This window comes from Zhouia amylolytica AD3 (assembly GCF_000511935.2).
GTDB lineage: Bacteria > Bacteroidota > Bacteroidia > Flavobacteriales > Flavobacteriaceae > Zhouia > Zhouia amylolytica.
Genome location: NZ_AYXY01000013.1, coordinates 115344 through 173014, shown reverse-complemented (window position 1 = coordinate 173014; position 57671 = coordinate 115344). Strand labels below are relative to the sequence as shown.

General features: G+C 36.6%; 43 protein-coding genes and 1 tRNA gene (2 of these 44 cut by a window edge). 26 read left to right on the top strand and 18 right to left on the bottom strand.

Annotated elements, in window-relative coordinates; translation table 11 throughout:
• From P278_RS04295 to P278_RS04285, 3 genes are all read left to right on the top strand, one after another.
• Positions 1 to 475, top strand: partial view of a DUF294 nucleotidyltransferase-like domain-containing protein gene (locus tag P278_RS04295; RefSeq protein ID WP_038262870.1) — the 3' end only. The gene continues 1442 nt to the left of window position 1, outside the view; 475 of the gene's 1917 nt are visible here — the last part of the coding sequence; its start codon lies off the left edge, out of view; the stop codon is at positions 473 to 475.
• Positions 472 to 1140, top strand: a complete 669-nt coding sequence (locus P278_RS04290; RefSeq protein WP_038262866.1) for a 3'-5' exonuclease — start codon at positions 472 to 474, stop codon at positions 1138 to 1140. Before P278_RS04295 ends, P278_RS04290 begins: the two co-directional genes overlap by 4 nt.
• A gap of 188 nt (positions 1141 to 1328) precedes the next feature.
• Positions 1329 to 1862, top strand: a complete 534-nt coding sequence (locus P278_RS04285; RefSeq protein WP_152973885.1) for a YybH family protein — start codon at positions 1329 to 1331, stop codon at positions 1860 to 1862.
• Positions 1863 to 2087: 225 nt separating this feature from the next.
• On the opposite strand, the gene acs is transcribed toward P278_RS04285, so the two are convergent.
• The 8 genes from acs to P278_RS04245 all read right to left on the bottom strand — a co-directional run bounded on the left by acs (position 2088) and on the right by P278_RS04245 (position 13073).
• A complete protein-coding gene (acs, locus tag P278_RS04280; protein WP_038262860.1) occupies positions 2088 to 4001 on the bottom strand; it encodes an acetate--CoA ligase in 1914 nt (637 codons plus the stop codon).
• 116 nt (positions 4002 to 4117) lie between these two features.
• Positions 4118 to 5485: a histidine--tRNA ligase gene (hisS, locus tag P278_RS04275; RefSeq protein WP_038262857.1), complete on the bottom strand. Its 1368-nt coding sequence runs from the start codon at positions 5483 to 5485 to the stop codon at positions 4118 to 4120.
• Between the two features lie 46 nt (positions 5486 to 5531).
• Positions 5532 to 6002, bottom strand: a complete 471-nt coding sequence (locus P278_RS04270) for a DUF6495 family protein (protein WP_038262854.1) — start codon at positions 6000 to 6002, stop codon at positions 5532 to 5534.
• A 139-nt stretch (positions 6003 to 6141) separates the two neighbouring features.
• On the bottom strand, positions 6142 to 9312 hold the full coding sequence (locus tag P278_RS04265) for a TonB-dependent receptor (RefSeq protein ID WP_038262851.1): 3171 nt from the start codon (positions 9310 to 9312) through the stop codon (positions 6142 to 6144).
• 1043 nt (positions 9313 to 10355) lie between these two features.
• A tRNA-His gene (locus tag P278_RS04260) sits at positions 10356 to 10431 on the bottom strand.
• A 64-nt stretch (positions 10432 to 10495) separates the two neighbouring features.
• Positions 10496 to 11218: a bacillithiol biosynthesis deacetylase BshB1 gene (bshB1, locus tag P278_RS04255; RefSeq protein WP_038262849.1), complete on the bottom strand. Its 723-nt coding sequence runs from the start codon at positions 11216 to 11218 to the stop codon at positions 10496 to 10498.
• Positions 11219 to 11230: 12 nt separating this feature from the next.
• Complete coding sequence (locus P278_RS04250; RefSeq protein WP_038262846.1) at positions 11231 to 12400, bottom strand: trans-sulfuration enzyme family protein; 1170 nt, start codon at positions 12398 to 12400, stop codon at positions 11231 to 11233.
• A gap of 79 nt (positions 12401 to 12479) precedes the next feature.
• Positions 12480 to 13073 (bottom strand): glutathione peroxidase, encoded by a 594-nt coding sequence (locus P278_RS04245; RefSeq protein WP_038262844.1) that lies wholly within the window; start codon positions 13071 to 13073, stop codon positions 12480 to 12482.
• Between the two features lie 216 nt (positions 13074 to 13289).
• Here P278_RS04245 and P278_RS04240 point away from each other — a divergent pair, with 216 nt between their 5' ends.
• Positions 13290 to 15416, top strand: a complete 2127-nt coding sequence (locus P278_RS04240; RefSeq protein WP_038262841.1) for a Tex family protein — start codon at positions 13290 to 13292, stop codon at positions 15414 to 15416.
• Positions 15417 to 15509: 93 nt separating this feature from the next.
• On the opposite strand, the gene P278_RS04235 is transcribed toward P278_RS04240, so the two are convergent.
• Together P278_RS04235 and P278_RS04230 are read right to left on the bottom strand one after the other, a co-directional pair.
• A complete protein-coding gene (locus tag P278_RS04235) occupies positions 15510 to 16916 on the bottom strand; it encodes an MATE family efflux transporter (protein ID WP_038262839.1) in 1407 nt (468 codons plus the stop codon).
• A gap of 235 nt (positions 16917 to 17151) precedes the next feature.
• Positions 17152 to 18066, bottom strand: coding sequence for a DUF5777 family beta-barrel protein (locus P278_RS04230; protein WP_235444246.1), 915 nt, complete (start codon positions 18064 to 18066; stop codon positions 17152 to 17154).
• Between the two features lie 112 nt (positions 18067 to 18178).
• Between P278_RS04230 and P278_RS04225 the strand changes: the two genes are divergently transcribed.
• From P278_RS04225 to P278_RS04180, 10 genes are all read left to right on the top strand, one after another.
• Positions 18179 to 18553 carry a hypothetical protein gene (locus tag P278_RS04225; RefSeq protein WP_038262834.1) on the top strand — a complete coding sequence of 125 codons (375 nt, stop codon included), beginning with the start codon at positions 18179 to 18181 and terminating at the stop codon, positions 18551 to 18553.
• Positions 18553 to 19104 carry a YceI family protein gene (locus P278_RS04220; RefSeq protein ID WP_038262832.1) on the top strand — a complete coding sequence of 184 codons (552 nt, stop codon included), beginning with the start codon at positions 18553 to 18555 and terminating at the stop codon, positions 19102 to 19104. Before P278_RS04225 ends, P278_RS04220 begins: the two co-directional genes overlap by 1 nt.
• 160 nt (positions 19105 to 19264) lie before the next feature.
• A complete protein-coding gene (locus P278_RS04215; RefSeq protein ID WP_038262830.1) occupies positions 19265 to 20431 on the top strand; it encodes an MFS transporter in 1167 nt (388 codons plus the stop codon).
• A 3-nt stretch (positions 20432 to 20434) separates the two neighbouring features.
• Positions 20435 to 21631, top strand: a complete 1197-nt coding sequence (locus tag P278_RS04210) for an MFS transporter (protein WP_038262827.1) — start codon at positions 20435 to 20437, stop codon at positions 21629 to 21631.
• A 126-nt stretch (positions 21632 to 21757) separates the two neighbouring features.
• Positions 21758 to 23695 carry a tetratricopeptide repeat protein gene (locus P278_RS04205; RefSeq protein WP_038262921.1) on the top strand — a complete coding sequence of 646 codons (1938 nt, stop codon included), beginning with the start codon at positions 21758 to 21760 and terminating at the stop codon, positions 23693 to 23695.
• A gap of 330 nt (positions 23696 to 24025) precedes the next feature.
• Positions 24026 to 25000 (top strand): FecR family protein, encoded by a 975-nt coding sequence (locus P278_RS04200; protein WP_038262823.1) that lies wholly within the window; start codon positions 24026 to 24028, stop codon positions 24998 to 25000.
• A gap of 91 nt (positions 25001 to 25091) precedes the next feature.
• Positions 25092 to 28598 carry a SusC/RagA family TonB-linked outer membrane protein gene (locus P278_RS04195; RefSeq protein WP_038262820.1) on the top strand — a complete coding sequence of 1169 codons (3507 nt, stop codon included), beginning with the start codon at positions 25092 to 25094 and terminating at the stop codon, positions 28596 to 28598.
• Positions 28599 to 28608: 10 nt separating this feature from the next.
• Positions 28609 to 30384, top strand: coding sequence for a RagB/SusD family nutrient uptake outer membrane protein (locus tag P278_RS04190; RefSeq protein ID WP_235444245.1), 1776 nt, complete (start codon positions 28609 to 28611; stop codon positions 30382 to 30384).
• A gap of 113 nt (positions 30385 to 30497) precedes the next feature.
• Positions 30498 to 31271, top strand: coding sequence for an endonuclease/exonuclease/phosphatase family protein (locus P278_RS04185; protein WP_161808338.1), 774 nt, complete (start codon positions 30498 to 30500; stop codon positions 31269 to 31271).
• A gap of 138 nt (positions 31272 to 31409) precedes the next feature.
• Positions 31410 to 32003, top strand: coding sequence for an RNA polymerase sigma factor (locus tag P278_RS04180; RefSeq protein ID WP_082436083.1), 594 nt, complete (start codon positions 31410 to 31412; stop codon positions 32001 to 32003).
• A gap of 95 nt (positions 32004 to 32098) precedes the next feature.
• Here P278_RS04180 and ccsA read toward each other — a convergent pair whose 3' ends face one another.
• Entirely contained in the window at positions 32099 to 35317 is a 3219-nt protein-coding gene (ccsA, locus tag P278_RS04175; protein ID WP_038262816.1) for a cytochrome c biogenesis protein, read from the bottom strand.
• Between the two features lie 218 nt (positions 35318 to 35535).
• On the opposite strand from ccsA, the gene P278_RS04170 reads away from it, so the two are divergent.
• The 8 genes from P278_RS04170 (at position 35536) to P278_RS04135 (ending at position 43979) form a co-directional block, all read left to right on the top strand.
• Positions 35536 to 35925 (top strand): hypothetical protein, encoded by a 390-nt coding sequence (locus tag P278_RS04170; protein WP_038262815.1) that lies wholly within the window; start codon positions 35536 to 35538, stop codon positions 35923 to 35925.
• Between the two features lie 198 nt (positions 35926 to 36123).
• Positions 36124 to 36891 (top strand): Rossmann-like and DUF2520 domain-containing protein, encoded by a 768-nt coding sequence (locus P278_RS04165; protein ID WP_038262813.1) that lies wholly within the window; start codon positions 36124 to 36126, stop codon positions 36889 to 36891.
• The gene (locus P278_RS04160; RefSeq protein WP_038262811.1) at positions 36872 to 37408 is read left to right on the top strand and encodes a KdsC family phosphatase; all 537 of its coding nucleotides are present in this window, start codon (positions 36872 to 36874) and stop codon (positions 37406 to 37408) included. The genes P278_RS04165 and P278_RS04160 overlap by 20 nt, the downstream gene beginning before the upstream one ends.
• 14 nt (positions 37409 to 37422) lie before the next feature.
• The gene (locus P278_RS04155; protein WP_038262807.1) at positions 37423 to 38010 is read left to right on the top strand and encodes a Maf-like protein; all 588 of its coding nucleotides are present in this window, start codon (positions 37423 to 37425) and stop codon (positions 38008 to 38010) included.
• 5 nt (positions 38011 to 38015) lie between these two features.
• Positions 38016 to 38552, top strand: coding sequence for a mechanosensitive ion channel domain-containing protein (locus P278_RS04150; protein WP_038262804.1), 537 nt, complete (start codon positions 38016 to 38018; stop codon positions 38550 to 38552).
• Between the two features lie 74 nt (positions 38553 to 38626).
• Positions 38627 to 41170: a PIG-L family deacetylase gene (locus P278_RS04145; protein ID WP_038262801.1), complete on the top strand. Its 2544-nt coding sequence runs from the start codon at positions 38627 to 38629 to the stop codon at positions 41168 to 41170.
• Between the two features lie 108 nt (positions 41171 to 41278).
• Positions 41279 to 43000 carry a sodium:solute symporter gene (locus P278_RS04140; protein WP_038262798.1) on the top strand — a complete coding sequence of 574 codons (1722 nt, stop codon included), beginning with the start codon at positions 41279 to 41281 and terminating at the stop codon, positions 42998 to 43000.
• On the top strand, positions 42993 to 43979 hold the full coding sequence (locus tag P278_RS04135) for a Gfo/Idh/MocA family protein (RefSeq protein WP_038262795.1): 987 nt from the start codon (positions 42993 to 42995) through the stop codon (positions 43977 to 43979). The genes P278_RS04140 and P278_RS04135 overlap by 8 nt, the downstream gene beginning before the upstream one ends.
• A 67-nt stretch (positions 43980 to 44046) precedes the next feature.
• Here the strand turns inward: P278_RS04135 and bcp are convergent, their stop codons facing one another.
• Positions 44047 to 44505 carry a thioredoxin-dependent thiol peroxidase gene (bcp, locus tag P278_RS04130; RefSeq protein WP_038262792.1) on the bottom strand — a complete coding sequence of 153 codons (459 nt, stop codon included), beginning with the start codon at positions 44503 to 44505 and terminating at the stop codon, positions 44047 to 44049.
• A 97-nt stretch (positions 44506 to 44602) separates the two neighbouring features.
• Between bcp and nth the strand changes: the two genes are divergently transcribed.
• Positions 44603 to 45265: an endonuclease III gene (nth, locus tag P278_RS04125; protein WP_038262789.1), complete on the top strand. Its 663-nt coding sequence runs from the start codon at positions 44603 to 44605 to the stop codon at positions 45263 to 45265.
• Between the two features lie 229 nt (positions 45266 to 45494).
• On the opposite strand, the gene P278_RS04120 is transcribed toward nth, so the two are convergent.
• Positions 45495 to 46076, bottom strand: coding sequence for an RNA polymerase sigma factor (locus P278_RS04120; RefSeq protein WP_038262787.1), 582 nt, complete (start codon positions 46074 to 46076; stop codon positions 45495 to 45497).
• Between the two features lie 282 nt (positions 46077 to 46358).
• On the opposite strand from P278_RS04120, the gene uvrA reads away from it, so the two are divergent.
• Positions 46359 to 49142 carry an excinuclease ABC subunit UvrA gene (uvrA, locus tag P278_RS04115; RefSeq protein WP_038262784.1) on the top strand — a complete coding sequence of 928 codons (2784 nt, stop codon included), beginning with the start codon at positions 46359 to 46361 and terminating at the stop codon, positions 49140 to 49142.
• Positions 49143 to 49158: 16 nt separating this feature from the next.
• The gene (locus P278_RS04110; protein ID WP_038262781.1) at positions 49159 to 50019 is read left to right on the top strand and encodes an AraC family transcriptional regulator; all 861 of its coding nucleotides are present in this window, start codon (positions 49159 to 49161) and stop codon (positions 50017 to 50019) included.
• A gap of 63 nt (positions 50020 to 50082) precedes the next feature.
• Here the strand turns inward: P278_RS04110 and P278_RS04105 are convergent, their stop codons facing one another.
• The 4 genes from P278_RS04105 to P278_RS04090 are packed head-to-tail and all read right to left on the bottom strand — an operon-like array spanning position 50083 to position 54853.
• Entirely contained in the window at positions 50083 to 51336 is a 1254-nt protein-coding gene (locus P278_RS04105) for an NAD(P)/FAD-dependent oxidoreductase (protein ID WP_038262778.1), read from the bottom strand.
• A 1-nt stretch (position 51337) separates the two neighbouring features.
• On the bottom strand, positions 51338 to 52339 hold the full coding sequence (locus P278_RS04100) for a 4-hydroxyproline epimerase (RefSeq protein ID WP_038262776.1): 1002 nt from the start codon (positions 52337 to 52339) through the stop codon (positions 51338 to 51340).
• Positions 52340 to 52349: 10 nt separating this feature from the next.
• Positions 52350 to 53924, bottom strand: a complete 1575-nt coding sequence (locus tag P278_RS04095) for an aldehyde dehydrogenase (NADP(+)) (RefSeq protein WP_038262774.1) — start codon at positions 53922 to 53924, stop codon at positions 52350 to 52352.
• 11 nt (positions 53925 to 53935) lie between these two features.
• On the bottom strand, positions 53936 to 54853 hold the full coding sequence (locus P278_RS04090) for a dihydrodipicolinate synthase family protein (RefSeq protein ID WP_038262771.1): 918 nt from the start codon (positions 54851 to 54853) through the stop codon (positions 53936 to 53938).
• A gap of 381 nt (positions 54854 to 55234) precedes the next feature.
• Between P278_RS04090 and P278_RS04085 the strand changes: the two genes are divergently transcribed.
• Positions 55235 to 56407, top strand: coding sequence for a hypothetical protein (locus P278_RS04085; protein WP_038262768.1), 1173 nt, complete (start codon positions 55235 to 55237; stop codon positions 56405 to 56407).
• Positions 56408 to 56462: 55 nt separating this feature from the next.
• Here P278_RS04085 and P278_RS04080 read toward each other — a convergent pair whose 3' ends face one another.
• On the bottom strand, positions 56463 to 57671 hold the 3' portion of the coding sequence (locus P278_RS04080) for an oligosaccharide flippase family protein (RefSeq protein WP_038262765.1). Its footprint extends 258 nt past the window's final position; 1209 of the gene's 1467 nt are visible here — the last part of the coding sequence; its start codon lies off the right edge, out of view — the gene reads right to left on this strand; its stop codon occupies positions 56463 to 56465.

Below are 57671 nucleotides of genomic sequence, written 5' to 3'. Positions count from 1 at the left end.
CCATATTTTCGACATTACAAGAGATAATCAACGGTTTTTATCAATGTTAGGTGTCAGCGCATTAAGAAATCCTTCACCCATGGGATTCTTCAGGCAATTGCTTGTTGAAAAAGATGGTGAATATAAAGACTTTTTTGATCTGAAGAAAAGAGCACTTATGCCGATTACTGATGCAGGCAGACTGCTTATACTTCAGCATCGCGTAAAGAACATCAATAATACTGCTGAGCGTTTTGAAAAGCTAGCGCAATTAGAACCAGAAAATAAAGACTTGTATTTATCCTGTTCCTATGTCGCGAAATCCCTCTTAAAATTCAGAACCAAACATGGTTTAATGCATAATGATAGTGGTCGATATATTGAGTTGGCAGCACTCACAAAGGAAGAGAAAATGAAATTAAAGCGTTGCTTTAAAATTATTACTCAAATTCAGGAACTAATTAAATTCAGATTTAATTTAAGTCACTTTCTATGATCAATTGGTTTAAAAAAAGAAATAGAGAGGAACTGCCAGATTATTGGCGAACCTATGAAGCTCTTTTCAAAGAGAAGCCCACTCAACCACTTAAGGATACCCGATTTGTTGTTTTAGATACTGAAACCACAGGTTTCGATTTTAAAGAAGATCGAGTATTATGTATAGGAGCTGTGTCACTTATAAACAATACTATTGACCTTTCTGAAAGCTTTGAACTCTATATAAAACAGGATCGCTTTAATCCTCAAACAGTGGCCATACACGGTATTATTAAAAATGAGAAAGTTAATATGCTGGATGAAGATGAAGCAATAAAACGATTTCTAAAATATATTGAAAATTCCGTTTTGGTCGCCCATCATGCTGGATTTGATATCGGAATGCTTAATCAGATTTTAAAAAGAATGGCGCTACCAAAACTTAAAAACAAGGTTTTGGACACCATGATTTTGTACAGAGCCACAAGAATAACCTCAAATCTTATTGATCAGGAAAAAAACTACAGTCTCGATGAGATTGCAGAAAATTACAATATTGAGCTTCAAGATCGTCATACTGCTGCCGGTGACGCCTATATTACAGCCATGGCCTTTATTCGCATTATCGCCAAACTAAATAAAAACGGAAAACTTACTCCAAAAGATCTTTTTAGAATCAAATGATAACTTCATGTTCAATAAGAGCGGTAATGATTTGAAAAAAGTTTAGAAGTTTAGATCTGGAAGCGTTACTTTTAGAACTATTATATATCTTTTACCTAGAGAAGTTAATTCCATCTAAAAGGGTTAACAGACCATTTATTGGTAAACCGACAATGTATTATACCACCAACTACTAAAATTGAATACATATGAAGAACTTATTCTTAACAACAGTTACGTTACTAATGGCACTATTAACACCTGGCCTGTCAAACGCTCAAAACGAAACCAACGAAAAATCAGCCCAGAAAAGAATCAAAGAACTTAATCAGTTTTATGATATTTTGAGTAAAACTGTAAAAGAAGGAGATTATGAAGGATATTCCAATTTATACCATTCAGATGCCATAGTTGTTTTTACTGCCGGCGAAGACAAAAAGAGTGTTCCGGTTATAAAGGCCCTGAATAAATGGAAATCAGGTTTTGAAGACACTAAAAGTGGCAAAGTTAAGGCGCAAGTGGAATTTAGGTTTTCACAAAGGGTCGGAGATGAAACCACCGCTCATGAAACAGGAATATTCCATTATCAATCATACAATAAGGCCGGCGAGGTAATCTCGAACTATTATGGTCATTTGGATATGCTATTGGTAAAATTAGATAATCAATGGAAAATGATCATGGAACATCAAATTAGTGATGCAACTCCAGAGGAATGGGATGCCCTATCGCCGGAATACTAAATTATAACTCAAGACAACTTCAATGTGGTACTATCTCCACTGAGGTTTTGAAAACCTGAAATATGATCCTTAAGAGGATTGATGGTATTAAGAAAAAAAAGGAAAATCGTTTAAACCATGGGGTTTGAATTCCTGTATTAAACTTGTCAAATTAAAAACCTGATACATTTCAAGATAGAACGTATCAGGTTTTTTCAGTTATTAACCTTGGGAATTTTTACTATTTCAAGAAACAATAGCTTCTTCCATAATGCTTTCCACCACATCAGGGTTTAGCAAGGTTGATGTATCTCCCAGGTTAGCAGTATCTTTTGAAGCAATCTTACGCAGAATTCTTCTCATGATCTTACCACTACGTGTTTTTGGAAGTCCTGTAACGAACTGAATTTTATCCAATTTGGCAATTGGTCCGATCTTATCCGAGATTTGCTGATTAATTTCTTTACGTAAATTATCTCTGTCACGGCTTTCACCTACATCCTTCAGCATTACATAACCATACAAAGCATTTCCTTTCACATCATGCGGGAAACCAACAATAGCTGATTCTGCAACTGCAGGGTGTTCGTTAATGGCATCCTCTATAGGAGCCGTACCCAGATTATGTCCTGATACTATAATAACATCATCTACCCTTCCGGTGATTCTATAATACCCTACCTCATCACGCAAAGCGCCATCTCCGGTAAAATATTTATTTTCAAATGCACTGAAATAGGTGTCCTTAAATCGTTGATGATCTCCCCAAACACTTCGAGCCATTCCCGGCCAAGGAAATTTGATACAAAGTCTACCATCTACCTGGTTTCCTTTTACCTCTTCTCCATTTTCATCCATTAATGCAGGCTGGATTCCCGGCAGCGGTAAAGTAGCATATGTTGGTTTAGTAGGAGTAACATAAGGAATTGGTGATATCATAATACCCCCAGTTTCTGTTTGCCACCATGTGTCAACAATTGGACATTTCTTTTTACCTACATGGTTATCATACCAGTGCCAGGCTTCTTCGTTAATAGGCTCCCCTACCGATCCTAATACTTTTAATGAAGACAAATCATACTTTTCAACAAGTTCCTGATCTTCTTTTGCCAGGGCTCTGATTGCTGTAGGTGCCGTGTAAAATTGGTTTACCTTATGTTTTTGAACGATTTCCCAAAACCTGCCGGAATCCGGGTATGAAGGAACTCCCTCAAACATTACTGTGGTAGCTCCGTTTGCAAGGGGACCATAGATAATATAACTATGTCCTGTAATCCATCCGATATCTGCTGTACACCAATACACATCGTCTTCTCTGTATTGGAAAACATTTTTAAAAGTATATGCTGTATACACCATATACCCGCCAGTTGTATGCATCATTCCTTTGGGTCTTCCTGTCGATCCTGATGTATATAAAATAAACAAAGGATCTTCGGCATCCATAATTTCAGAAGGACAATCATCACTGGCAGCATCCAAAAGTGGTTGTAGCCATTGATCTCTTCCCTCCTTCATTTCTATATCAGAATTAATACGCTTAGCAACCAGTACGGTTTCTATACTCGGACATTCTTCTAAAGCAGCATCTACAATTCCTTTAAGATCGATAGTTTTACTACCGCGATAACTACCATCAGAAGTAATAACCATTTTACAGGTAGAATCATTTATTCTGGTTGCTAAAGCCGTAGAAGAAAATCCTGCAAACACCACTGAGTGAATGGCTCCAATTCTTGCACATGCAAGAACGGCTACAGCCAATTCAGGAATCATCGGTAAATAAATACAAACACGATCACCCTTTTCAATACCCTGCTCCTTTAAAACATTAGCAAATTTAGAAACGCGTTGATGTAATTGCTTGTAAGTAATATGTTGCGCCGCTTCCCTAGGATCATTAGGTTCCCACAAAATTGCCGTTTTGTCTCCTCTAATATGTAAATGTCTATCGATGCAATTTTCAGTAATGTTGAGTTTTGCATTTTCGAACCATTTAATTTCGGGCTTATTAAAATCCCAACTCAGGACTTTATCCCATTTCTTACGCCAAAGAAAATGTTCTTCGGCTACCTCTTCCCAGAAGTTCTCCGGTTCTCTTACAGACTTTCTGTAAACATGGTAGTACTCATCAAAACTTTTAATGTGATAGTTACTCATTTTATGCGCTATTATTATATTTTCAATTTAAGTCGCATAAATTTATAAAAATGACTAAACTATTATAGCAAACAAAGGGTTAAAATTAGAAAAAGCCACATTTTAGTGGCTTTTTGTTAAAAGAGGTTTTCAATATGGTCGAATGAATGCGTTTCTTGTGAACCTTCCTTCATATCTTTCAACACAAAGGTTTGTTCATTTAATTCCTGTTCGCCTATCATAATTACTTTAGGAATATCACGCTTATTGGCATATTTCATTTGTTTATTCATTTTGGCTGCGTCAGGATAGAGTTCGGCATTAACGCCTTTTGATCTCAAAACCTTAATAGCTCTCATAGCCTGCAATGCCTCCTTTTCTCCAAAATTAATGAATAATACATCCAATTGTTTTGAAACAGTTTCCGGGAAAAGGTTTAATTCTTCTAATACCAAATAAATGCGATCCAATCCAAATGATATCCCTACTCCGCTTACATCTTTTAATCCGAATATGCCTGTAAGATCATCGTAACGGCCACCGCCGCCAATAGATCCCATTTGTACTCCTTTCGGTGGCGCTACTTCAAAAATGGCTCCTGTATAGTAGTTAAGGCCTCTTGCCAAAGTAACATCTATATCCAAAGATGCAGACTTTAATCCCAGTGATTCGATAGCTTCAATAATAAATGAAAGCTCTTCTACCCCTTTGGTACCTTCTTCAGAACTACTTAGTAATTCCTTGAGTTGTTGTAATTTTTCTTTATTGCTTCCTGTAAAACCAAACAAAGGCTGAACTTTTTGTATAGCTTCCTCGGCGATACCCTTTTGAAGCATTTCATTTTTCACACCTTCTTCTCCAATTTTATCAAGTTTATCCAGTGCAACGGTAAAATCAATTAATTTTTCTTTAGCACCAATCACCTCAGCAATACCTGATAGAACCTTTCGATTGTTCATTTTAATGGTTACACCATCCAAATTAAGACTTGAAAAAACTGCATCATAAAGTTGTACAAACTCTACCTCCTGCCATAATGACTTTGATCCTACCACATCAGCATCACATTGATAAAACTCACGGAATCTACCCTTTTGAGGCCTGTCCGCTCTCCAAACCGGCTGCACCTGATACCTTTTAAAAGGGAAGGTAATATCATTTTGGTGCATAACCACATACCGTGCAAATGGAACAGTAAGATCATAACGTAATGCCTTTTCTGTAATTTTCAAGGCAATCTTATTTGCATCTTTGGTTTGATAAAGATCATCACGAACTTTTGACAGGTAGTCTCCTGAGTTCAGGATCTTAAAAATTAGACGATCTCCTTCCTCTCCATACTTACCCATTAAGGTATCCAGGTTTTCAAAACTAGGTGTTTCAATCGGTTGAAACCCGAAAGTTTGAAAATGCCTTTTGATGGCATTAATTATATAATTACGTTTTGATACTTCAGCAGGTGAAAAATCTCTGGTTCCTTTGGGTATGCCTGGTTTCTGTGCCATTATGCTTTAATTTCTTAATTTAATATGTTTTGGATTATTGATAAAACTATGGAAGTATCTTCTCGAGGTAATTATACAAATCTCCTTTTGTAATTACCGCTCCCTCTTTTATCAATTCAAATTTATCCACATTCTTTTCTTCCGAATACATTTTTGAAGCTGTCATCATCTCCACCTCATCGCCTAAAAAGTTTTCTTTAAACCATTGAAACCCTTCGCCAGAAGTTAAATCAATAGCTTTATTCAAAACTCTTACAGCTATCAATTTCATTTCTTTATCAGTTAAATGGAAAAGAAACATTTGCGTTGGTGAAACATTTTCCAAATACTCCACCTTGGATAGAACTCCTTCCCAGATTAAATCACTGAACACATCCAATTCTTGTTCGGCTGTTTCCGGTTTTTCTTTTTTAATGCTTTCCCATTCATCAGCTGTAATGGACTGTGTTGCCAGAAAATTAATAAATTCCTGGTGTAATTCTTCAAACTGTTCTTTCGTAAGTCTAGAATACTTCATTCGGCTTAAAACTTCATTTAATGGCGCAAAAATAAAGACCAGAGTTCGATTATTAAAGCAAAGTCAATATTAAAATAATAGGAACCAAGTAAAAAGGCCGTACAGATAGTACAGCCTTTTAAAATTAAATCGAAAATACTTAATTAAAAATGTATCGAATACCAAACTGAGCTTGCCATCTGGAAGCCAAACTGGAATCATATACAAAGGTATCTGTTAAATCAGGATTGAAGGTGTACGTAGGTACATTATTCGCATCCACCGTAACGCCCAATGGTTGTATGTTGGTAGGTTGCTGAATTAAGCCCCAATCTGAACTGATTAAATTTCCAACATTTAATATATCGAAACTTAACTGAATGGTATTTGTTTTATCTTCACTAACCTTAAAATTGTAATCCTGAAGAATCTTAATATCCCATCTTCCTCTCCAAGGGGCTAAGGCGCCATAACGCTCTGCATACGATCCACGATTATCACTCAAATAATCATCTTGACGAATGTAATTCTCAAAAGCCTCTGCCTGTCCGGCACCCGAAAAGTTCATTTGTCCGACCTCCGCTGCTGTTGGTATGTAGATCAAATCGTTAAAGTTAGAACCATCTCCATTAATATCACCTCCATAGGTATAGTTAAACCGTCCTCCCTGGGCATATTCGAAGAAGGAAGAAATGGTGGTAGCCCATTTATCATTACCATATTTAAATTGCTTCGATAAAACACCTATAATTCTGTGTCTATCTCCATACTTAGAAAATCCAAGCACATCATTATTGGCATTGCCAACTACGGGGTTTGCCACAAAGGCATCACCTGTAATTTCAGCTTCAATTGAATTTACATCTTTAGCATTTAAATAGTTATAAGCAAGACTTGTATATAAGCCATTATCCCAATTCTTTTGAGCTTTTATTGACGCATTCCAAATCCTTCCTTTATCAGAATTGGTAAACACATAAGCATTATTAGCACCTATATCATTCGAGGTATAGATTTCTCGGTTATCTACACCTACCAACTGCCCGGTAGGATCCTTTAACCCCCAATTCTGCACATGAGCCCCGTTAATATCTTTAGTATAGGAAGCATCCAGCGTTAATGTAAGACCATTTTCCAATCTATGGTCAACCCCTAAACTGGTTCTCCATACTTGAGGCCATTCATAATCAGGGTCGGTAATTTGGAAAAAGCCCTGATCTGCTCCACTTACCTGATTACCAATCCACACAAAAGGGAAACGTCCGGTAAAAACCCCTGTTCCTCCCCTTACCTGGGTGGTATTATCATCCATCACATCCCAATTGAAACCAACTCTCGGTGAAAGCAACCATGCATTTGATGGCATTTTAGTCGAGTTCAACAAGACTTCCTCTCCGGTATCAGGGTCGAAATATATAGTATTCGGGTCTACAGTTGCTCCATTATCGGTGTCGATATATTCCTGTATTTTTTCTGAAGTATCAAAATATAGTGGTTTATCGGCTCTAATTCCGAAAGTAACCTTAAAATTGTCCTTAACATTCCATTCATCCTGAATATAAAAAGCCAACTGACCTACGTTAGTCTCAGATAATTTCCATCCACCGTCGTTACCAACTCCGGAAGCATTTAAAGCTGCATACCTGTCTTTAGCAAATTGCAGGTTTTGCACCAATACACCATTAGGGTCATTGGCATCATCCAGGAAGGTTTGAAGGGATGGATATGGTCCACCAAAACCAGGGATATTGAAGGTTCCATAATATGGAAACGTCCCAAAGTTGTCATAAGCAGCCAGGTTAAAGGAATTATCAAACTCAAACTTTTCGAAAGAAACTCCAACCGTAAAAGTATGCTCTCCGACGAAAAAGTTCATGTTGTTAGTTACCTGAAAAACTTTTTGATCTAAACGGTTATGAATCGAAAAAGGTTCATGACCGGCAATAATATAATTAGATCCGGCACCATCCTGAATGGTTATTACAGGAGCAGGTTCAGAAAATGGGTTTCTAAAGTCATCGAAATGCGTATATCCCATTTGCAATTTATTGACTGCCTGATCTGATAAGGTAGAATTCAATTCCAATTGAAAAGATTGAATTCTGTTATTGATTTCATAGCCTGAATTTTCAAATTGAAGGGTTGATGCACTTGGACCTCTAAATCCTAAGGCAGTTGGGTGTGCCGGTTTTTCTTTGGAGGCATCCAAAAAGTTATATATAAAAGCCAATCTGTTCTTGTCGTTGATATTCCAATCTAATTTAAAAATACCCTTAGTGGATTCGGAACCAAAAGTGAAGCCTTCATAAGCTCCTGTGTCATACCCTAAGCTGGACAAAGCGTCGGAAACGGCTATTAGATCTTCAACAGTAACTCTTGATTCATTAATAGCACCTGTTCCTCGGTTTGGAACAAACGAAGAACCTAAATCAGATCGCTCATCCCTTTCAAAATTTGCAAAAAAGAATAGCTTATCTTGAATAATCGGTCCACCAATGCTAAAACCATATTGATTCTGTTTCAAATCTGGTTTAAACACTTTATCTCCCTTTATTTTACCTCCGGTTAGATCTTCAGTTCTAAAGTATCCATAAGCAGTTCCTTTAAATTCGTTCGTACCACTTTTGGTAACGGCATTTACAGAAGCTCCTGTAAATCCGGATTGTGTAACGTCGTATGGAGCGACCGCTACTTGTATTTGTTCAATAGCATCTAAAGAGATCGGTTGCGCATCTGTTTGCCCACCAGGAGTGGCGGCGTCTAATCCAAAAGGATTTGTAAATATGGCACCGTCTAACGAGAAATTATTGTATTGATCATTTCTACCTGCAAAAGATCCTCCACTTGCGGTTGGTTCCAACCTGGTAAAATCCTGAGCGGAACGGGAGATTGTTGGAAGACGGGTGAGCTCTCTCCTTCCTACACTAGTTTCCGCACCGGTCCGGTCTTTACCAAAGGTACCGGTTGCATCTCCGGTAACTACCACCTCTCCAAGCTGCTCACTGGTCTCCTGAAGGGAAATGTCTAAAGTTTCAGACTTACCGAGTTCGAGATATACATCAGTGAGTTTGTGATCCTGAAAACCAACATAGGTTATGGTAATCACATAGGGTCCGCCAACCCTCAAGTTTAATAAATTAAAACGACCATCAAAGTTTGTTGCCGTACCATATTTAGTTCCTGTAGGACTATGGATAGCAACGACACTTGCTCCGGGCAAAGGTTGTCCGTCCGGATCGGTAATCAATCCCTTAATATTGGAAGTCGTAACCTGTGAGAATACTGCCAGTGTTGAAATGAACAACAGGCAAAAGAGTAGGATTCTTTTCATTTGATTAATTTGTAGTTAGTTTATTGTTTTTAAGTATGTAAATCTATGATAAACACCTAACTAATATAAAACTTTTTATTAACATACCCTTAACGAATTGATTTCTGAATGCCATGCAATCAGATATACCGTGCTGATTATCAAAAAGTATCGAGTTCCTACCCTGACTTCAGGTTTACGATATGGCTATTATCATTTATATACACTTTAACCATGCCTTATCCATGCCTTATCTATGCCGTATCTATACCTTTGCACCGGGCCTAGACACTTTTATCCATAAATTTCCTACCAAGGAGAATACCCTACAATTACTATATTTTTAAAGACAAGATCACCCACATTTGTTGCGGAATCTATTAGATTAGGGAGGTAAAACCAAAACGGGGCATTCCACACTCTTTACGGAATCTATTCAATTTGTCATTCCGCACTTGTTGCGGAATCTATTTATTCTATGTTTGATCCAGGCTTCCTTTACGGATTGACCACAATCTTTACACAAACACAAAAATTGGACATAATCCGTCTTTTTTATTTTTAGCCCGTCCGAAACAAGATGTTTGCAAAACGGTATTCAATTAAAAAATCAAATGAATTCAAACGGGTTAGCTACGCTGATCCGGAGTAAGGGAAACCTGCTGATAAAGCCTTCAGGCTATCGCCTGAGTCTTTTTTCTTTTTATCCCGTCCGAAACAAGATGTTTTCAAAACGGTATTTAATTAAGAAATCAAATAAATTCAAACGGGTTAGCTGCGCTGATCCGGAGTAAGGGAAACCTGCTGATAAAGCCTTCAGGCTATCGCCTGAGTCTTTTTTCTTTTTATCTCGTCCGAAACAAGATGTTTTCAAAACAGTATGCAATTAAAAAATCAAATGAATTCAAACGGGTTAGCTACGCTGATCCGGAGTAAGGGAAACCTGCTGATAAAGCCTTCAGGCTGGCGCCTGAGTCTTTTTTCTTTTTATCCCGTCCGAAACAAGATGTTTCTTCCGGGCTTAAAAGAAAAAAGCCTTCAAAGAAAACTTTGAAGGCTTTATCGGGTGGAAGACCGGGTTCGAACCGGCGACCTCTGGAACCACAATCCAGCGCTCTAACCAGCTGAGCTACAACCACCGTCTTTATTGCGGATGCAAATGTATAATATTATCCGATTTTACAAAAGGTTTTTTTATAAAAATTTACACTAAATCACTTAAACTATTGACTGCCAAATATCTCTCAACAGTAAAACCTTCGGCATGTTCAACGCCAATGAGCCTTCCCAGGTCTCTTGCGCGGTAATTAACGCTATCAAAAAAGTTTGAACTACTTATTGGCGTTTGTGGCTCATCACTCTCCGGGTCGAAAAATTGAGAGGCATAAGCTTCTATAGCGGCTATTTTTTTATCGATAAAACCTGAAACATCAACCACAAAATCAGGCTTTAAATTTTTCCATTGGATATAGTGATAAACATGTTTTGGTCGCCATGCGTCCTGCCATTCATCATCACCATCAAATTTAGTATCAATTTTTCTTAGACCACTTAAAAAGCAAGCGTCACTTACAAGCTTACTCCCTTTACCATGATCAATATGCCTGTCATCCACAGCATTACACAAAACGATTTCCGGACGGTATTTTCGAATCATTTTAATGATTTCTAATTGATGATCTTTGTCGTTTACAAAGAATCCATCAGCAAATTCCATATTCTCTCTAACTACAGCTCCTAATATTCTGGCGGAAGCAGCAGCTTCTTTATCCCTGATCTCGGCGGTACCCCGTGTTCCTAATTCTCCTCTGGTTAAATCAACGATACCCACTTTTTTCCCTGAGGCTATTTCTTTTGCAATGGTTGCTCCACACCCTAATTCAACATCATCAGGATGGCTACCGAATGCCAGTATGTCTAATTTCATTATTGTTTATAATTAAGTAGTAACTGTTTGTTTTTTCACCTTAGCAATGGCGTTTTCTATATCTGCTATAATATCATCCCGATGTTCTATCCCTACGGAAAATCGCAACAGGCGATCAGAAACACCTTGAGCCATGCGCTCTTCAGCACTTAATAACGCATGAGACGTTTTTGTAGGCGACACAATAGTACTTTCAACACCCGCAAGGCTCATGGAAGGCTTAATCAGCTTTAACTTTTTAACAAATGCAACCGGATCTATTTCTTGAGACAATTCAAAAGACATCATTCCACCGAAACCTTTCATCTGCTCTTTAGCTAATTCATACCCCGGATGTGACTTGAGCCCTGGGTAATATACCTTCGTAATATCAGGTAACTTTTTAAGATGTTTTGCAATCTGCTTGGCATTTCTGTTTTGAGCTTTTACACGAATCCCTAAGGTTTTGATACTTCGTTCCAAAAGCCAAACAGTAAAATCGCTAAGTGTTCCTCCGAAATTAATAGCAACCCCATGAATCTGGGCTATATGTTCCGAGGAGGCACAAACCGCTCCTGCAAGAATATCACTATGCCCCCCTAAATACTTCGTGGCACTATGTATAACAATATCAATACCAAAATCAATTGGATTTTGATTCACCGGACTCGCAAATGTATTATCGATCATAGAAATCAAATTGTATTTTTTAGCCAATGAGGCGACCATTTTGATATCTACTACAGAAAGTAACGGGTTGGAAGGCGTTTCTATATAAATCACCTTTGTATTGGGCTGAATGGCATTCTTAAAATCCTGCTCCTCCGAGCCTGAAGTAAAAGAATACTCAATACCAAACTTATCAAATTCCTTAACAATAAGATTATGGGTACCTCCATATAATTGCTTTTGCATTACAATGTGATCTCCTTTTTTAAGGAATGCAAACAGCGAGGTGCTGATAGCTGCCATTCCACTGCTAAAAATTATAGCATCCTCAGCATGTTCTAAAGCCGCTATTTTCTTTGACAGTGCCCTTTGGTTAGGAGTATTAAAATTACGAGGATATTGCTTTATATCCATATTCTCATATGCATATGACGTACTCATATATAAAGGGGAGATAGCTCCTTTGAACTGTTCATCCTTTATTTCTCCTGTATGGACACATATCGTGTTTAGCTTTAAGTTTTTTGATTTCATGTAGTTTATATTATCCTGTGATCAAGTAATCTTGTTGTACAGTAGAGGGCTTCAATGATTTTATTCTGTTATTAACCTATTACCCTTTGATCCAATCTGTGATCTTTTCATCGATAGGGAGTGTTTTCGGTTCAATCACCTCTACCAGATGCCCTTCTTCATCAATCAGATATTTTTGGAAGTTCCACTGCACTTCTGAATCTTTTAAACCATTTTTAGATTTCTGGGTTAAGAACTGATATATAGGATGCATATCTTCACCTTTAACCGATATTTTAGTCATCATTGGAAAGGTTACACCATAATTCTCCTTACAAAAGGATGCAATTTCTTCGTTAGATCCTGGTTCTTGTCCTCCGAAGTTATTTGCCGGAAAACCTACGATAACAAAATTGTTGTTTTTATAGGTGTCATACAACTCCTGAAGGTTTTCATATTGTGGGGTCAGACCACATTCACTAGCAGTGTTCACCACCATTATTTTTTTTCCTTTTAAAGAAGCAAAATCAAAGGGCTCCCCATATAAATCTTCTACTTTAAACTGATAAATATCTTGTTTTTGCATCGTTTGTTCTTTAGTATCTGTTGCCTCCGCAACGTTTTCTTTTTGTTTATCACTTGATTTACAACTTACTATAGCTATCATAGCTATGATCAAAACTAATCTTTTCATACCTTTTATATTTTTCCTTAAAGTTAAGAAATATGGCAGAAGGTTCAAGTAGTTTAAAAAAAGTTTGTGATTTACTTTTTCACCCCTAAAGAATCCATAATTTATTAAAACAATCTTTTATGTTTTGTTTAAATATTTCAGCATTTTTGTGCCAATTAAAGGTTATTTATTAATCCATCGGATTTATCTACGACCTCACAAATTAAAAGTTCGTATATGCAGTTATTATCATATGTTTTAAAACACTCACAATTACCGGAGAGAGGGGTTGCCAACACACTAAAACTTCTTGACGAAGACAGCACCATTCCGTTTATTTCTCGCTACAGAAAAGAAATGACGGGAAATCTCGACGAGGTACAGATTACTACCATTGCGAAGCTAAGGCAAGGCTTTGAAGAGCTTGAAAAACGCAAACTCACTATTTTAAAAGCCATTGAGGAGCAGGAAGCTTTGACTCCTGCCCTTAAAGAAAAAATAGAACAAGCTGAAAACATTACTTTATTAGAGGATCTTTACCTGCCTTATAAAAAGAAACGGAAGACGAAGGCATCCATTGCCAAGGAAAAAGGACTGGAGCCTTTGGCTAAGATCATCATGAAACAACACGATGACGATGTTCCCGGAACTGCTGAACGCTTTATCAATGATCAAGTAAAAAACAGCAATGAAGCCTTACAAGGTGCCAGAGATATTATTGCGGAATGGATTAATGAGAATGAATGGGTGCGCAACAAGCTACGTCGCCTTTATTCCAGAAATGCTATTATAGAGACCAAAATAGTAAAGGATAAAAAAGAAGATGAAGATGCTCAAAAGTACCAACAATACTTTGAATGGAGCGAACCGCTAAACAGAGCTCCCTCACATCGATTACTCGCTATGCTTCGTGCAGAAAACGAAGGTATTGTACGGGTAAAAATTCAGGTAGATAAAGAAGAGGCCTTAGACCTCATCGATGGTGTTATTATTAAAACCGATGTTGATAGTTGTACAGATCAGGTTTTCATAGCCATTGAAGATGCCTATAAACGTTTACTCGATCCTGCGATTTCCAATGAAGTTCTTAAAGAAGCTAAGCTCAAAGCTGATGAAGCAGCTATTAAAGTCTTTTCAAGTAACTTACGTCAATTGTTACTCGGTGCCCCATTGGGTGAAAAACGTATTCTGGCCATTGACCCCGGTTTTAAAAGTGGTTGTAAAGTGGTTTGCCTGGATGAAAATGGCGATTTAAAACATAATGAAAATATCTATCCACATCCACCTCAGCGGGAAACTACCCAAGCCATGAAAAAAATAAGATCGCTGGTGAATGCATATAACATTGAAGCCATCGCTATAGGGAATGGTACAGCTTCAAGAGAAACTGAGGCCTTTGTAAAAAAAATCGGCTTTGACAGAGATTTACAGGTATTTGTAGTTAACGAAGCGGGAGCTTCGGTATATTCGGCTTCAAAAATCGCTCGTCAGGAATTCCCGTCATACGACGTTACCGTAAGAGGCGCAGTATCCATAGGTCGGAGATTGGCTGACCCCCTTGCTGAACTGGTTAAAATTGATCCAAAATCAATTGGAGTTGGGCAATACCAACACGATGTAGATCAAACCAAACTCAAAGAAGAACTTGACCTGGTAGTAATGAGCTGTGTAAACAGTGTAGGGGTTAATGTAAATACAGCTTCTGCTCCTCTCCTGAGTTATGTTTCCGGTATTGGCATTGGTTTAGCAGAAAATATTGTTAAGTATCGCTCCGAAACAGGTGGTATAAGCACGCGTAGAGAACTTTTAAAAGTTCCAAGACTTGGAAATAAAGCTTTTGAGCAAAGTGCTGCTTTCTTGAGAATTTCAAACGCTCAATATCCGTTAGATAATTCAGCTGTCCACCCTGAAAGCTATAATATTGTCGAGCAGATGGCCAAAGATCAAAAAGTTTCTTTGGACGATCTTATTGGGAATAAAGAGCTTATTCAAAAAATAGCACTTGAAAATTACACCAGTGATACGGTTGGACTACCTACACTTACTGACATCATTAAGGAACTGGAAAAACCGGGACGTGATCCGCGTAAAAAAGCCAAAGTCTTTGAATTTGACCCAGGATTAAAATCTATTGATGATGTTAAGGTTGGCATGAAGGTACCGGGTATTGTCAACAATATAACCAACTTCGGATGTTTTGTAGATATTGGTATAAAGGAAAGCGGACTAGTTCATATCTCTAAGCTTGCCAACGAATTTATCAGTGATGTAAACAGTGTTGTACAACTTCATCAGCATGTAGAGGTTAAAGTAATTGAAGTTGATGCGAACCGTAAACGTATACAACTATCTATGATAGATTAACAATGAGATCTTTTTATAAACAGTTATAGTCGATTCCAGCGCAGTTGAAATTAAATAAGTTCTAACTGCGCTTAACCGACTCATTTATCAGTATTATACTTTCACTAATTTCCACTTACCCTTCTTAAACCAATAGATCGCTACCAGCGCGATCAGTGATTCTGCAAGCATTATTCCCCAAAATACTCCTATTGGACCCCACTCCATGGTAAGCGCAGCAAAATATGCAAAAGGCAACTGGAACATCCAAAAGCAAAAGAAATTTATAATCGTTGGTGTTTTGGTATCTCCTGCTCCATTAAAAGCATTTGTTAAGGTCATCCCATAGGCATATAACACATAACCTGCTGCTACGATCTGTAAACTCATGGCTCCATACTTAACTACCTCGGGCACCTCACTAAACCAGCCTATAATCGATCGGGCAAAAAAGAGATATAATACAGAAACAATAATCATGAAGTAGGCATTATACTTACTGGTTTTCCATACTGAAATTTCTGCCCTTTCGGGTTGATTTGCTCCCAGGTTCTGACCAACCAGGGTTGCAGCAGCATTACTCATTCCCCATGAAGGCATTAGGGTAAACATCATGATTCGAATAGAAATGGTATATCCGGCCAGGACCTCACTACCAAATTCACTCATGATTCGCATTAAAAATATCCAACTCGAGGTACCGATCAGGAACTGCCCTATTCCTCCGAGAGAGACCTTTATTAAACGGAGCATAATCTGCGTACGTATAACCAGATCTTTAAATGCCAGCTTTATACGTGTAGCTCCATAAAATAATACGAAGAGCTGAAAAACTACAGCTGTTCCTCGTCCTATAGTAGTTGCTATGGCAGCACCTGCCACTCCATATTCGGGTATTGGACCAAGTCCGAAAATGAAAATAGGATCGAGAATAATATTTAATCCATTAGACAATACCAGAGCCCACATGGCCATGGAGGCATTTCCAGCACCCCGGAAAATAGCATTGATAAGAAATAATAAGACTATTGTTATATTACCTCCAAATAGAATTTGAGTATACCTATACCCCTCCTCTACAAGATCGGATTCTCCACCCATGAGTGATAAGATCTCTTTAGGAAATACAATTCCGATGGTACTAACTACGATAGCTACGAGAACACCGAGAATGATAACCTGCACAGCAGCCTGATTCGCTCCAACATGGTCTTTCTCACCTATCCTTCGGGCTACTATAGCCGTAGCAGCCATACTGAGTCCGACTGCAACTGCATAGACCAGGGTGATTACCGATTCTGTAAGTCCGACCGTTGCCACAGCATTGGTACTTACCTGGGAGACATATGCTATATCGACCAAAGCGAAAACAGATTCCATACACATTTCAAGTATCATGGGTATGGACAGCATAAATATAGCTTTTCGGATACTTCCTTTAGTGAAATCCATTTCCTTACCGGAGATGGCATCTTTTAATAGCTTTAAAAAGGAAACTAAACTAAACTTGTTTGATGTCATTAGATTGAGCGATTGATAAATTAAAAATAATAAATTTTTAACGTTGGTCTGGGAGTTATTGTGCCAATAAAAGGGTATAAAAAGAAAATCTTAACCCATTTCTGGCAACCTTTAGCATTGAAAATCCATCAACACTATTAACCTATTATTATCACTCTGGAAATCATAATGAAACAAAGGTGCTGCTTTTTTTAAAAAAAACAACACCTTTGACAAAAAAAATTAAATGAGCCTTTTAAAAGGTTCGTGTTAAATTAAATCCGAAGAAAAAATCACCATCCCCCCAATCTCCTGAGGCATGGGATAAAAACCCACGTTCCATCATTCCTTCAGCATTGGTAAAGTGCATTTGAAAAACATGCCCTCCAGTTTCAAGATCAACTCCTATTGACAATGGATTATGAAAAGGAGAAGAAGGGGTTCTGTTCGTATGGATTCCGTAATCCATATTAATACTCCAACGATTGGCTATTTTATATCTTCCGCCCATTCCCATAATAAATTGGTTTTCATGTTGTACCAAGGGCGACGGGTATGCCTCATACAGGTATGAAGGTGCTAACTCTAAAGACAAGCGATCGTTAAATTTTCGGGAAATCAAAATTTGCTGAACGTAAGACAACTTATCCCCAAATGAAATAGCAGGGTCTAAATCTTCATCATAAGACGTATTAATTCCTCCAACTGAGTATCCGCTAACAGTTACAGGGAAACCATCTTCCCTCTGAGTTAACAACCTGTACTTAAACTGAATATCATAAACTTTTTGAAATGAACTTCTCGAAATTCCTATGTTAAATATATCCGATATACCATAAATAAACTGTATTCTGGTTACCGCATTATCAAGTCCGAAAAAATCATCTATGCCATTCTTAACACTGCCGAATCTATGGGAGACTACAAAACGAAACTCTTTGGCTGCTGCCAACTTAGTTGATTCAAAATTTACAATCTTGAGCGATTTAAATGCTGCCTCAGCATCATTTAAAGTGTCTGTTTTATCTATTTCTTTCCAAATATCATCTTGCGCACTAAGTGTTTGAAAGGATAATGCCAAAACACAAAAAATTGAAAGTGTTAAGTGAAGTTGATTTATTCCTCCTTTCAATAAGAAAATTAACGGGTTCTTTGGTTGGGGTCTACACATATTTTTGAGATTTAAAAACCAAATCTAATAAACTTCCGTATATGAACACAAACACTGTTTAACATTTTTTTAATATTTTTATACAACAAATTAATTAATTAACCCCTGAACTATGAAAAAATTAACTTTTTTATCAAAAACTACCACTTTATTACTTTTTAGTATTTGCCTAACAAGTTGTTCCAGTACCGATGATTCTGCTATGGAAAACATCCCTGATGAAATTGATGGCACCAGCATTACCTATGAAAATACCATTAAAGGCATTATGACCAGCGAATGCACATCGTGTCATGGCAGCACAACTAGTCAAGGTGCTCCTATGTCATTGGTAACTTATGCACAGGTAGTTGATGCGGTAGATAACAGAAATCTTGTTGGCCGTATTGAAAGTAATACCAACCCAATGCCACAGGGTGGAAAAATGTCCCAAACTAAAATTGATCAGATCAAGGCTTGGGTCGCTAACGGAACCCCAGAAAAATAATGAAAACAAGGCAACTAAAATACAGGCTTTTAATAACGGTACTATTTGTGTCTATGACTACTATGGCCCAAAGCACCTACAAAACCACTAAAGGTATTATCACCTTTAATGCTTCAACTCCTTTGGAAAACATTAATCCGACCAATTCAAAAGTAAATGGAATTTTAAAAGATGATGGTGCCTTTGGAGTTGTAATGCTCATTAAAGAATTTGAGTTTTCAAATAAGCTAATGCAAGAGCATTTTAATGAAAACTATATGGAATCTGAAAAATACCCAAAGGCGTATTTTAGTGGTAAAATTAAAAACCTAAACTTAGAGGAACTGGATAAAAATCCAAAGGAATATCAGGTTGAAGGAAAAATAACGATTCACAACGTTACAAGACCACTTTCGGCTGTTATAAAGTTAAGTCGGGAGCAAGGAGGTATTAAAGCCTCTTCAGCCTTTACCCTCCTAACCAAAGATTTCGACATCAAAATCCCTAAGATCGTATTTACAAAAATTGCAGAAGAAGTAGCGGTTCAAATAAACTTGTTACTGGAAGAATAATTGTCGAAGAAGATATTTCAAATTCACAATATTCCTGTGGTATATTTTGAAATTATAAAAAAAGGAAAGCATTTTTTAGGCTTTCCTTTTTTATTTTAAAGGATATTGATTCACCCGATCTTTTTATTAACCTTTGTGTTTAATACTGAAAAAAAAGAGCATGAACTCGAATTTAAAGAAAAGGGTTGCCGTTAGCGCTGTATTTTTTTTAAGCGGACTTTGTTTTGCCAGCTGGGCAAGTAGGATTCCGGATATTAAAAATACCCTTGGACTCAATGAAGGGCAATTGGGAGGTGTATTATTAGGGCTTCCTGCCGGATCTTTGGTTGCTCTTCCTTTGGCTGGCTGGATGGTACATCGTTACGGAAGCAAAAAGGTCGTAATTCTTTCTGCAATATTATATGCCCTTTTCCTTCCGTTACTTGGTCTTGCCAATGCAGTAATTGAATTGATCGGGGCTGTAATTCTCTTCGGTCTAGTTGGGAACTTAACAAATATAGCGGTTAACACTCAGGCCGTAGGTGTAGAATTTCACTATGGAAAAACAATCATGGCTTCCTTTCATGGCTTATGGAGCCTGGCCGGATTTGTAGGAGGTGCAGTTGGAGCAGCAATGATCGATCTTAAAGTCACGCCATTTTATCATTTTTCTATAGTTGGGGCATTATGTTTACTTATTATCTTAATCGCATACCGGAATATGTTATCAGAAGATATTAATAAATCGTCTGAGCAAGGATTGGTTTTTAAAAAACCTGATAAACTTTTATTAAGAATAGGTATTATAGCTTTTTGTGGAATGATGTGTGAAGGATGTATGTTTGACTGGAGTGGTGTTTATTTTGATAAAATTGTTAATGTGGATGCAAGTCTTACCACCCTGGGATATATTGCTTTTATGAGCACTATGGCTTCCGGAAGATTTGTAGCCGATTATTTCACTCAACGTTTTGGAGCTGTTGCTTTATTACAATTTAGTGGGATTTTAATATTCTCTGGTTTATTAATATCGGTATTGTTTCCATCTTTAATATATGCCACAATTGGATTTTTATTAGTAGGTGCCGGTACCTCTTCTGTAATTCCTTTATCTTTTTCAATCGCTGGGAGATCCAAAACCTATAGTCCGGGAATTGCTTTAGCCATGGTATCTACTATTGCCTATTTTGGATTTTTATTTGGCCCTCCTATTATTGGATTTATTGCCGAAGAATTTAATTTGAGATTCTCTTTCTCACTCATCGCTGTAGTAGGTGCGTTAATTGCTGTTTTAAGCTGGACAGGAAAGCCTATTTTAAAACCAGCTTCAAATACTACTAAAATGTAGGTTGTGAAAGATTTTTATCATTTTTTAAAACAAAACACTCGTAATGTAAGCTTTGGATGGGTTATGACTTTTTTATCCAGTTTTGGGCAAACATTTCTAATATCGCTGTATGTACCGGAAATCATTAAGTCCTTTTCACTATCTGAAGGATCCTTTGGGGGTATTTATGCCCTGTGCACCATGACCTCCTCTGTTATAATGCTTACGGTAGGGCATACCATTGATCATAAGCCTGTAAAAAAGGTAACTGCGCTTACCATCACCGGTGCGGCTGTTTCTTGTTTTATTCTTGGCGTTTCACAAAACCATATCCCCCTTCTTTTTCTGGCTTTAATAGGATTGCGACTTACAGGTCAAGGATTAATGACACATATAAGCATGACCGTAATGTCTCGATACTATACTGCCGACCGAGGTAAGGCTTTAAGTGTCTCGGCATTAGGTTTTTCTGTGGGAGAAGCTATTTTCCCCATCATAATCTCCACGCTCATCTTATGGTATGATTACGAAATAGCAGCCCTTGTATCCGGTGGTATCCTATTGTTGTACCTAATAAGACTGAAATTTATAAAACTCTCACATTTTGATGTGACCTTAGATGACCACAAGCCTTCAACCCTGTCATTGATCAAAGATTATAAGAATCTTATTGGAGAAAAGAAGTTCTTGATTATGATGCCGGCAAGCATATCTGTTGCCTTTGTTTCAACCTCCATTTTTTTCTATCAATATGTCTTTGTTGAACACAAAGGCTGGTCAGTATCATTATATGCTTCATTTTTCACCGCTTATGCCATTACCCGTTTTGCCATGTCAATACTTGGTGGTTATTGGGTAGATAAATTTACGGCCCGTAAAATGTTCCGTATCTACTTATTGCCTATGACCCTCGGTATGCTTCCTTTAGCCTTTATGAATAGTATTTTAGGAGCACTTATATTTTTAATTTTAGCCGGATGCTCGGTGGGTATGTCTGGTGCTGTTACCACTGCCGTTATTGCTGAGATCTATGGTGTTAGAAAAATTGGCGCCATTAGAAGTTTATTTACCATGTTTATGGTATTAAGTACTGCTCTGGGACCATTTTTAGTGGGACTTATGATTGATGCTAAGGTCGAATTTTCCCGGATTATACTAAGCATGTTCGCCATCATGTTATTTTCACTTATCAATGTACAACGTATCAAAAAGGTTCCTTAACACCTTAAAATCATAGGATTTTCCCCCTTTTTAACGATCTTTGCTTGTCTTTTTAAAAATATATTATGATTTTTAGATAATCAAACAGACAAAGTGCTTTTAATCAACATTGTAACTTATTCCAGATTGCAAACAAAACAGCTATCATCTAAAAGAATTCTTATTGCATTTATTGCAATCATTTATTCTTTTTCTTTAACTGCACAGGAAAGAACTTTTGAAGAGGATCTTAATTATGTTTTGAATAAAAAGTTTACTTCGGCGGATTCCCTTGCTAAATATGTAATGAAGTATAGAAGGGACACTTTAAAAATGCAAACCTTATTAAAGGAATCGAATCAAAAAAAATATTTTGAGGGAGCATCATTCGCCAATAATGTCTTAGGAATTTACTTTAGAGATAAATCGAAATATGAAAAAGCAATTGACTATCACAAGACAAGTCTGAACATTGCAAAAAACATTGGTAATGATGAGCTTACAACCTCTGCATTGAATATGCTTGGGGTTGTTTACAGAAGAATGGATCAGGTTCGTATGGCATTAGATCGACATCAAATGGCCTTGAGCATAGCGGAAAATAGTGATGTTAAAAGTGAACACATAACCAAGTCAATTACCATCTCCTACAACAGCATCGGTAATATCTACCTAACATTAAAACAATATGAAAGTGCTGAAGAATATTTCAGGAAAGCTTTATCCCTGGAAGAATTTATTCATAGCAAGTTAGGCTTAGCTATTAATTACCATAATATTGGATACACCTATGAAGCACGAGAAGTTTTTGACCAGGCTCTAACCTACTACAAAAAATCACTAGCCTATAACAACGAGATCGATTCAGATTTAGGAAGGGTTATTTGCAACAACAGTATTGCACAGGTCTATCTCAAACAAGGGAGTTTTCAAAAAGCGCTGGAACTTATAAGGACTACCCTAACAACATCTGTGGAAATCGGAGATCCCTATTATATAGCTATGGCCAACATAAGTACTGGTTGGGCGAATCAGGAGCTGGGTTATTATAGCAGGGCCTTGCACCACCTAAATAAGGGATTGAAAATTGCCAAAGAAAATAAATTACAATCTTTTGAAGCAGAGGCCTATAAACATCTTTCCAATTTGTATGCTGCTCAAAACAACTATAAAGAAGCACTTGGGTACAATCGATTATATCAGGAAAAAGAGGAACAATTTCTCAATGAGAGCAATCAACGCTATATGTTCGATTTGCTTACCAAATATGATGTAGAGAAAAAGAAAGCGCAAATTGAACTTCTTGAAAAAGAAAACGAAATTGTAAATATTCAACTAGAGCAACGGAACAAGATTTTTATGTTTATTTTCATGTTCTCGTTGTTGACCATTGCATTTTTGGTTATTCTATTCCGCCAAAAAAAGCTGGCTGGTGAAAAACGTTTTTTAAGTTTGGAACAGAAGCTTTTACGACTTCAGATGAATCCACATTTTATTTTTAACTCCCTGCTCTCTATAAAGCTTTATATGCTTAATAATGATAAAAAAAGTGCAGTTGCCTATCTCGATCAGTTTTCTAAATTGATCCGCACCATTTTATCAACATCAATGGAAAAGGAAATTTCCCTGGCTGATGAGTTAAAAACAATGCAATTATATGTAAATATCGAGAATATTCGCTTGTGTAATGAAATTGACTATAAGGTATCCATAGATGAGAGTCTGGATCTCGATAGTATCAAAATTCCTTCATTAACTCTCCAGCCTTTTATCGAAAATGCTTTATGGCATGGATTGTCTGCCAAAGATGGCTATAAGTCTTTAAACCTTACGGTTCGAAAGGATTCTAATGATTATGTAGAAATTAGCATCCTCGATAATGGAATCGGGCGCGAACGTACCATGAAGATTGAAACTGAGAAAAAGAAGAACAATACAAAGTCTATTGGCATTGCCCTAACAAGGGAACGACTGGCTAACTTTTCTAAAAATTTTGCCAATATGCACAGCCTGAATATCATTGATTTATATAACAATAATAACCCTTCAGGTACACAGGTTATTTTAAAGATACCGGTGCGTTAGGAAAATCCATTCTATATTCTTCCATACTGCCATACACCTTAACTTCTATTAATCGATTAATTAGGTAATAGTTTTTTTCCATATAAACATTTCTGATTAAATAAGTGCCCCGCTAATTGTAAAACTTACACTTTATTACTTAAGTCAGCCTTCCAATATTTCTCTAAATTCTTTTCATGTTCAAAAGTAAATCCAAGCTTTCTTTTTTGTGACTTTTAAGTTAACACATAACCACAAAGTCAAGAAAAGGTTAAAAGCTAATTAAACAATCTAATTGAACTAGGTAGTTTAAGCGTTTGATGTGACTTATTGCATGAAACACCGAAATATATGTCATTAAAAAAAGAATACTTTTTACACCTGCTTAAAAAATATAATGATGGGTCCTGTTCATACGATGAAAAAGTAATCATTGAATCATATTTTGATAAATGTCAAGATCATAACATTCTTCTTAATGATTCAGAAGTCTTTATTAAGAAAAAAATCTACAAAGGCATCAAAAAGGAAATTTCCAGGAAGAGACTTCGTACATCTCTTTTACTCCCCATGAATATTTTAAAATATACAGCAAGTCTTTTATTCCTTCTAAGTTTAGGGTATTTCATAAACGAAAACCAAGAGCTCAAAACTCATATAGTATACACGAAGTTAGGTGAGAAAAAAGAGGTCTCATTACCTGACGGCACATTGGTATTTCTAAACTCAGGAAGCCAACTTTCTTATCGAAGTAATTATAATCAAACAGAAAGGAATGTTAAACTACAAGGGGAAGCCTATTTTGATGTTCATAGAGATATAAACAAACCTTTCACGGTAGAGACGAATGAATTTACAACCAAGGTTCTTGGTACTTCTTTTAACATAAAAACTCCAGATAAAAATAACAACGCTACAATTGTAAGTGTCACCTCGGGAAAGGTTAATGTGTACAACCTTAAGCACAGAATTGATGAAAAACTAATTAAAAATGATCAATTATTATATGATCATTCGAGGCAACAATTAGAAGTAAATCATCAACATGACTCAAAATTAGATGCGGCTTGGAAAGAAAATATAATTGCTTTAAACGGAAACAATCTGGAAGCTACAGCTCATGTATTAGAGAAATGGTTTGACATCAATATCATCATATCCGATCCGGCTCTAAAGGAAATAAAAGTAAATGGTAAATACATTAACCCAAGTTTGGAAGAGGTTTTAGAGAGTTTAAAATTTTCAACTGGAATCACTTATTCCTTTTCAGACGAAAAAACAATTTATTTAAAAAAAGACACCATGAACAAAATTAGAAGTGAATAATAAAAAGAAAGCCTTTCCTGCTCCAACAAGAAAGGCTCATGAACATCTAAAAAGTCAGTGAAAAACTTAATAGAATACATTTTTAAAAATAATGAAAACAAAAATACAAAAAATACAAATCAGGAATTTAAACCCTATATTCTTGATCATATTTCTTTTTCTGATACCAATCTCAATTCCTGCCTACGCATATCACAGTGCTGAGAATGGGATTTCCATCTCCATAGAAGAAAAACATTTATGCGACATTTTAAGTACTATTGAGAGTCAATCAGAAGTAACTTTCATTTACAATGAAAAAATAAAAAAACTAGCTAAACGTAAAACCCTCAATTATCAAAATGAAAAACTCGATGTAATTCTCGAAGATCTTAGTAAAATTTTTCAAATAGAATTCAAGCGAATTAATAATACAATTGCCGTAAACATTAAAAAAGCGTCTGAAAATGACGTAGTCGTTAACGGAACCATTACCGATAAAGATGGTATTCCTCTGATGGGAGTTAATGTAATGATAAAGGGAACTTCTAATGGGGTTACAACAGATTTTGATGGTAATTTTAAATTAGCAGCGCCTGCAGGAAGCGTCCTTGAAATTACGTATATCGGGATGAAAACGATATCAGTTAATGTTTCAGCCAGGGATAACACATTTAATTTAATTATGGAAGCTGAACAAGAAATGTTGGATGAAGTTGTGGTAATAGGTTACGGTGAAAAAAGTAAAGAAACACTGATCGACGCGGTTAATAAAATAGATCCCAAATCGATTGAAGAAAGGCCATTATCAAATGCTGCAAATGCACTTCAAGGAGTTAGCCCCGGTTTAAACATAACACAATCAAGCGGAAAACCGGGAACCTCTCCACGAATAAACATTAGAGGATTTACATCTATAAATGGTGGATCGCCACTCATAATCGTAGATGGTGTTGAAGGGGATATTAATAAACTAAACCCTAACGATATTGCTTCCATAAGTGTCTTGAAAGATGCCGGAGCCTCTGCAATCTATGGTGCACGTGGAGCTTTTGGAGTTGTATTAGTAACGACCAAAAAAGCTAAAAAGGGTAATCTTACAGTCAATGTAGGAAATACGACAGCGTTTAGCTCCCCTACCATTAACACTAATTTCGTGACGGACCCATACAGGGCCGTAACACTTGTTGATGAAGCATTTAGAACTGCAGTTGGGAGGTCGTATACTGGATATTCTGAGCAAGATTATCAAGCTTTACTCGAGGTCTCTAAAAACCCTTCAAAGGCCAGAGTTATAAAAGACATTCGCAATGGTAAAGAACAGTATATTCATTATGGAGCTACTGATTGGTGGGATTCTTTCTTCAGAAAATCTTATCCCTCTTATATAACCGATGTATCTGTATCTGGAGGGTCTGAAAAGGTAAAAGGTTATTTTTCTTACCGAAACTATCAAGCTACTGGAATATTAAAAGTTCAGGACGATATATTCAAACAATACAACCTCAGAGGTAAAATTGATATGGAAGTTAATGATTGGCTTAGCTTTACTAATAACATGCAGTTTAACAACACTGATGATGTAGAGCATGGTGGTAGTCAATATGGATATCGGAGTATTTGGGGAAGTCTAATTTGGGTACATGCTTTGCCTTCTTATGTCCCAGTAAATCCGGATGGTTCATCTCTATGGAGAACAGAATTGAATAACTATACTGTAGGTGATGGTGTTTACGCTTCTCTTTTACACGGTAAATCTAAACAAGTTACTGATCAATCAGAATTTTCAAATATTGTTTCTGCTCATATTAAACCTATGAACGGCTTGGAAATAACGACCAGCTATGCTATTAGAAAAGTTAACTTTAATCGTTTTCAAAGATCAACACGAATTCCATATTCCATTTTTGTGAACAACCTGGCTACATTTGGTAATGACAAGATTACCGAGTACAACAATCAATCGAGTTATAATGCTTTTAATATATACGGAGAATACAAAAAGCAATTGGGAAATCATTCATTGAGTGGTATGGCCGGATTTAACCAAGAATCCTATTTTATAAAAAGTATTCAAGCCAGTAAACAAAATAGTATCTCAGATGATCTTAATTCACTTGGATTAGCAACTTCGAACCCGGAAACCATGGGAAGTGCTTCTGAATGGGCACTCCAAGGGGTCTTTTATCGATTATCATACGACTACAAGAAAAAATATTTAGTTGAAGTGAATGGTAGATATGATGGATCTTCCAGATTTCCGGAAGCTCATAGATGGGGATTCTTTCCTTCTGTTTCAACAGGATGGATTGTAAGTAGAGAAAACTTCTTTAAAAATATAAATACCCTAAGCTTATTGAAATTGAGAGCATCTTATGGATCACTCGGAAATCAAAACGTCGGAAACTATGCATATATACCTACCCTGAACAAAGGTATAAACTCAAGCTATGCCATGGATGGTGCATCCTTAGGTTACATAGAATCTCCAAGCCTTAACCCTAACCAAATTACCTGGGAGAAGGTAAAAACAAAAAATCTTGGTATTGACCTGGGCTTTTTTAACAATGCTCTGACCACAAGTCTGGATCTGTTTCAAAGGGATACAGAAGGCATGTTAACTGCGGGAGCTACTCTGCCAAGTGTTTTAGGGACTCCTTCTCCTCAAGAAAATGCAGCTGATCTCCGCACTAAAGGCTTTGAACTTTCTTTAGGATATACGAACAATTTCATGTTAGGAAATGCACCATTCGAATTTTCAGTAACCGGTTCATTATCCGACTCCAAAACAGAAATAACCAGGTTCGACAATCCAAAAAACAGCCTGCTAGATTTTTATGAAGGCATGACGATTGGTGAATTATGGGGGTATCACATTGACGGTTTATTTCAGTCAGAAGATGAAATTCAAGGGCATGCAGATCAAACGCGTGTTTCGAACCGTATTATGGCCGCTGGAGGATTACAGCCAGGAGATGTGAAATATATTGACCTTAATGGCGATGGCGTAATTAATGAGGGGGAAAATACTCTAGACAACCCTGGTGATCGTAGTATAATTGGAAATACGGCTCCTCATTATTTATACAGCTTTAAAGTAAGTGGATCCTGGAAAGGTTTCGATCTTTCAGCTTTCTTCCAAGGAGTGGGCAAACAAGATTGGTACCCACATAGAGACTCCAGAGCATTTTGGGCTATGTATAACAGACCTTATGATTCTTTTATAAGAAAAGATTTAGCAAACAATATTTGGACACCAGAAAATACAGATGCGTATTTCCCTCGTCTTTTCGGATATATTGCATTATCAGATAACGATGCCCTTGGAGCTGTTAACAATAGATACCTTCAAGATATATCCTATCTAAGGTTAAAAAACTTAAGTCTGGGATATACCCTTTCGGATCAAGTAATGGAAAAACTACCGATATCAAAATTAAGGATCTACTTTAGCGGTGAAAACCTATTTACTTTTACAAAATTAACGGATTATATAGACCCGGAAGCTGCGAGTAATTCCGTTAATCTTAATAGCCCATCAACTTCGACGAACAGAAGTACCGCTCAAACAGTTCCTTTCTCTAAGATATATTCAATAGGGATGTCACTTCAATTCTAATCATAATACCATGAAATACAAAACAGATAATATGAATTATATGAAAATTAATAATTGTTGGTCAATACTTATGGTCTTTTTTGGGCTTATTAGTATTGGATGTAGCGATGAGTATTTGAATAAAGAACCACTATCTGATGTTACTGCTGAAAACTTTTTTCTAAAGGCTAGTGATCTAGAATTATATACTAATGGATTTTACAGAATGTTTCCGGAAAGTTCCATTTACAGTGGTGATGCTAAGGCGGACAATATAATAACCACAACCTTAAGTGATGAAATGAGAGGTACACGACTAATTCCAACCACAGGTGGAGGATGGAATTGGGAATACCTGAGAGACATTAATTTTTTTCTGGAAAACTACCAAAAATGCGATGATGAAAATGCTAAAAAGCATTATGGAGGTATAGCCCGTTTCTTTAGAGCTTACTTCTATTTCGATAAAATAAAACGCTTTGGAGATGTTCCTTGGTACGATTATACAATCGATCCGTCAGACGTTGAGAGTTTACAAAAACCCAGAGATAATAGACAATTTGTGATGGATCGAATTTTAGAAGATCTTGATTATGCAATAGAAAATCTAAATGAGGAGGTTCAGGCTTATCGAATTACCAAATACAGTGCTTTAGCCCTTAAATCGAGAATAAGTCTATACGAGGGTACATTTGAAAAGTATAGGGGAATTACTGGTTATGAAAAATATTTACAATCATGCATAGATGCTTCTGAAGAATTAATGAATAACGCTCCCTATGGCGTTTATACTACAGGTAATCATTCAAGTGACTATATGAACTTATTCAATTCCCTTGAAACAGAAACTAGTGAAGTTATCTTAAGCAGACAGTTTACACAGAGTTTAGCCATTGACCACAATGTAAATTATTACACCACAACCTCATCGTACGGAAGACCTGGTATGCCTAAAGACATGGTTAATAGTTACTTAATGAAAGATGGTTCGAGGTTCACTGATAAAGCTAACTTCAACCAACTTTCCTTTATCGAAGAGGTTTCTGACAGAGATCCTCGCTTATCACAGACAATAAGAACACCGGGGTATCGTAGAAAGGGCGAATCCTTAAACATTGCACCTAATTTAGGTGCAACAATGACAGGTTATCAATTAACCAAATTTGTTACTGAACCTATGTATGATACCTACGATGAATCCGTAAACGATTTACCAATCTTACGGTTCGGTGAAGTTGTTTTAAATTTTGCTGAAGCCAAGGCTGAGCTTGGGACTATTACTCAAAGTGACCTTGATAATTCAATACAGATGCTTAGAAACAGAGTTGGGATGCCACCCTTAATATTAGCTGAGGCAAATTCAATTCCTGACCCATATCTTGAAAATCAATACCCTAATGTTAATGGAACCAACAAAGGATTAATCCTAGAAATAAGGAGAGAACGACGCATTGAACTTTATATGGAAAATCATAGATGGGATGATATCGTAAGGTGGAAGTCTGGTCAGACTATAACCCAACCATTACGTGGATTGTACTTTCCGGGGACAGGGTCATACGATCTCGATAATGATGGTCAGATAGATGTTGTTTTATATGAAGGAGATACTCCTGGAAACCAAACTGCGGGTATACAATATATTAAATTGGGAGCAGATATATTTCTGGACGAAAACAATTTAGTAGACCCTCAACCTGACTTCAATAATCGAACCTTTGATGAAAACAGAGATTACCTATATCCTATTCCAAGGGTTGAACTTCAATTAAATCCAAGTCTAACACAAAATCCTGGATGGGAATAAAAACTAAAACGATCATGACAAAATTCGTCACAAAATCAGTCATACTACTAACGTTTGTAGGTAGTATACTTGCTACAAAAACACAAGCACAAGAGAAAAATTTATTAAAAATTATGTCCACAAATATACGATATGCCAGTCCGAATGACGGTATCAATATTTGGGATCATCGTAAAGACTGGCTCTGTAACAGTATTAATTTTATGGACATTGACGTATTGGGAGCTCAAGAGGTTATTGATCGACAGTTGAACGATATGAGTAATCGTTTACCGAAATATAAATTTGTTGGAATTGGAAGGAATGGAGGTAAAGAAGGTGAATATTGCCCAATTTTTTATAAGAAAGAAAAATATATACTTTTAGAAAGCAATACATTCTGGTTATCAAAAACACCAGAAAAAGTTAATTCCAAAGGATGGGATGCAGCCTTACCCCGAATTGTTACTTATGTTAAACTAAGGGACAAACAGTCCGGAAGCGTCTTTTATTTTTTTAATACGCATTTTGATCATAAAGGTAAAATGGCCAGATTAAAAAGTGCTGAGCTATTAACTAAAAAAGCTAGACAAATAGCGGGCAAGCATCCTTACTTCATTACTGGGGACTTTAACCTTACTCCTTCCTCTCAACCTTATAAAATACTTACAACATCAAACACTGATGGATATTTCTATGACACTTATATGAATACCGATCAGCTATATGGACCTGATTATACATTTAACGGATTCAAAATTGAGCCTGATAGTAACAAAGAGCGCATAGATTATATTTTTTATCGAGGTAATATTACGATTTTAAAACATCATGTACTTGATGGTCAAAGAGGTTCGAAATTTATTTCAGACCACTTTCCTATTATCGTTAATGCCGTCATTAACTAATAACTTCACTCCCCTGCATTTAAATGCAGGGGAGTATTAACATTAAACTAATCATTTTCATAACGCAAGGATAAAGCATAGATAGCTTTTCATTAAAAGCATGAGTATAAATTTATACTCTAGATAATTATTAAGTCCATGGGTCAGTCTTACGAGGATACACTTTTAGTTAATTTACTACAACAACAAAGTCCCAAAGCTCTGAAGTATTTTTATGAGAAATATTGGAAAAGAATGTTTGTTTATGCCCATAAAATAATTGATAATCAACAGACATGTGAAGATATTGTGCAAGAAATTTTTATCAGTCTTTGGAAAAAAGCCCCTGAAACAGACATCAGAAACATCGAGGCTTATTTATTTCAAGCCTTACGTTATAAAATTTCAAATGCAATTAGAAATTCAAAATATATTGAACTTCGAGATGACATCCTGGAAGATTTACCTACGTCCAACAATATTAAAGATCATGTGTATTATTTAGATCTTGAAAACCAAGTCTTAAAAACTATGGAATCCTTACCCCAAAAATGTCGAAATGTGTTCTATTTAAGCAGAATTAAAAATTATAATAACCAAGAAATAGCACAACAACTAAATATATCAGTTAGAACGGTAGAAAACCATACTAATAAAGCACTTAAACATTTTAAATTCCATCTTCAGGAATATTCAATCTACGGCGGGATTATCCTATTAGTTTACTATATACTTCAACCCTCATTTTTATAAATAAAGATAAAACACCTTTAGCAACAGGTATTTCCTTATTATATCTACCATAAAAAAAGCCGCTAAAAAGCGGCTTTTATATCTTTATAATCTATTTATTTCTTCACCTTAACGCCATTCCCATTTTTATAGTACTTCTTACCTTTCCAGTAGCTAATAGCACCTATCACAGCTACCACAGCCACACTATAGTAAACAAAGTTAGGGGTAATCACTTTATCTCCACTTGCATAACTATGGAGTCCTGATAAATAGAAGTTCACTCCAAAGTATGTCATCATGATACTTGCATAAGCTACAACACTTGCAAAATTAAAGGCCCAACGTCCTCTTAATCCAGGTACTAATCGCATATGAATCACGAATGCATAGACCATAATACTTATAAGTGCCCAGGTTTCTTTAGGATCCCATCCCCAGTATCTACCCCAGCTTTCGTTAGCCCACTGACCACCCAGGAAGTTTCCAATAGTGAGCATCACTAAACCAACCGTAAGCGCAAGTTCATTGATAATTGTTATTTCTTGTAAGGCCAACTGCATCTTTTTCTTGTTCTTGTTACTGGTAAAAATTATAAGTAACAAAGCAACCAACCCTAATATCATTCCTAAAGTAAAAGGACCATAACTACCTACTATAACAGCAACATGAATCATTAGCCAATAACTGTTCAGTACAGGTTGAAGATTTGCAATAGATGGATCAAGCCAATTCATGTGAGCACCCCACAGAATTATTGCGGTAACAAAAGCAGTGGCAGCAACCGTCATATCACTTTTTCGTGCAAATAACAATCCCATGCCCATGGTTGCCCATCCTACATAAATAACACTTTCATAGGCATCACTCCAGGGAGCATGACCACTTATATACCATCTAAAAGCCAGGCCTGCTGTTTGCAATACAAACAGGGCAAACAACACATACTTTCCTCCGGTAATGAACTTTTGAGTCCATTTGGCATCTTTAAAAATCTGTGTGATAATCAAAACAAACATCAACAATCCTACTAATAAATAGTACATCATCAATTTCTGAAAGATATTGATCTTGTTATAGAGAATTTCCGCTTTGATTTTATTTTCAGATGGTAAAACCTCTCCTCCGTAATTTTTTTGATTTTGCTTAAAAGCCTCGAGCATTTTATCTGCTTCAGCATAATCGCCAGTAGTTTGAGCCTGACGTAACATCATCAAGTAATATGGTATCGAGTTATTAATGAAATTAGCATAAAGGGAATCCTGTACCTCGAATTGACCTGTATTGAATTCAGTTCTCGAGATCCATTTATTATTTTCATTATCAGTCAACGGGAATATTTTTAAAATCTCCCCACTTAAGGCCCTGTTTAATAAACCAAGTTTCAAATCAAATTCTTTAAAAGCTTTTTGAAACTGGTTTGGTGTATTTGTAGCATAGGCCTCCTGTAAATAAGGAGCTAACTTATAAGTCCCTTTCTGATCAAAAAAATCTGTGGCTCTCACAAATTCCTGTTCAGAAGGCACCCCAATGATCTGACGTATACTATCATTCTTTTTGGTTACGTAAATAAAATCTACATGATACCACAGCGACGGGTTCTTCATCATGGATAGCATCACCTGATCCTGATCCATACCTTTAAAAGTATTACTCTTGTGCAACTTTCTGAACATCTCAGCAGCAAAAGTATTGATAGGCTTCATCCGGCCTCCATCATCCTGAATCACCAAACGACCAAACTTATCAGCATGTTCTTTGGATACAATACTTGAATTCAGCACCGAATCTACCTGTGCACTTGATGGTGTTAAATTATGTGCATGCTGGTCTTCGGCGGTCGTATGCACATGTTCTTCTGTATGTTGATGAGATTCCTGAGCAAACCCATTAAGCATGAACATAAATGCTAACATTCCCGTTAGTGCTGCTTTTTTGCTTTTGACCTTCTCCAGTTTTTTTCCGAGTTCTCTGAAGCGGGTTTTACCGAAAAACATGATTCCCATTAATCCTGCATATAACAAGAAATAGCCAATATAGGTTATCCAGGTTCCCCAATAGTCATGATTCACAGAGAAAACCGAACCTTTTTCATCAGGATCAAAATTTGCCTGGAAAAATCTATAACCTTTGTGATCCAATACATGGTTCATATATATATGGTAATCGAATGGACGTTCATCCTGAACCGTTACCTTACTTTCAAATGATGCATATCCTTTTTCGGTACCTGGGTATTTTTGAGCAATAAAATCGTTTAATTTAATACTGAACGGTAATTGATGACGTATTGAGCCATATGACAAATGAAAATCGAGTCCACCCAATTGTATTGTTTTAGGATCATTAATAAACCCTCTTCCACCTAACAATTTCACTTGTTTGGTTTCATTACCAACGGTTACATCTACAATGACTGCATCTTGCATATTTTCATGCTTCTCTTTGGCCTCTACAACCCCATAATGCCCTTTAACCGGAGGTTCTGGAAAAACGAACTGCATACCTGCAGTAGAATAGAGCGATCTCATTTGAAGTGTTTGTAAGCTATCTTTTACCAGTTTTCCCTGGGCCTGATCTGCCATACGCATATACTCTCCTTCAAAAGGCGATTTAATAGTACTTAAGGTATCAGTAATATTTATGTTAATAGCGCCATCTGTAGGTTTGTTGAATGCAAAAAGAACATTATGTATACTTGAGATCTCTCCCTCTTTCAAGTAGTGATCATGCCGCTCACCTCCACCGGCTTCAACAATCTTTAAATAAGTATCGCCATTTTCATCTTCGATCAAACCTTCTTCAGCTCCCTTAATAAAACCAGCATAAGATATTTTAAAAGGCTGCCCGTTGAAATCCGATCTCCAAGGTAAACTTGATTTTTCCGCTTCTGGAGTTAGTAACACCTCTTCTTGCAGCATTTTTCTTCGCATTTCTCCATTCATTTCACCATCTACCATGGCTGACAAATAGGTTTTGTGCGTTAAAATATAATCAACCGACTGACCTTCCCTTACTGGCATCATCCCCTCAAAACTAATATAGCGGGTAACAAATGCTCCTGAAATGATTAATATAAAAGACAAATGAAGTAATAAAACCGGCCATTGTTCCCATTTAAGAAGTTTGTACTTCTTAATATTTCCGATAAAATTTATTACAAAAAGTACCATAATGACTTCAAACCACCAAGCATTATAAATCCAGATGCGGGCAGTATCTGTACTATACCAACTCTCGATAAATGTTCCGAATGCCATCGCTACGGCAAAAACAAAAAATAAAACAGCCATTAATCGTGTAGAGAAGAGTGTTTTTTTAAGAAGGTCTACCATTGAAGTAAAAATAAGTTTCTGATTCGAATTTCAGTGTGCAAAAATAGGGTATATATATGGATTCTCATAGATATTAACAATACTTAAAGAATCATTTCTTCCTAAGTGACAAAAGATTAAAATGTAAAGTTCTGTAAGGTTTTTTGTATCTTTAATACTAAAGCTGTAACTACCTCCTTTTCTTTAGAACCTATAATCAACATTTAAAAACTTTAAAAATGGACAGGAAGTCTTTTATTCAAAAATCATTGGCGGCAATGTTTATTGCATTACCGGCCTATGCCTATCTGAGCTGTTCCTCCGGCTCTGATGATAGTGGAAGCCCTTCCCCAAATCCTGACCCTACGCCTGACCCATCAGCCAATTGTCTTCAAAATGGCACCAATTCATCCATCGGTGGAAATCATGGACATACTTTAACCGTGTCTAAAGAAGATGTTGAAGCTGGTACGGAGAAAACCTATAACATTGAAGGTAGTGCCGATCATAATCACACGGTAATCATCACGGCATCAAACTTTAGTTCGTTAAAAGGCAATGATTCTATAACAGTTACATCTTCTAGCGATGATGCCCATACACACTCTATTACAGTATCTTGTGCGTAAAATTTAATTTGGCTCCCTATCGCTATGGAAGCTGTTAGTTCGAGCGCAGTCGAGAATTATTTTTAATATCGTATGAATACGTTTCGACCGCGCTCGTATTAATAATTAATTTTCTTAAACTCATGCATGAAGTTCCTTTCAGATTCTTTATTATTTATACCTATACATAAAATAAATTAGTATGCTTAATTTAGCAGCATGACAACAGTTGCACTCATTGGGGCTGGCAATTTAGCCACGCACCTGTATAAAGCATTTCGCAATACGGAAGACATCGAGGTTGTTCAGGTTTACAGCCGGAGTGAATTAGGGTCGGTTTCAGATGACATGAACAACCGATGTATCCACGATTTACAGAGGTTGACTACAGCCGATATTTACATTATTGCTGTTTCAGATGATGCTATTGCCGAGGTTTCTAAGCAATTCCCCTTTACAGACCGCCTGGTTGTACACACTTCAGGCAGCATGCCCATGGAGGTTATTGAAAGAACAAACAAAGCAGGAGTTTTTTACCCTCTTCAGAGTTTTTCAAAAGAAAAGGAAGTAGACTTTCAACAAATTCCATTGTGTATAGAAGCTGAAAATGAAGGAGATCTGAAGGTTTTAGAAAAACTTGGACGTGCTATATCACCCAAAGTGTTTCATATCAACTCTGCACAACGAAAGGTAATTCACCTGTCTGCCGTATTTGTCAATAATTTCACCAATCACCTTTATCATATTGGAAGTGAGATTTGTAAAGAAAATAATATCCCATTTGAAATTTTACATCCGCTTATTGAAGAAACGGCGAAAAAGATTCAGACAATGAATCCAAAAGAAGCGCAAACTGGTCCTGCAAGAAGATCTGATCAAAAAACCATAAATTCGCAACTTCAACAATTATCAAATAAATCTCAAAAAGAAATATACGAGTTAATGACTCGTTCTATAATAGCATTGTATGGAAGAGAAAAGTTATAAAGAGTATCTGGAGCATATTACTACTTTTATTTTTGATGTAGACGGTGTTTTAACAGATGGCACCGTATTAATTATGACCGATGGACAAATGTTACGAAAAATGACTACCCGTGATGGGTATGCCCTGAAAACAGCTGTTCAAAAAGGTTATAATGTTTGTATCATTTCAGGAGGTAGCAACGAAGGAGTTCGTAAACGTCTGCAAGGTCTTGGAGTAACAGACATTTATCTGGGAACTCACCATAAAACTGAACAAATGGATGAATACATGGACATCTATGGAATCAAAGCTGAAAATGTCATGTATATGGGAGATGATATTCCTGATTTGGAGGTGATGAAATTGGTTGGGCTTCCTTGTTGTCCTAATGATGCAGCTTCTGAAATTAAAGAAATTTCAAAATACATCTCTCACAAAAAAGGAGGTAAAGGCTGTGTAAGAGATATTATTGAACAAGTTTTAAAAGTTCAGGGCAAATGGAACGGTGAGGATGAAAAAGATGCTCAATATGATTAATTAATAAATTTTCTATGCTAAACGACCTCTTAAAAAACCATCACCTGATTCTAGCTTCCGGCTCACCAAGGCGTCATAAATTTTTTAAAGATTTAGGACTTGATTTTGAAATTCGATTAAAACCTGTCGAAGAGATTTGCCCGGAGAGGCTTCGTTATAGCGATATTCCTGATTTTTTAGCGCAACTTAAAGCCCTGCCTTTAAAAGACACTCTTAAAGAACGGGATATATTAATCACCTCAGATACTATTGTCTGGCATCAAGGTAAGGCTTTAGGAAAGCCCGGGACTGAAAAAGAAGCCTTCGAAATGCTCCGTTCACTATCGGGTGAAGTTCACGAGGTGATAACCTCTATCTGTTTTACAACACCGCAATTGCAAAAAACGGTTAACGCCATCACGAAGGTTTATTTTAATGAACTTACTGACGAAGAAATAGACTATTATATAAAAAACTATCAGCCTTTTGATAAAGCCGGAGCTTATGGAATACAAGAGTGGATCGGTCTCGTAGGAATAAAAAAAATCGAGGGTTCTTATTTTAATGTCGTAGGTTTACCTGTACATTTGTTGTATAAAACTTTAAAAACCATCGTCGAATAACTCATATGGACGTATTCTTAACTTCTTATCGTGAAGAAATTTTACAAACACTGATTACCATCGTAATTTTAGTGATTGTGCGTTTTATATTTCATAAAGCAGCGAAAAAGGTTGGTGAGCTTAGTGACTTTAACACCGCACGAACTACTCTGATAATTAAATACATCAATGTTTCCCTGTCTATAATGCTCGCGGCTATCTTGAGTTTGATATGGGGGGTTAACTTTAATGACCTTGGTCTTATTCTATCTTCCGTTTTTGCGGTAATTGGTGTTGCCCTTTTTGCACAATGGTCGATTCTAAGTAATATAACTGCGGGGGTCATTCTGTTTTTTTCATTTCCGTATAAAATTGGAGATCGTATTAAAATACTTAATAAAGATTTTCCAACTGAGGGAATTATAGAAGACATCAAAGCATTCCATATGCACTTGCGTACTGATGAAGGGGAACTTATTACCTATCCCAACAACCTTTTTCTTCAAATTGGCGTTACGAAAATTGAAAAAGACAGCCAGGATGATGCTATTGACAGCATTTAGTTAAAGAATTTCTAAAACAATAGGTTTAGGTATCATAATTCCTATATTTGGAAGAGTTACACAAACCAAATTTTATGCGAAAAACTATACTTTTTCTTTTTGCTGGTCTATTATTTACATCCAATTTAATTGCTCAACAACCAAAAAAATATAACGCCACAGAAATTTTTGAAGCCATTCAAAAACTTAACTTTTTAGGTTCCGCCCTGTATATTGCAGCTCATCCTGATGACGAAAACACACGACTGATATCTTATTTATCAAACGATTTAAAAGCTCGTACCGCTTACCTTTCCTTAACCCGTGGAGATGGTGGGCAAAATCTCATTGGCCCAGAGTTAAGAGAACTCCTTGGCGTACTTCGGTCTGAAGAGTTATTGGCCGCAAGAAGAATTGATGGTGGTGAACAGTTTTTTTCGCGTGCGAATGATTTTGGCTACTCAAAACACCCGGATGAAACCCTGGCCATTTGGAATAAAGAGGCGGTTTTATCAGATGTGGTTTGGACGATACGTAATTTCAGACCCGATATTATTATCAACCGATTTGATCATCGATCACCCGGTACCACCCATGGCCATCATACCTCCTCAGCAATGTTAAGTTTTGAAGCTTTTGACTTAGCAGCGAACCCGGATAAATTTTCAGATCAACTTAACTATACCGCTACCTGGCAACCCAAGCGTTTGTTTTTTAACACCTCATGGTGGTTTTATGGAAGTCAGGAAAACTTTGAAAAGGCAGATAAAACCAATTTATTAGAATTTGAAATTGGTAATTATTACCCACTACGCGGAGTTTCTAATAATGAAATAGCCGCCTTAAGTAGAAGTCAACACCGCTCTCAAGGTTTTGGCAGTATGGGTTCAAGAGGAAGTCAAACCGAATACCTGGAATTCCTCAAAGGCGATATGCCTAAAGACAAAACCAATTTATTTGAGGGTATTAATACCACTTGGAGCAGGGTTAAAAATGGTGAAGCTATTGGGAAAATATTAGGTAAGATTGAGGAGAACTTTAATTTTAAAGATCCATCCTCTCATCTACCCCATCTTTTAAATGCCTATGGACTTATCAATAAAATTGAAGATGACTACTGGAGAGCTCTTAAATTAAAAGAGATCAAACAAATCATTACCGCTTGTGCAGGACTATACCTGGAAGCGGTTGCAAATGATGTTTCTGCCAACCCGGGAGATCAAATCACCCTTTCAATCGAAGCCATAAACAGAAGTGATTCCGCTATAATTTTAAAAAGTATCAGCACCAGTCTGAACAATTCCCAACAAGGGCTTAACACCCCGCTCAACAACAATGAGAAAGAAGACATCGAATTGGAAGTTGTCTTACCTGATACCTTATCGTATACAGCTCCTTATTGGCTTACAAAAAAAGCTGAGTTAGGCATGTATATGGTAAAAGACCAAAACTTAATAGGGAAGCCTGAAACACCAAGAGCCCTATCCGTAACCTTTAATTTAGTATTTGATAATTCTATTACCCTCCCAATTGTAAAAGATGTTATTTATAAATATTCTGATCCTGCCAAGGGAGAAGTTTATCAACCATTTGAAATTTTACCCCCTGTAGCCGCAGCATTTGAAAACAAAGTCAATATCTTTTCAGATGCACAACCGAAAGACATTTCCTTAAAGGTGAGAGCAGTTAAGGATAATATTACAGGTATAATTTCTCTAGACCTGCCGGAAGGATGGGAAGTACATCCGGCAGTTATTAATTTCAATATCAAGAATAAAGGTGAAGAAAAAGCAGTAACCTTTAATGTTACTCCGCCTTCAAATGAAAATGTCGCAACCATTAAACCTCTCGTGCGGATTAATGGAGATGCTTATTCAGGAGCTTTAACCGAGATTGCTTATGATCATATCCCTACGCAGACCGTTCTCATGCCATCGGAGGCGAAGGTAGTTCGTCTAAACATTGAAAAAGCCGGGGAAAATATTGGGTACATTGTTGGTGCAGGTGATGCTGTGCCTGAAAGCTTACAGCAAATTGGTTATAATGTAATGACTATTGCACCGGAAGACATAAATGCTGAAAATTTAAAACGATTTGATGCTGTAGTGGTTGGAATCAGAGCCTATAATATCGTGGATGAATTAAAATTCAAACAGTCATTTTTATTGGAGTATGTTAAGCAAGGAGGTACTGTTATTGTTCAATACAATACCACCTGGAGGAGCGGTGACTTTCCTGTTAAAAACCTAGCTCCTTACGAACTAAAACTTTCGCGAGACAGGGTAACTGACGAAAATTCAGAGGTAAACATTATAGCAAAAAACCATTCTTTAATAAATTTCCCTAATAAAATTACCCAAAATGACTTCAATGGATGGGTACAGGAAAGAGGATTGTATTTTCCTAATCAATGGGGAGCAGAATTTTCTCCAATTTTATCTATGAACGACAAAGGTGAATCTGCTAAAAAAGGAAGTTTGTTAGTCGCTCCTTACGGAAAAGGTTATTATATTTATACGGGACTTAGCTTCTTTAGAGAGCTGCCGGCAGGTGTTCCTGGTGCATACAAATTATTCACCAATATGTTATCAATTGGTAAGGAACAGCTTAAAACAGACGATAAAAAAATTAAAGGTTAATAGATGCTAGATAAATTTGAATGGAAAAAATGGTACACCTTAGTATTGGTTGCCAACGCTATTTATATTATTGTTTTTTACCTAATAATGACCGGGAATCGCTAGTTTATGGAAGAAATAGATTGGATTGTATTATCGGGGACATTATTATTTATTGTTGGGTATGGTTATTGGAAAACCCGCGGGAGTAAGAATGTAAATGATTATATTCTTGGTGGTAATGAAGCCAAATGGTGGACTGTAGGACTATCCGTAATGGCGACTCAGGCTAGTGCTATCACCTTCCTCTCTACTCCGGGTCAGGCATTTCATGATGGTATGGGGTTTGTTCAGTTTTATTTTGGACTTCCTCTGGCCATGATCATCATATGCATGGTGTTCGTTCCTATTTACCACAAACTAAAAGTATATACAGCCTACGAATTTCTGGAAAACCGATTCGATTTAAAAACCCGATCCCTGGCCGCAATTCTCTTCTTGATTCAACGCGGACTGGCTGCCGGTATTACCATTTTTGCTCCATCTATAATTCTTTCTGCTGTTTTGGGATGGGACTTGAAAACACTCAACCTTATAATTGGGGTATTGGTTATTATTTATACTGTTTCAGGAGGAACAAAGGCTGTTAGTGTTACCCAGAAACAACAAATGTTTGTAATCATGACCGGAATGTTCGTGGCTTTCTTTTTGATTTTAAGCTACCTTCCAAATGATATTACTTTCTATAAAGCCTTAAAAATTGCAGGAGCCAACGATAAACTTAATATTGTCGACTTTTCATTCGACACCTCGAGCAGGTACACCTTCTGGAGTGGAATTACAGGAGGACTGTTTCTTGCTTTAGCATATTTTGGAACAGATCAAAGTCAGGTTCAACGATATCTTTCGGGAAAATCAGTTCGGGAAAGTCAACTTGGACTTATATTCAATGGACTTTTCAAAGTTCCTATGCAGTTTTTTATACTGTTGGTAGGGGCTATGGTATTTGTTTTCTATCAATTTAATCATGCGCCTTTAAATTTCAATCCTGCTGCCACGGAAGCCGTATTGAAATCAGAAAAAGCTGAGGAATACAAATTGCTGGAAGAAGATTATCAAAAGCTTGAACGAGAAAAAAAGATCGCTCAAGACCATTTTGCATCCGTTTTGGATGTAAAAGATTTTGATATGACCATGAAGGCCAAAGAACATATTCAAGAAATTAATAAAAAAGAAAAAGACTATCGCAATTCAGCAAAAGAAATTATAAATACCGTAGATAAAGATCTTGAAACCAATGACAAGGATTATGTGTTTATCCATTTCATTCTGAATAATATCCCTAAAGGACTGATTGGTTTATTACTTGCGGTAATTTTATCTGCTGCCATGTCCTCAACTGCATCTGAATTAAATGCCTTAGGAACCATAACTACTATTGATTTATACCAACGGTACCAGAAAAAAGAACAGACTGAGAAACACTACCTGAATGCTTCGAAGTGGTTTACTTTGTTATGGGGTTTTATAGCTATTATGTTTGCTAACTTCGGATCGCTATTTGAAAACCTGATTCAATTGGTCAATATTATAGGGTCTATTTTTTATGGAAACATATTGGGCATATTTTTAATTGCCTTCTTTATTAAGTTTATTCGGGGAAATGCTACTTTTATTTCAGCCATTATCACTCAAATAGTAGTTATTGTTACGTATTATTTCGCCATTGGCATTCAGCCTGAAGGTGAAGAAATGCTAAGCTATTTATGGTTGAACTTCATAGGTTGCATCCTGGTTATTCTTATGGCACTTATTTTTCAGCTCATATCACCAAAGCGTCGTAATGCCTGATACAGATCATAAAATACGATGGGGTATCATCGGGTTGGGAAATATAGCCCAATCCTTTGCAACGGATTTACTTACCGTTAGCAATGGATGTCTTCATGGTGTAGCCTCCCGGGATCTAAATAAGGCCCAGGAATTTGCTAAAATGCATCATGCTCAACACGCATATGGCTCTTATGAATCATTAATTGCCGATGAGCAAATTGATGCGGTATACATCGCTACCCCGCATACGCATCATAAAGAATATACCATTGCCTGTCTCAAACATAAAAAAGCCGTGTTATGTGAGAAACCATTCGCGATGAACAAAGATCAGGTACTGGAAATGATCGCAACTGCCAAGGAGCACGATGTTCTTTTAATGGAAGCACTATGGACCTATTTCCTACCTCATTATCGCTATGTTTTAAATCTTATTAACCGCAAAGAGTTTGGAACAGTTCAAAAACTGGAAGCCGATTTTGGATTTAGTAGTGAATTTGATGCTGACTCCAGATTATATAATAAAGACCTCGGAGGTGGAAGCTTGTTAGATATTGGTATTTATCCTGTATTCATAGCCTTATCTGCCTTAGGAGTTCCCAAAGAAATAAATGCATCGGCTAAATTTTATAAAAATGGAATTGACACTGAATGCAGTGTTAAGTTTACTTATAATAATCGGTCGGAAGCATATTTACATAGCACCATTATTAAAGATACACCTACAACCGCAACATTCTATTGTGAACATGGTATAATCAAAATAAATGAAGGCTTTTATGGCCCTACCACCGTAACAATCGTGGCAAACAACGAACAAAAGACGCTCGATTTTGGTTACACCACCAAAGGCTTCAGTTATGAGATAGCTCATTTCAACCAACTCCTTTTAAAAAATAAAAAGGAAAGTCCGATTATGAACTACGATTTTAGCATACAATTAATTAGTCTTTTGGACGAGATCAGAAAGCTCATAGGACTTGAGTACCCTGTATAAAATTATACTATAAAAAAAAGCATCCGCGGATTCCGCGGATGCTTTTTTTATTTACAGAACATTTTATTTAAGCATTCTCTAAAATTTGGGCTGCATGATCCTTTGTTTTTACTTTGTCGATCACCCTTTCCACTACCCCATTTTCATCTAAAATAAAGGTCTTTCTGTGGATTCCATCATATTCTTTCCCCATGAACTTCTTAAGCCCCCAAACTCCAAAAATATTAATGACTTCCTTTTCTTCATCTGCGAGTAAAGGGAAAGGAAATTCATATTTGCTTTTAAAATTAGATTGACGCTTTTCAGAATCGGCACTTACTCCTAACAATTCGTATCCCTTATCTTGTAATTCTTTATAATGATCTCTTAGATTACAAGCTTCTGCCGTACAGCCTGGTGTACTTGCTTTTGGATAAAAGAAAACAATCAGTTTTTTACCTTTAAAATCAGATAAAGACACCTTATTTCCATCTTGATCGTTTACGGTAAAGTCTGCAACTTTATCTCCTGGCTTTAATGTGTTCATAAGCTATTTTTTTAAGTTTTTTCTAAATTAAAGAGAACTAATTTCTATAAAAATTGCAAATTTGTTCTTCAGCATTTCCAGCAAATTTATATAAAACATGACGAAAGCAGAAAAAGTTGACTTTGTAATTGAAAAACTAGAGGAATTATATCCGAAAATTCCAATTCCTTTAGATCATAAAGATCCCTATACCCTCTTAATTGCTGTATTGTTATCAGCTCAGAGCACCGATGTAAGAGTCAATCAAATTACTCCTATCCTTTTTGACCGAGCCGACAATCCTTATCAAATGGCTAAGGTTCCTGTAGAAGAAATCAGGGATATCATTAAACCTGTCGGACTTTCTCCTAAAAAATCTAAAGCCATTTCTGAATTATCACAAATACTCATAGATAAGTATAATGGTGAGGTACCACAAGATATAGATACTTTGGAAACCCTGCCTGGAGTCGGACACAAAACAGCGAGTGTAGTGGTAAGTCAGGCTTTTGGTATACCTGCGTTTCCTGTAGACACCCACATACATAGATTAATGTACCGCTGGGGGCTAACCAATGGTAAAAATGTCGTACAGACCGAAAAAGATGCCAAAAGACTGTTTCCTGAAGAAAAATGGAATTCTTTACATCTGCAGATAATATGGTACGGCCGACAATATTCGCCAGCAAGAGGATGGGATTTGAATAAGGATATTATCACGAATACAATTGGCAGAAAGACCGTTATTCAAGACTATTATAAAACAAAAAAGGCCCGCTAATAATAACGGGCCTTTTTTGCTACACAGTCATTTAGTTTAAAATATTTTCAAACTGAATATCTTTGTAGTTAATAACACTTAAAGCTCTAGAGTAATTCAACAGAAAATCTATTGTCTCTCTATTAGGTTTTAATTCTGTGGTGTTTGAAAATTCTTTTGAGTAAAAATTTGCCATATTGATCTTTTAAATATTATACCTTATCAACGTGGCTACTAATGCTTTATTGTTTTAATTCGTTAAAATAATTTTATTTTTCTCAATTATCTTTCGCATATTGATTATTGCATAACGCATTCTTCCAAGTGCCGTATTAATACTCACTCCTGTGGTTTCTGCAATTTCTTTAAAACTCATATCCTTGTACATACGCATAATAAGCACCTGCCTTTGATCGTCGGGTAGTTCTTCGATTAATGCACGAACATCCTGCTCAACCTGATCTTTTATAATTTGCCTTTCTGCATTCAAGGAAGAATCTCCCAGAACGGAAAAAATATTAAAATCGTCTGTTCCCTCAAACTTAGGCATACGTCCATTCTTTCTAAAATGGTCAATTACCAAATTCTGAGCAATACGCATTACCCAGGGGACAAACTTACCTTCTTCGTTATATTTTCCTTTTCTTAAAGTTCGAATAACCTTTATAAAAGTTTCCTGAAAAATATCTTCAGTGATGTCTCGATCGCATACCTTTGAAAAAATGAAGCTATAAATTCGTTGAGAATGTCTGTTAATTAGAAGTTCTAATGCTTGTTCTTCTCCTTGTAGGTATCGTCTAATAAGGGTAGAGTCTTTGGGTAATTGTTCCATACAAAATTACTTTTTTTTTAAGATTAGGGCTTATACTACGTACTTTAACGTATATGTAATAAAAAAGTAATTTTGTTAAATAGGCGTGTTTGTTTAGACGGTTAACTACTCAAATATAAAAACATATTCTTAAAAAACACAAATTTCACAGCTACTTTTTAACATTTTTTTGTTTAGCCCAGCTGCTTTTAAAGCAGGAAATAGATCATTATCTTTGTGGTTTTCATCTATTTTCAATTTTAAATCCATGAAAATGGTATTTACTTTTTTTTGAAAACTATTATGACCGATATACTTACGTTAGACCCGAAGCAGAATATAATTATTAAAGGTGCCAAACTACACAACCTTAAAAATATAAATGTTGCTATTCCCCGTAATAAACTTGTGGTTATCACAGGCCTGTCGGGATCGGGTAAATCGAGCTTGGCATTTGACACACTTTATGCCGAAGGACAAAGAAGATATGTAGAGAGTCTTTCGTCATATGCAAGACAATTTTTGGGTCGTCTGGATAAGCCAAAAGTTGATTACATTAAAGGGATCGCTCCGGCTATTGCCATTGAACAAAAAGTAAATTCAACAAACCCAAGATCGACTGTAGGGACTACTACAGAGATCTACGACTACCTGAAACTCTTATACGCACGTATTGGAAGAACCCATTCTCCTGTATCAGGTAAAGAAGTAAAAAAGCATACGGTAACTGATGTCGTAGATTATGTAAAACGCTATAATGATGGTAGTAAGTTACTTTTAATGGCTCCGGTACATATACCTGAGGATAGAAGTATGCTTCAGATGCTCAAGATATTATCCCAGCAGGGTTATGCAAGAATAAAGTATAAAGGTGATGTCGTACGGATCGATACTATTGAAGAAGAAATTGACCATGACTTTCTTTTGGTGGTGGATCGTGTAGTGGTTCGAAAAGATGAAGATTTCTTCAACCGACTTGCAGATGCTGCCAGTACCGCATTTTTTGAAGGGAAAGGCGAATGTATCATTGAAGAACTACCATCTGGAAAGCAAACTCATTTTACAAATAAGTTTGAACTGGATGGTATGCAGTTTCTGGAACCAAATATTCATTTGTTTAGCTTTAACAACCCATATGGTGCCTGTCCAACCTGTGAAGGTTATGGTGATATCATAGGGATTGATCAGGATTTGGTTATTCCAAACTCAGGACTTTCCGTATATGAAAATTGTGTATTCCCCTGGCGAGGAGAAAGCATGAGCTGGTATAGAGATCAATTGGTTAATAATGCTTATAAATTTGATTTCCCTATTCATAAACCATGGTTTGAACTTTCTGAAGAACAAAAAGAACTGGTTTGGGAAGGAAATAAATACTTTGTTGGACTCAATGAGTTTTTCTCTGAGCTGGAAGAAAAGAGTTATAAGATCCAGAATCGGGTAATGCTTTCTCGATATCGTGGTAAAACCAAATGTACGACGTGTCAGGGTAAAAGACTCAGACCAGAAGCAAATTATGTAAAGATTGGCAATAAAACCATTACCGACCTTGTAGAAATGCCTCTACATACTTTAGCTGCCTTCTTTTCGAAGTTAAAATTAAATGATTACGACTTACAAGTGGCGTCACGCCTATTAAAAGAAATCAACAATCGCCTGCTATTTTTATCGAATGTTGGTTTGGATTACTTAACGCTTAACCGTAAGTCTAACACGCTTTCAGGAGGTGAATCACAGCGAATTAATTTAGCTACATCCCTAGGAAGCAGCCTGGTAGGATCGATGTATATCCTTGACGAACCTAGTATAGGATTACATCCAAAGGATACTGAAAAACTCATTAAAGTTTTAAAATCTCTTCGAGATCTGGGGAACACCGTTATTGTAGTCGAGCATGATGAAGACATCATGAAGGCCGCTGATGAAATTATTGATATTGGTCCTGAGGCAGGGACGCACGGAGGTAATATAGTTGCTTCAGGGGTATACAATGAAATTTTAAAAAGCGACTCATTAACCGCCCAATATCTCAATGGACAATTAGAGATAAAAGTTCCTCAAAAAAGGCGTTCTTCCAAAGAATATATTGAGATTATAGGAGCAAGAGAGAACAACTTAAAGAATATAGATGTTACATTTCCATTACAAATGTTAACCATGGTGACAGGCGTTTCGGGTAGTGGAAAAAGTACTTTAGTCAAAAAGATTTTATACCCGACAATTCTAAAAGAAACAGGTGGCTATGGTGAAAAGGCAGGACACTTCTCTAAAATTGGCGGAAAATACAGTTCAATTTCTTCAGTAGAGTTTGTGGATCAAAATCCAATCGGAAGATCCTCGCGAAGTAATCCGGTTACCTACATAAAAGCATACGATGATATTCGCGGTCTTTTTACAGATCAGAAGTTGGCTCAATTAAGAGGTTATAAACCCAAACATTTTTCATTTAATGTTGATGGTGGTCGCTGTGAAACCTGTAAAGGTGAAGGTGAGGTAACCATCGAAATGCAATTTATGGCAGATGTACACCTGGAGTGTGAAACTTGTAAGGGCAAGCGATTCAAAAAGGAAATTCTCGAAGTTAAATTTGAGGATAAAAACATCGATGATGTATTAAACATGACTATAGATGATGCCATTACCTTCTTCCAAAAGTTTGATCAATCGAAGATTGTTAATAAACTTCAACCGCTTCAGGATGTTGGATTAGGCTATGTAACACTTGGACAAAGTTCATCAACGCTTTCAGGAGGAGAAGCACAAAGAATTAAGTTAGCCTCATTTTTGGTGAAAGGAAATTCGAAGGAAAAAACATTATTTATTTTTGACGAGCCAACTACGGGATTACATTTTCATGATATACAAAAGCTTTTAACATCCTTTGAAGCCTTAATTGAAAAGGGGCACTCTATCATAGTTATTGAACATAATCTCGAACTCATAAAATGTGCAGATCACATTATCGATCTTGGTCCTGAGGGAGGTGAAAAAGGAGGCGAATTAGTTGCCTGTGGCACCCCTGAGGAGGTTAGTTTAAATAAAAACAGCTATACAGCAACCTACTTAAAAGAAAAATTAAATTCATAAATCATACATGATTTAAATGAAACCGATTCCATTTAAAATACCCAAATCTGAGAATTCTTCCTTAAGAGTTCAAATCGATGAAGGATTACACTTTTATGATCGGCTTCATTATCATTCGGAGTTTCAAATTACCACTATTGAAAAAGGTGAGGGTATTTTGTACAGTGGTAATAATATGACCCAGTTTAAACCTGGTGATACTTTTATATTAGGCAGTAATATTCCGCATTTAATGAAAAGCGCAAAGCCCTATTTTTCAGAAGCTTCAACAGGTGTTTATTCAGTATCTCTCTTTTTTAACCTTAACTCTTTTGGTCAAAATTTTTTTAATATTCCTGAATTAAAAAACATCCACACGCTGCTACAAGAAAGCAAAAGAGGTATTTTAATTGAAGGCCCATTAAAAAAAGCTATTCATCAGCAGATTTTAAAAATGCCTTTACAAAAAGAAGAAGAATTAATAATTCAATTACTCCAAATATTATCAGTACTTAACAAAGCTTCCAAAAGCTTCATTAACTCTGATGTTTATCGCTTTTCAATTCAGGAAAAAGACGGGCTTCGATTAAATGACATCATAAACTACACCTTTAATCATCTGGAAGATGATATTAAAATAGATGATATTGCCGAAGTAGCCAATTTAAGTCGATCCCAATTCAGCCGATATTTTAAACTTCACACCAGAAAAACTTATGTGGAATTTTTGAATGAGTTGCGAATAGAATCTGCGTGTAATCTACTCCTAAATGAGAATAACACTATTGAAAATATTTGCTATGATGTAGGTTTTAAAAATCTTTCAAATTTCAATCGTCAATTCAAAAAGGTAAAAAGCGTAACGCCTTCTCAATATCGCTCTATTCAACTCAAATAAGAAGAAGCCAGTGCCAGTTTAAAAACTAACAAAGGCTTCTTATCTAACCAACCTAAAATTCAATTAAAATCTGTTAAGACGAAACATACTGGTATCCATAGATTGCTTGGTATCAGAGATAATTTCTGCTATTAGCTTACCAGTTGCCGGTCCCATACTAACTCCCATCATGGCGTGGCCTGTAGCCACATAGAGATTATTACAAGTATCTGCTTTTCCAATATAGGGCATACCATCAGGAGTACAAGGTCTGTAACCATACCACACCTTCTTCTTCTGTTCAGTATCGATATCAATTTCCTGATAATACTTTGGCAGGCATTCAAATATTCCGTCAAGTCTATTTTGATTAATATTTGTAGACATTCCTCCAAGTTCTAGAGTTCCTCCTATTCTTAGTTCATCCCCAATGGGAGATACAGCTACTTTACCCTCGGTCAAAATCGCCGGAATTTTCGGTTTATTAGCCAAGGAGTTAAAAGTTACGCTATATCCTTTTCCGTCCTGTAAATATATCTTTAGTCCTGATTTTTTTAGAATCTGAGCAGACCAGGCTCCTCCGGCTACAAGCAGGTTCTCTACCGCAACTTTTTGTCCTCCTTCAAGTACAATGGAATGTACCTTACCTCCATGCTCCTCCAGGCCTACCACTTCTGTATTAGTTTGAATTATGACCCCATTTTTCTTTAAAACAGTGGTTAACTGCTTTACAAATTTGTTAGGATGCAAATTGGCATCTCCAGGAAAATAGACCCCACCTTTTACTTCTGAATTAATATGAGGATCTAATTCTTTTAACTGGGAATTATTCAATACCTGAGTATCTAAACCAATATGATGTGCCTTCTCAGCCAATTCTTTCTCTTCTTCTTCCTGATGCGCCGTTCTATAAAGCATGAGCAGACCATCTTTCTGAAAATTGAAATTAAATTCAGGATGTGCTACAAATTCCTGATATAGCTCTTTACTCCATTCATTCAGGTGAAATAAAAAAGGCATGGCCTTTTTTACATGACCTTCATTACAAGACTTATAAAACTTATAGGTCCATTGCAACAGAGATAAATCTAAGCGAGGTTTAACATAAAAAGGACTCTTACTGTTAAACATCCACTTGATACCCTGTGAGATCATACCCGGTGATGCCAGGGGAATCACATGACTGGGTACAACCATGCCCGCATTTCCATGCGAAGCTCCATCGGTAAGGTCACCTTTATCAATAATAGTTACCTCAAAACCCTGTTGATTAAGATACCATGCAGAACATAAACCAATAATTCCGCCACCTACAATATGTACTGATTTTCTCCCCATATTAAATTACTTGAAATCCGTGAGCATAAGGATCATCTTCCTCATCTATAACTATGGTATTGTAACCAAATACTTTAGCCCATCCTGAAATACTCGGAATAATGGCCTGGTATTCACCACACGAGGTTACCTCTTCAACACATCCAATAAATTTAGAACCTATGTAGCTCTCATGGATAAATTTATTTCCTGCTTTTAATTTTCCTTTCGCAAACCACTGTGCCATTCTTGCCGATGTTCCTGTACCACATGGCGATCGGTCTATGGCCCGGTCTCCGTAAAAAACTGCATTCCGTGCATCTGCATCATCAGATAACGTATCACCCGTCCAAAGTACATGACTAAGACCATTGATGTTTTTATCTACAGGGTGTTGAAATTCATATTTTTCATTCAACAGGTGCCTGATTACAGGACTCCAGGTTACGAGTTGTGAAACATTGTAATGTTGTATCCCTTTAAAGTTCTTTTGAGGATCGACAATAGCGTAGAAATTCCCTCCGTAAGCCACATCGACAACCAACTCCCCTAAATCAGGACATTCCACTGTTAATTCTTCTTTATAAAGAAATGATGGTACATTAGTAAGTTTAACGGACTTCACCTTTCCGTTTTCCTCTACGTATTCCACATTAACAAGCCCTGCAGGAGTTTCCAATCTTAATTTCCCAGGCACCAATGGATCCACCAACCCCTCTTCGATCATTATTGTAACCGTTCCAATGGTACCATGTCCGCACATGGGTAAACATCCACTGGTTTCAATAAATAATACTCCAACATCATTGGTTGGATCGGCAGGTGGATATAAAATACTACCGGACATCATATCGTGTCCCCGGGGTTCAAACATAAGTCCTTTGCGTATCCAGTCGAATGAATTTAAAAAGTGTAACCTTTTCTCCATCATATTCGCTCCTTCTAGCTTCGGTCCCCCACCAGCAACAAGACGTACCGGATTCCCACAAGTATGGGCATCGATACAAAAAAAACGTTTTTTCACTTATATTACATTATTCTTTAGTTGTTAAACCATTTACCTTACGCCATATGTTTAATGGATTCCCATCTTTCAAGGCATCAGGTAATATACTTTGCGGTGCATTTTGAAAAGAAAGGGGACGTACAAATCGTTTAATTGCATCTGTTCCTACTGAGGTATACATACCATTGGAAGTAGATGGAAATGGTCCGCCATGATGCATGGCATGGCATACCTCAACACCTGTCGGAACCCCATTAAATATTAAACGGCCAACACGTTGAGATAAATTTTCGATCAGCGTAGGATTGTTGTTAAGATCATCTTCGGTGCCTAATATTGATCCTGTTAACTGACCTTCAAGTGCCCGGGTTACCTCGTTTAACTCTTCTTTATTTTCACAAACAACCAGCAGGGTGAATGGACCAAAAACCTCTTGATGTAATGTATTGTTCTTGATAAAATCTTTTGCCGAAACTTGAGCTATACCTGGTCGGCCTTTCCAAGAATCATCATTACTTTCTGCATCAAACAGCAAGGACACTTCCGCTTGATCAACACATTCCTTTTTCCCATTTACATAAGCTGAATGAATGGTTTCGTTTAGCATCGTTGCTGCATCGAGTTTGGCGAATTCTTCTGTAAGAGCCTCCATAAATTCCTTTAGTCCTTCTCCTTTTTCAACAATGGTTAAACCTGGATTTGTACAAAATTGTCCTGCCCCTAGATTAACAGACCCTGCTATTTGAGCGGCTATAGCTTTTCCTTCGGTTTTAATCTTTTGGTTTAAAACAAATACCGGATTAATACTTCCCATTTCGGCATAAACCGGAATTGGTTCTTTTCTTTCATTAGCTGCTTTTACCAATGCCATCCCACCAGTATATGAACCTGTAAAGCCTACTGCTTTTATCAATGGATGCTTTACAAGCTTTTTACCTACGGTTCTTCCAGAGCCTTGTACTGAAGAAAAAACACCTCCTGGCAATCCACATTTTTTAACCGCTTTGGTAATGGCTTCTGCCACCAGGGCATTCGTTCCCAGATGAGAAGAATGTGCCTTAACGATCACAGGAGAACCAGCAGCTAAAGCTGAGGCCGTGTCCCCCCCTGCCGTTGAAAAAGCTAAAGGAAAATTACTAGCTGCAAAAACTGCTACAGGTCCTGTTGACTGTAGCATTTTTCGTATATCGACACGTGGTAATGGAGTTCTATCAGGCATTGCCTCATCTACCCTGGCCTCTACCCAACTTCCTTCTTCCAAAAGTTCAGCAAAGAGTCTCAATTGTCCACAAGTTCGTCCGCGTTCGCCGACAACTCTTCCCTCTGGTAAACCAGATTCTATCATTACACGCTGAACAAGTGTATCACCCAAAGCTTCTATTTCGTCTGCAATAGTCCTTAAAAACTGAGCTTTTTTACTCCCACTTAGGTTTTTATACGTCAGCCAGGCATTATATGCTTCCTGAACCGCCGTGTTTAACTCATCCTCCGTTGCACATTTAAACAATTCTGAGGTTTGAGTTCTTTTAGCCGGGTCGACAGCTTTAATCGTTTCTGCACCTATTCCGCTAGGATTTCCGGCAATTAAATTATCGGTAATCATAGTATATTTTTTTATAAGTTTTTATAATCAGGTAATATAGGTCTAGAAGCAATACCATCTTCTAAAATCTTGATTACCCTTTTTCTTTCATCTCCAACCAAGATATGACGTGGAGCTCTAACCGGTTCTGTACCAATTCCCGTCATTACTTCCGCAAGTTTGATATTCTGAACCAGTTGAGGATTGATATCCAACTCTAAGATAGGCAAAAACCATCGGTAAATTTCCAATGCCTCGTCTATCTTACCTGCTTTTACTAATTCATAAATAGCTACCGTCTCCTTTGGGAAGGCACATACCAATCCTGCAACCCATCCGTCAGCTCCCATCAGAAGTTCTTCCATTGCCAGGGTATCCACTCCACAAAGAATTTTAAAACGATCACCAAACTTGTTTTTCATTCGCGTCACATTTGAAATATCTCGTGTACTTTCTTTTACCGCCTGAATATTGGCTTCAGATGCCAATTGCTCAAATATAGGTAGTGTGATCTCTATCTTATAATCAACAGGATTATTATAAAGTAAAATTGGTAATTTGGTACTTCTGGCAACGGTCTTAAAATAGTCTGCTACCTCCTGATCGGTTGGTTTATACATCATTGGAGGCAATAACATAAACCCATGGGCTCCCGCTTTTTCAGCTCTTTGCACTAACTCTATAGCAGCTGTAGTAGCTCCTTCTGCAACATTTAATAACACATCCGTTTGATCCCCGAAAGCCGCTACGGTTGCCTCTAATAAAGCTAACCTATCATCGTGAGTTAAGGTACTGCTCTCCCCTAAAGAGCCCCCGATAATAATACCATTTACTCCAGCATCAATTTGATGCTCAATATTCTTTAAAAAAGCTGGAATATCTAAATCTCCATTCTCTTTGAACTTTGTTGTAACTGCTGGGTAAACCCCATTCCACTTTACTGTCCTCATAATATTTATGTTATTTGAATATTGCAAATGTATAGAGTGAAATGGAGAGTTATTTATCATATAAATGCATTAACTAATACTATTGTGCTGTTTTAAGTTATTACCGGAATCAGCTTTATTCTGATTATATCACTTTGGCATAACCTTTGAACTAAAGATGGTGGAACTAATCCGTAATAACAGATTAGTTTTTTGGTTGGTTAGTTGGAAACCTCTCATTTATTAGTATTTGGGAGGTTTCTTTATCTAAAAAAATAAACACCTGGATAACAGCAGGTTAAATACTTAAAAACATTTTAATAATATTTTGGCACGGTGCTTGTAACGTTTGACAATGACTAGCCAGTCGAAAAATAAATGTTTAACAAAAAATCTTTAGTCATGAAAAAATTAGCAATATTACTAGTTATGGTTTTAGCCAGTCCCCTTGCTATAAACGCAAAAACTAATTCGACGGCTATTAACGGATATGGATACGGTGATCAATTTATATTTGTAGAAGATGGAATTACCTTCTCTGTGTATCCGAATGGTGAATTTGATTTCTTTATTGACAACCCTAATTATATTGGAGTGAATGTTAATACACGAAATGTAAACATCAGTTTTAATGCTGGATATGGATATGATCGTTATGTACAATACGATGATTATGGTGCCGTAATACAAGTACTTAACACACCCGTTTACTATGATTTCTATGGGCGTGTATCAAGAATAGGAAATATCGATGTGTTTTATCGAAATAATCGTATCTACAGAATTGGTGGACTATACGCATACTATAATCCTCATGGTGTTTTTATCAGATATAGTGGTTATATCAATGTTTATAACAGAAGATATATTTACAGACCGTATCACCGATATTTTGTGAGACCAAGACCTTCATATTGCTATGTAAGCTATAAGCCTTACAGAAGATACTATGAACCTGTAAGATATACGTATTACAGACCTTATAGAAACAATTACAGAAGATCTTATGCTACAGTAGGAAGAACCTATCACTATAAGAATAACAATGGTAGAAACAAAGTTTACAGGAATGACAGACGTGTAAAGACAAGAAGAGATGATGCAACGGTTAGAAATGTTAGAAATCGTAGTTTAAATACAGAAACCCGAAGAAGCAATACGCGTTCGGTTAACCGAAATGCTCCTGATAGAAATAGAGACTACAGCAGGGCTTCTAACAACCGTAGCAAATCTGATGTTGCTACCAACAGAAGATATAACAACACGAGAAAAGTGAGTCCTAACAAAACCTCAAATACCCGTGTATATAATTCAAATAGAAATAGTACCCCAAAGAAAAAGTCTTATTCAAGATCATCAGATAAAAAGCGAAGTAGCAATGTCGCAAAAAGGCCATATGAACAAAGAAAATCAAATACGGCTTCAAGATCAGTAAAACGTTCTAAACCGACTCAAAAGTATAGCACAAACAGGTCTTCCAGAACTTATAACAAAAAAGCTTCCGGTAGTACCAGAAAAGCCAGCTCTTCAAGAAATACACGAGGAAATTCAAGAGGGAGAGGAAATAATATTTAAGAATTAAGTATAATAATGGTTTGGTTAGATTACGAGAGGGCTCGCAGTTATTCATTTAGCTGCGGGCCTTTGATTTTAGCACCCTCTCAACCATAGCAATAATATCATCAGATAACTTTAATCTTAAAACTACCAATAGATAACCAACCGAAACGATTGCCCCTTTTAAAACAATATTAATGATGGGGTGAAACGAAAAATCCCAAAAATAAAATAATAATATAAATACTAGCAGCACGATCGCTGTCTCTGCAGTTTTTAGCGTAAATGGATGTATATGAAGTTTTGCATACACAAACCAAAATTTTACGATACTATATAGCAAAAAGGCCAACAATGTAGCCAATGCCGCTCCGTTAATTCCTAGCATCGGAATAAATATCATATTTAGAATGACGGTAAGAATCGCCAAAAACACCCCAAAAAACAACACCATTCTGTAATAATCACTATTGAACAGAATAGAATTATTATTTCCTAATAAACACTCAAACAACTTGGCCGCGGCTATAAAAAAGACTACCGATATACCCCCACTGTACTGATCCGGAATAATTTGATATAATTGATTTACATTTAAAACAATTAACAATAAGATTAATCCACCGATAATAAAGAGGTTCAGTGAACTTCTTTTATACAAATCTTTTAAAGCAGTCATGTCTCTTTCATTGAGCAAACGTGCGGTGAGTGGATAGGTGATTTGATGCATGGCACGAGCAGGAACTACGATAACCGCTGCTATATAAACAGCTACGTTATAGAAAGCAATATTCTCAATAGCTTCATATTGTCCGATCATAAATTTATCCACATCCAGCAAAACCATCGCTATGGAGCCGGCTAGAATAATTAAAGACGTATACCTGATTACCTTATTCGAGTTTTGAGGTAATGCCAGGACAAATTTGGGTTTACTTACCTTAAATGCACTCAGCATCATCAATAACATTCTTAGGATATAGGCAAGCATCACACCTATGATGAATTCATCTGGTGTTAACCAATTCATAAAAACTGCCATTAGCAATGCCATTACAACCACTCTTAAAAATACTTCTTTTAAAAAGTTTCCATATACAGATTTCATATGAACTTTAGTCCAGGCAAAGAAGACTTCAAAATAAGCCATGGCAATAGCCGTAATATAGATTACCCATACATAACCACCAACGATGGCATTTTTCCTCGCTAAAAACGAAACTATAGATTCGTAAGCCACCGTTCCTAGTATACCAACTGGAACGATCAAGAGTAAAGGAAG

Coding starts and splice junctions, on each gene's coding strand:
- P278_RS04290 (WP_038262866.1), top strand. CDS start 472: ATGATCAATTGGTTTAAAAAAAGAAATAGAGAGGAACTGCCAGATTAT.
- P278_RS04285 (WP_152973885.1), top strand. CDS start 1,329: ATGAAGAACTTATTCTTAACAACAGTTACGTTACTAATGGCACTATTA.
- acs (WP_038262860.1), bottom strand. CDS start 4,001: ATGAGTAACTATCACATTAAAAGTTTTGATGAGTACTACCATGTTTAC.
- hisS (WP_038262857.1), bottom strand. CDS start 5,485: ATGGCACAGAAACCAGGCATACCCAAAGGAACCAGAGATTTTTCACCT.
- P278_RS04270 (WP_038262854.1), bottom strand. CDS start 6,002: ATGAAGTATTCTAGACTTACGAAAGAACAGTTTGAAGAATTACACCAG.
- P278_RS04265 (WP_038262851.1), bottom strand. CDS start 9,312: ATGAAAAGAATCCTACTCTTTTGCCTGTTGTTCATTTCAACACTGGCA.
- bshB1 (WP_038262849.1), bottom strand. CDS start 11,218: ATGAAATTAGACATACTGGCATTCGGTAGCCATCCTGATGATGTTGAA.
- P278_RS04250 (WP_038262846.1), bottom strand. CDS start 12,400: ATGAAATCAAAAAACTTAAAGCTAAACACGATATGTGTCCATACAGGA.
- P278_RS04245 (WP_038262844.1), bottom strand. CDS start 13,073: ATGAAAAGATTAGTTTTGATCATAGCTATGATAGCTATAGTAAGTTGT.
- P278_RS04240 (WP_038262841.1), top strand. CDS start 13,290: ATGCAGTTATTATCATATGTTTTAAAACACTCACAATTACCGGAGAGA.
- P278_RS04235 (WP_038262839.1), bottom strand. CDS start 16,916: ATGACATCAAACAAGTTTAGTTTAGTTTCCTTTTTAAAGCTATTAAAA.
- P278_RS04230 (WP_235444246.1), bottom strand. CDS start 18,066: ATGTGTAGACCCCAACCAAAGAACCCGTTAATTTTCTTATTGAAAGGA.
- P278_RS04225 (WP_038262834.1), top strand. CDS start 18,179: ATGAAAAAATTAACTTTTTTATCAAAAACTACCACTTTATTACTTTTT.
- P278_RS04220 (WP_038262832.1), top strand. CDS start 18,553: ATGAAAACAAGGCAACTAAAATACAGGCTTTTAATAACGGTACTATTT.
- P278_RS04215 (WP_038262830.1), top strand. CDS start 19,265: ATGAACTCGAATTTAAAGAAAAGGGTTGCCGTTAGCGCTGTATTTTTT.
- P278_RS04200 (WP_038262823.1), top strand. CDS start 24,026: ATGTCATTAAAAAAAGAATACTTTTTACACCTGCTTAAAAAATATAAT.
- P278_RS04195 (WP_038262820.1), top strand. CDS start 25,092: ATGAAAACAAAAATACAAAAAATACAAATCAGGAATTTAAACCCTATA.
- P278_RS04190 (WP_235444245.1), top strand. CDS start 28,609: ATGAAATACAAAACAGATAATATGAATTATATGAAAATTAATAATTGT.
- P278_RS04185 (WP_161808338.1), top strand. CDS start 30,498: ATGTCCACAAATATACGATATGCCAGTCCGAATGACGGTATCAATATT.
- P278_RS04180 (WP_082436083.1), top strand. CDS start 31,410: ATGGGTCAGTCTTACGAGGATACACTTTTAGTTAATTTACTACAACAA.
- ccsA (WP_038262816.1), bottom strand. CDS start 35,317: ATGGTAGACCTTCTTAAAAAAACACTCTTCTCTACACGATTAATGGCT.
- P278_RS04170 (WP_038262815.1), top strand. CDS start 35,536: ATGGACAGGAAGTCTTTTATTCAAAAATCATTGGCGGCAATGTTTATT.
- P278_RS04165 (WP_038262813.1), top strand. CDS start 36,124: ATGACAACAGTTGCACTCATTGGGGCTGGCAATTTAGCCACGCACCTG.
- P278_RS04160 (WP_038262811.1), top strand. CDS start 36,872: ATGGAAGAGAAAAGTTATAAAGAGTATCTGGAGCATATTACTACTTTT.
- P278_RS04155 (WP_038262807.1), top strand. CDS start 37,423: ATGCTAAACGACCTCTTAAAAAACCATCACCTGATTCTAGCTTCCGGC.
- P278_RS04150 (WP_038262804.1), top strand. CDS start 38,016: ATGGACGTATTCTTAACTTCTTATCGTGAAGAAATTTTACAAACACTG.
- P278_RS04145 (WP_038262801.1), top strand. CDS start 38,627: ATGCGAAAAACTATACTTTTTCTTTTTGCTGGTCTATTATTTACATCC.
- P278_RS04140 (WP_038262798.1), top strand. CDS start 41,279: ATGGAAGAAATAGATTGGATTGTATTATCGGGGACATTATTATTTATT.
- P278_RS04135 (WP_038262795.1), top strand. CDS start 42,993: ATGCCTGATACAGATCATAAAATACGATGGGGTATCATCGGGTTGGGA.
- bcp (WP_038262792.1), bottom strand. CDS start 44,505: ATGAACACATTAAAGCCAGGAGATAAAGTTGCAGACTTTACCGTAAAC.
- nth (WP_038262789.1), top strand. CDS start 44,603: ATGACGAAAGCAGAAAAAGTTGACTTTGTAATTGAAAAACTAGAGGAA.
- P278_RS04120 (WP_038262787.1), bottom strand. CDS start 46,076: ATGGAACAATTACCCAAAGACTCTACCCTTATTAGACGATACCTACAA.
- uvrA (WP_038262784.1), top strand. CDS start 46,359: ATGACCGATATACTTACGTTAGACCCGAAGCAGAATATAATTATTAAA.
- P278_RS04110 (WP_038262781.1), top strand. CDS start 49,159: ATGAAACCGATTCCATTTAAAATACCCAAATCTGAGAATTCTTCCTTA.
- P278_RS04105 (WP_038262778.1), bottom strand. CDS start 51,336: ATGGGGAGAAAATCAGTACATATTGTAGGTGGCGGAATTATTGGTTTA.
- P278_RS04095 (WP_038262774.1), bottom strand. CDS start 53,924: ATGATTACCGATAATTTAATTGCCGGAAATCCTAGCGGAATAGGTGCA.
- P278_RS04090 (WP_038262771.1), bottom strand. CDS start 54,853: ATGAGGACAGTAAAGTGGAATGGGGTTTACCCAGCAGTTACAACAAAG.
- P278_RS04085 (WP_038262768.1), top strand. CDS start 55,235: ATGAAAAAATTAGCAATATTACTAGTTATGGTTTTAGCCAGTCCCCTT.